Here is a 49884-nt window from a genome sequence, read left to right as displayed (position 1 = left end):
GAATTACTATCGTCAACTTTCGGGTCAAGCCGTCTCGGCCTGACTCAAACCACGGGGCCTCTCAAAATCCCGGTCCGGTTCAATCAGCAAGGATGAAAGCGGCCGCCATTGCGGTGGTGGTCGGCAATATCGACCGCTTTGTACCAGCCACAGGTAACTAAACCCGCTCCTCACTTGGTACAAATAGCACTACATCGCGACGCCCCAACGCATCAAGCGCCGAACGAAGATCTGCTGCAGTTTTCGAGCGTAGCTGAAAATATATGTGCTCAATTTGTCCGTCGGGATCACGGATAACAGTGGCTTTAAGACCTTCGGCCAGGTACACGTCAACGTCCGATCGCTGCTCCGCATGAACCGCCCCAAGCTCAGATTCGAGTACTGAAATCAATTCCTCCGGCAATCGCTCAGGTGATTCAAATTCCCAACCAATCTCCGATAACCACTTTGTAGCGGAAATTGGCAAGAAGAAGGCGGCTACATATGGATTTCCCACGTTTGGCTCCTTATGGCTTATAGACTTCAACCGGAACTTCGGCAAGGCCAGCCCGAATTGCCGCCTGAGCTCGGTGATGCCCATCTGAAATTACAACCCTGCCGTCAGGCCGCACGACGCCAGTAATAGGCGGGAAATCGCCATAGCCATTTGCTTTCATAGCTTTTTCATAGCGTTTAACCAAAGAACCAGTAAGGTCACCAGGGGCCTGATCAGGAACCAAATTCTTGGGATTGATCTTTAGGATAGCGGACTCCCCTTTTGCAAGTGCCGCAATTTCCTCTGCCGTCTTTCCTTTTCCTCCACCGGGTGCAAGCACACCGAGTCCGATAAGCACAACTCCCGCAGACTTACCTTCAGCGGAATCAGTATTTGGACGCTCGAAGTAGTTGTCTGCCTTCTCAGCTGCCCAACCCCAGAAACCAAACTGACCTCTGTTGTTGTCCGCGAAGTCGGCCATCGCCCGCCGAACAACCTGCGTCGCGATCTCACCAAAATTGGTTTGTCCCAGTTCTGCGCCGGCCGTCGGAGCTGCGGCCTTCGCGCCAACGTAGCCACCACTGCTTGCCGATCCCAGTCGCACGGTTGGTGGCAGCCCACCAACCCGCGAACCGAAGTAGCCTGAAACTGTCGCAATCGCTGCGAGTTCACCTGCCTTGGCACCATCGAAAATCACAGTGGAAATTCCGTAGCGGAAAGACCCCAGGCTAAAGCCAGACTTGGTTTTATCCGACTCCCCTTCGACGACGACCTGAGGCGGTGCTGGGGTCTCCTCACCCTCTGCAGCAAAGCCAGTTGGGTCCACCAGGTTAGTAGGATTGTTCAGCACATAGCTATAGCGATTGTAGTTCTGGCCATTGCTTGGATCGGCAATAAGCAGATCTCCCGACAGGAACTGGGCTACAAAGGGATCATACACGCGTCCGTTCATGTGGACCAAATCGAGTTGGTCGAGCATCTCATGCACACGCCGGTAGTCTTTACGATCAGGCTTCCCTGTGTACGCTTCCGCTAATTTACCAATCCCATACTCGGCCGTGTCGTAGACCCAGTAGCTGTTCAGGTCTGGCTCGTAACGCGCAGTCATGCGGCCCAATGCATCATACTCAAATGTCGTCTTTTGCAGTGCCTTGGCCTGCTCAGGGCTGGTTTGGGCTAACAACTGGCCCAAGGGGTCAAGTTCGTACTTGATCTCGCCTAGATCCGGGTCTTTCAACCGTATCTTGCGGCCGAGATCGTCATATGTCACAACGATCTCGTTGCCGCTTGGGTCTGTCGTCTTTCGCAGATTGCCAAACGCGTCATACTCGTACGAAACCTTGCCTCCAGCTGCGTCCGTGACTTCGCGCAACTGGCCAATAACGTCACGCTTCTCCGTTCGGCTCTGCTGTAGTCCGTTCGGCAGCTTCTCCGGGTTGGTAACAACCCGTGTATAGCCGCTGTAGCTTGTCGTGTACGCGCATTGCCATGAAACTGCTCAACGATTTGTAAGGAGGATGCGTCGGGCTTCTCCGGGCAGAGCGTCACAGAACACTGCTTAATGAAGAACCTGGTCGAATTGCCATCTGCACGCGTCTCCTTCGTCACGCTACCGAACCCGTCTACAGCCCAGCTTGTAGTAAGACCATTGGGTCCGGTAACTGAAATTCTTGCGCCACTGGCGGGGTCAAAAATGTGTTCCTCAATATGGCCGAGCGTATTCGCCACCCTATGGGGGAAGCGACCGTTGCCTTGGTAAGTCACGGTACCCAATATCCGTGATTTAAGAAGGCAACCTGGGCTGCTGCTAGGACAAGCAGAATCCTCCCACCTCTGGGTAGCGGATTTGCGCGGATGAAATAGTCATCCGCGTGAGCAGTTGCGGCGGCGGGGCCACGCATCTGCCATGCTAATATTTCAGCGCCTTCACTTTCCGGCCTCTCCATGCTGACACTGAAATCCAAACTGGCCCCTCTGCTGTGCGGCATGTTGCTGGGCGCACCATTCTCTCACGCCGCCAGTGTCCGCCTGGCCGGTCCCGAGGGCGTGGCCGACGTGCTGGCCGAAGACAACGCCACCATGAATCTGGCCGCCGGCCTGCTGCGGCGCGACCTGCAATCGGTCAGCGGCAAAGTTCCGCGTAGCCTGGCACCCAGCCGTCTGGACGACTGCACGCGGGTCTGCGTGGTAATAGGCCGCCATGACAGCCCACTTCTGCGCGAGCTCGCCCAGCGCGAGCACCTGGACTTCTCAGCCCTGAAGGGCGAGTGGGAACGCTATATCCGCATCAGCCAGCCCTCGCGCACCAAGCCGGGCACACAGTTGCTGGTCATCGCGGGTTCGGATGCGCGCGGCGCTGTGTACGGCACGGTGGATTTGAGCCGCGAACTTGGCGTGTCGGCCTGGGAGTGGTGGGCAGATGTGAAACCCGCGCAGCGCCCCGTGGCCGAAGTGCGGGCCGGGCGCATTGTCTCCGACCGGCCCTCGGTACAGTACCGGGGCGTGTTCCTGAACGACGAGGACTGGGGCTTGCAGCCCTGGGCCGCCAGGACATATGACCCAAGCGGTGACATTGGCCCGGCTGCCTATGCCCGCATCTACGAGCTGCTGTGGCGCCTGAAGGCCAATCTGATCTGGCCGGCGATGCACGATTCCACCAAGCCGTTCTACCAGATGCCGGGCAATGCGCAGACGGCGCACGACTACGCGATCGTTGTTGGCACTTCGCACGCGGAGCCGATGATGCGCAACAACGTGCGCGAGTGGAAAAAGAGCGACGGCGCCTTCAATTTCTTCACCAACCGAGATGCCCTCGCGCACTACTGGCAGCAACGTGTGGATGACGTGAAGGCGTACGAGAATTTCTATTCCATGGGCATCCGTGGTGTGCACGATTCGGCCATGGAAGGAGCGAGCACGCTGGAGGAGGCACGCGGCGGCGTGGCGGCCGTCATCGACATGCAGCGCAACATGCTGTCCAAGGCGCTGACGCAGCCATTGCCGCAAATCCCTCAGGCGCTCACGTTGTACAAGGAAGTGCTGGACATATACAACAGCGGCCTGAAGGTGCCGGACGACATGACGCTGGTCTGGCCGGATGATAACTACGGCTATCTGCACCAGCTCAGCACGCCGGCCGAAGCCACCCGCAGCGGCGGCGCCGGACTGTACTATCACATCTCTTACTGGGGCCGACCGCACGACTATCTGTGGCTGGGCACCACGCATCCCGGCCTGATCCGCGACCAGCTGCAGCGCGCGGCCAGCACCGGCGCCGCCAGGGTCTGGGTGGTAAACGTGGGCGACATCAAGCCAGGGGAGTATCTCACGCAGTACTTCCTTGACCTGGCGTTCGACCGGCGCCTGCTGGAACGTGGCGCCAAAGTACACATGCAGGATTGGTTCGGCGGACAGTTCGGCGCCGCGCAGGCTCCTGCCATCGCGTCCATCATGCAGGACTTCTACGACCTGGCATGGGAGCGCCGCCCGGAATTCATGGGGTTCAGCCAGACCGAGCCCACTACTCCCACGCGCCAGAGCGACTATCTGCAGTCGGGCGGCGAGGAGGCCGAGCAGCGGTTGGCGCGCTATCAGGCGCTGGTGTTGCGTGCGCAAGCCGTGGGTGCGGCGTTGCCCCAGTCCAGTCAGGAAGCGTACTTCCAGCTGGTGCTGTACCCGGTGCGCTCCAGCGCCAACCTGAATGCGCGGATTCTCAAGCTGGACCTGGCGGCGCAGTACGCGCGCATGGGCCGGCCGGCTGCGCAGTTATATGCGCGCCAGGCGGAAGCGGCGCAGGCGGCGATCGTGGCCGACACGGCGCGCTACAACGCCCTTGGCGGCGGCAAGTGGCGCGGAATGATGGACGCCGCGCCGCGCCGCCTGCCGGTATTTGACGCGCCCGCGTTTCCGGCGTATGGGCCAGCCGGCCGCAGCGGCTGCGCGCTCGCCTATCCGACGCCGCTGTCGGCACAAGGCGGCACACTGGCCTTTACGCGTGGACGGGCCGAGACCAAGACCATCACCCTGGTCCAGTACGGCGCGCAGCCGCAGCCATGGTCTGCGGTCTCCGTGCCTGACGGGATGAGCCTGTCGGCAAGCAAAGGAGCGCTCAATGAGGCCAACGGCTACGAACAGCGGGTCGATGTGCGCTACGACGGTGGCGGCGGCAAAGTTTCGGCGCTGCGCTTCACCTGCGGCGATGCGCACTTGCAGGCAAAGCTGCAATGGGCGTCCGGCGCCGCAGACGGCGTGGCGACGGAGCACGAACGCATCATCACGCTGCCCGCCGCAACAGGCGCGGTCACTGCCGGCTGGTCGGCAATCGATCTGGGCAGCTTCGGCTCCAGTATGCGTTCAGACCTGGACATGCCTACGCGCGACCTGGCAGCGGCTGCCGCCGGCGCCGTACCCACCCTGCTCTACCGCTTCCACAGCCACACCAAGGGCGCGGCGCAACTCAAAGTCGTCGCCGTGCCGGTGCATCCGCTCACCTCGGCCAACAAGCTGCGCATCGCCCTCAGCCTGGATAGCCAGCCCCCCGCCGCGCTGGACTTCACCACCCACGGCCGCAGCGACGAGTGGAAGAACAACGTGCTGACCAACACTGCGGTGCGCACCATCCAATTGGGCGACTTGCCGCCCGGCGCCCACACGCTGACTGTCCACGCCCTGGACCCCGGCTTCATCCTGGACCGCATCGAAATCGTCTTCGACGGCGCGCCCAGGTATTACGGCAAACCTGCACCCGCCGCTATGCGGACCACTCCCTGAAACCCTATCCGCCCCACCATGAAACCACGCCCTACGCCGCTCCATAGCCTGCCCCTGCTCCGCCTGGCCGCCGCCCTGACCGCCGCCGGCCTGATGCTGCCCGCCCACGCCGAACGCCAGACCTACAATTTCAACCCCGGCTGGCGCCTGGCGGTGGCCGATCCGGCGGACGCCGCCCAGCAAGCGTTCGACGACAGCGCGTGGCAGGCCGTCACCCTGCCGCGTGCATGGAACGAGGACGACGCTTTCAGCAAGGACATTGTGGACCACACCACCGGCGTTGCCTGGTACCGCAAGCACTTCACCCTGCCCGCCACCGCCGCAGGCCAGAAGGTCTTCCTGGAGTTCGAGGGCGCGCGCCAGGCGGCAGAGGTGTACGTGAACGGCAAGCGTATGGGCCTGCACGAGAACGGCATCAACGCCTTCGGCTTCGACATCACCCCGGCGCTCCAGGCCGGCGACAACGTGGTGGCGGTACGCACCGACAACAGCTGGGACTACCGCGAGAAAGCCACCAACCAGCGCTACCAGTGGTCCGACAGGAATTTCAACGCGAACTATGGCGGCTTGCCGAAGAACGTGCGGCTGCACGTGACGGACAAGCTGTACCAGACCTTACCGCTGTATTCCACGCTGGGCACCACCGGGGTCTACGTCTACGCGCGCGAGTTCGACATTCCAGGCCGCCGCGCCACCATCGCCGCCGAGTCCGAGGTGCGCAACGAGTATCCAGAGGCGCGCAGCTTCATTTACGAGGTCCGCATCAAGGACCGCGACGGCAAGCAGGTGGCGCAGTTCGCCTCGCCGGCCCAGACCGTGGCGCCAGGAGCGACCGCCATGGTCAAGGCCAGCGCCGCAGTCCAGGGCCTGAACTTCTGGAGCTGGGGCTTTGGCTATCTGTACGACGTGGTGACCACCCTGAAAGTGGACGGCAAGGCGGTCGACAGCGTGACCACCCGCACCGGCTTCCGCAAGACCGAGTTCGGCAACGGCATGGTCAAGCTGAACGACCGCGTGATCCAGATGAAGGGCTATGCCCAGCGCACCTCCAACGAATGGCCCGCCGTCGGCATGTCGGTGCCGGCCTGGCTGAGCGACTACAGCAACGGCCTGGCCGTGGCCAGCAACGCCAACCTGATACGCTGGATGCACATCTCGCCGTGGAAGCAGGACACCGAGTCGCTGGACCGCGTGGGCATGATGCAGGCCATGCCGCCGGGCGACTCGGAGGCGGACGTGACCGGCCGCCGCTGGGAACAGCGCATCGAGGCCATGCGCGACTCCATCGTCTACAACCGCAACAACCCGTCCATTGTGTTCTACGAGAGCGGCAACCGTGGCGTCAGCGAAGCGCATATGCGGGAAATGAAGGCCCTGCGCGACCGGTTCGATCCGCACGGCGGGCGCGCCTCGGGCAGCCGCGAAATGCTCAGCACCAGGCTGCAGCAGGTGGCCGAGTATGGCGGCGAAATGCTCTACATTAACAAGAGCGCACGCATCCCGATGTGGGCCATGGAGTATTCGCGCGATGAAGGCGCCCGCATCTACTGGGACGAGTTCAGCGCACCCTTCCACAAGAACGGCGACGGCCCGCCGCACAAGGGCCAGCCTGCGCCCACCTACAACCACAACCAGGACTCGCACGCCATCGAGAACGTGAAGCGCTGGTATGACTACTGGGAGCAGCGTCCGGGCACCGGCACGCGCGTGTCGAGCGGCGGCGTGAACATCATCTTCTCCGACTCCAACACCCACCATCGCGGCGCCAACAATTACCGCCGCAGCGGCGAGGTGGACGCCATGCGCATTCCCAAGGACGGCTTCTACGCGCACCAGGTGATGTGGGACGGCTGGGTGGACGTGGAGAAACCGCGCGCCCACATCATCGGCCACTGGAACTACGCTCCGGGCACGGTCAAGCCGGTGACCGTGGTCTCCAGCGCCGAGCGCGTGGAGCTGTTCCTCAACGGTAAAAAGCTGGGCCAGGCGCGGCAGAGCGAGCGCTTCCTGTTCACCTTCGACGGTGTGGCCTGGCAGCCGGGCCAGCTGAAGGCGGTCGGCTACGACGCCAAGGGCAAGGCGATCTGCGAGTCCGTGCTGGCCACGGCCGGCGCACCCGCCAGGCTGCGCCTGACGTCCATCGCCTCGCCCAAAGGCCTGCAGGCCGACGGCGCCGACCTGGCGCTGGTGCAGGTGGACGTGGTGGACGCCAAGGGCCGGCGCAATCCGGTGGCGCTGAACACCGTCGAGTTCGAGCTGCAGGGGCCGGCGGAATGGCGCGGCGGCATTGCGCAGGGTCCGGGCAACCTTATCCTGTCGCGCACCTTGCCGGTGGAAGGCGGCGTGAATCGCGTGCTGCTGCGCAGCGCTACGCAGGCCGGCAAGATCGTGCTGCGCGCCAAATCCCCGGGGCTGGCTGCGGCCGAGCTGACGCTGGTGTCGAAGCCGGTGCAGGTGAAGGACGGCCTGTCGGTACAATTCCCCGCGGATGGCTTGCCGCTGAACTTGCAGCGCGGCCCGACCCCGGCCACGCCGTCCTTCCAGGTGTCGCGCGTGCCGGTGGCAGTGGCCTCAGTCGAGGCGGCCAGCAATGCGGCGGACGGGGCCCTTGCGGTGGACGACGACGAAACCACCAAGTGGTCCAGCATGCCGGGCGAAGGCAGCATTACCTTCAAGCTGGCGCGCACGGCCAAGCTCAGCGAAGTGGTGCTGAAACTGGCCGGCTGGCGCGAGCGCAGCTATCCGCTCCAAGTCGAAGTGGATGGCAAGCAGGTCTACGATGGCTTGACTCCCAAAGGACTGGGCTATGTGACGCTGCCGCTGGCGGCCAACAGTGGGCAAACGGTGCGCATCGCCCTGAACGGCGTGGCCGACGAGAGCAATGCCATCAAGCTGACAGAAGTGGCGAACCAGGCGATCGCGGATACAGGTGCGAACCAGACGCCGAAAGGCGTGCTGTCCATCGTGGAGGCGGAGTTCTACGAACGGCCGTAGCGGATTGCGCCGCAATGCGAGGCCCACAGGACGGATTAGTGCGAAGCACGCAGCCCGCGGGCGTCAAGGATTCGGCAGCATGAAGCTCGGATACTGGAGCTTCAGCTGCTCGATTTCCGACAGCGTGCCGGACAGGTGCTGGCGCACGCACCGCTGCGCCGCATCCGGGTCGCCGGCGCCGATGGCGCGCGCAATCGCGCTGTGCTCTTCCAGGATCGATTGCGCCTTGCCGTTCAGCGGCAGGTGCAGCCGGCGCAACCGGTCCAGGTTGCCACTGCTGCTACGCATCACGGTCCACAGCTGTTCCAGCTGCGCCGCTTCATAGAGCCGCTGGTGAAAGGCCAGATCGACGCGCGTGAAGTTTTTCAAGTCGCCCGTTTCCAGGCAGGCGCGCTGCTGCTCCACCAGCTGCACCAGGGTCCGTTCAAGAGCGGGATCGGGCTTCTCGGCCAGCATCCGCACCATCTCCAGCTCCACCGACAGGCGCAGGAAATGCGCTTGCCGCGCCGACGCCAGGTCCACGCTGCGCACGCGCGTAATGTGCTGTGGGAAGATGTCCACCAGCCCTTCGTCTCCAAGGCGCGTCAAGGCGTCGCGGATCGGCGTGGCGGAAAGATTGAAGTAACGGGTCAGCTCGTTGCGGGGCAGCACCGCCCCCGGCTCCAGCGCCAGCGTGACGATCAGCTCACGCAAATGTTCAAACACTTGCACCGTGGCGTTCCTCGACCGGTCCAGCTGAAAAATCCCCGGAATTGCTACAGTTTCCATAGTGCCGCGCGTGCTGGTCTAAAGCTTGGATATTAGCATATCAGCACGCTGCGGCGCAGTGTCAGAAGCCCGGTCCGCCCCCCTCGCCGCGCGGCGGACCGCCCGCGCCCGGCCTCTGGCGCGGGCCCTGGAACTGTTGTTCGCCGCGCGACTCGGCGCCGCCTCCTGCACCGCCAATGCGGTACGACAGGCCGACGTAGAACACTCGCCCGTCAAAGCGCCGTATCGTGCTTTCCTTCAGCAGCGGCGTATCGATGACGGTGGCCATCTTGTTCTTGTCGAGCACGTCGGTCACGTTCATCACCAGGTTGAGCTGCGGGGTCAGCGCGTGGCGCAGGCTCAGGTTCAGCGTGCGGTTCGGCTCGCGGTAGCCCTGGCCGGTCAGCGTCTTGCCCTGCATCTGCAGCATGGCCTGCAGCTGCGTGGCGCTGTCGAACTGGTAGTTCAAGCGCGCACGGCCGCTCAGCGACGTGGCGTTGCGGGTGATGTCGGCGCCGCTCAGGTCGCGCGAGGTCAGCTCGCTGCGCGCCAGGTTGCCGCTGGTGTTCAGGGTCAGCGACGGGGTCAGCTTGCCGCTCAAGGTGAACTCCAGGCCGCTGGAATGGCTGGCGCCGCCGTTTTCGCGCGTGGTCAGCAGCACGGTCGGGCTGATGAAGGTGCTGCGCTCGACGATGGTGTCGGTCTCGTCGCGGTAATAGGCCCGCAGATTGGTCTCCAGCGTGCCGAACCTGGTTTCATAGCCGACCTCGAAGGAATCGGTCTTGGCCGGGTTCAGCATCGGGTTGCCGGATGAAACGTTGAACTCATCGCGGTACACCACGTAGGGATTCAGGTCGTTGGCCATCGGACGGCGGATGCGGTGCGCGTAGCTGAAGCGCATATTGGCCGTGTCGCTCACTTTATAGGTGGCGAAGAAGCTGGGAATGTAGTTGATGTAGCTGTGCTTCGCCTCGATACCGCTGGTGATCTGTTCGATATCCATGTCGGTATGCTCGGCGCGCAGGCCGGCCAGCGCGCCCCAGCGTTCGTTCAGCCGCATCTGGTAGGAACCGTACAGCGCAATCGTGGTTTCGTCCAGGTTGAAGCGGTTGGTGCGCGAAGGATTCACCGTTTCCGCCAGGGTGGCGGTGTTGATGTCCGCGAACAGCGTATCGAAGCTGCTCTTGGTGTTGGCCACCTTGTAGCCCAGCTTGGCCGTGCCGCCGGCGATATTGCGCTCATAGTCCCCGGTCAGGTCGACCACGCGGTTGCTGGTATCGCTGGACAGCCGGCTGCGGTCGGCTGGCGCGTTGAACGGACGCACAGTGTAGGCGTTGCTGTAGTCGGTGTCGCTGTCGTTGTCGGACGACGACACGCGCAGATCCGTCTTCATGCTTTCGCCGGGCGCCTCGCCCTTGTGGTCCCAGCGCGCGCCCCAGCTGTAGCTCTTGCTGTCGCCCTGGCGCTGCGTAGTGCGCAGGTAGTCGCTGACGGTGGCCGTGCCGTTGCCGGTCACGTTGCCGGTCATATAATGCTCGCTGGACTTCTGGTCGTTGCCGCGTGCAGTGTAGTTGGCGCTGGCGGTCAGCGTGTCCTTCGCGCCGAGGTTATAACTGACGGTACCGTTCAGGCCGACCGAGTCGTTCAATCCCTTGCTGGTGGAATTCTGCGTGCTGTGCTCGACGGCACCGGTGGCGCGGTTGATCCGGTCGCGCACGGTGGCGCCGGTGGAATCGCGGCCGTCGTGGCGCACGTTGATGCCGCCCTGGTAGCCCCAGGCGCCCTCGTTGTAGCTGCCGGACACGGCGCTGTTGTAGCGCCCGTCCTTGCCGGCGTTGGCGTTGACGGTGGCAAAGCCGCCCGGTTTGCGGTTGCGGCGCATCACCAGGTTCAGGATGGGACCGCCGCCGCCTTCGTTGCCGAACTGCGCGCCGGGATTGTTGATCACCTCGACCGACTCGATATCGTCGGCCGCCATCGCGTTCAGGGTGGCGCCACGGTTATCGCCCTGCATCATGGCCGACGGCTTGCCGTCCACCAGGATCTGCACATTGCTGCTGCCGCGCAGGGTGACGGAACCGTCCGGGTCGACCGCGACCGACGGCACGCTGTTCAGCGCATCGGCCGCCGTGCCGTTGGTGCTGCTGACGTCGGACTTCACGTCGTACACCTGGCGGTCGATGCGGTTGGTGGGGCGCTCGGCAGCCACCGTCACCGACGGCAGCGGCGCGCCGGTTTCCGTGGATTTCTCCAGCGGTTTCGGTTCTTTCTTGGGCGGAGCGCCCTTCACCACCACTTCGGGCGTGGCGGCAGGCTGGGATGGAGGCGCGGATTGCGCCAGGGCGGCGCTATCGGGATACAGCACGGCGCCGCCGGCTACGCAGCATGTCAGGAGAATTTTTTGCATTGGACAAGGTGTTTGATGGATGTCCGCATTCTATCCGCGCGCAGCGATTCAAACTATTGTCATTACGTAATTTTACATAGGCTAAACTTTACAGCAACATTTGCCGTTAAGGAGGCATGACCTCCATCTCCACACTCTCAAACTGGCAGCCGCTCACCCCGCGCCTGCCCGCCGCGGGCGCGCCAAAAGCCGCTGCCACGGAAAACAAGTGGCCGGCGCCGTCCGCCATCGTCAACCTCAGTCCCGCCAGCATGGCCGCCGCCAAGCAAAGCGAAGCCGAAGAAGCGGCGCTGCCGCCCTCCACCGCCGCCCGCTTCAAAGGCCTGGGCGCGGCCATGCTGAGCCATTTCCGCACCGGCGCCGCCGTGCCGGTGGAGCAGGCCAAGCTGCCGGAAGCCGTGGACAACAAGTTCACGCTCAGCATTACCACCCGCAGCGGCGTCAAGGTTGACCTCAGCCTGGCCAGCCTGGATGACGGCATGGCCCTGCAAGTGAGCGCCAGCGCGGAGCTGAACGAGGACGAGCGCAATGCGCTGTCCAGCCTGGCCGCCGGCTTCCAGAACGCCATCGACGGCATGGCCATAAACGAGCCGCAGGTGCGCCTGGGCGCCCTGGCCCAGTTTGACAGCAAGTTCCTGCAGTCGGTGGAGTTCCACGCCGCCGTGAAGCAGTACACCGAGCCGCCCAGCACGCAGACGCTGGATTTCGTGGCCGATGGCAAGCAACGCAAGGTCAGCATCGGCGGCGCGTCCGGCTCGGCCGAGGTGAGCGTCGACACCAGCAAGATCGAGAGCCTGGGTACCAAGGAACAGCAGGCGAAGGCGATTGCAAGCTACTTGAAACAGTTCGACCAGGCGGCCGCGCGCGGCCGGGGCGATGCCGGGCTGATGACCATGTTCAAGGACGCGTTTTCCGACATGAGCCGCACCGCCACCCGCGAGGCGCCGCGCGATAACGGCCTGTCGCTGCCGGACAAGTGGACCCTGGCGCCGGAAGACCACGCGGTGCTGACCGGGCTGGCCGACTTCAGCGCCTCCGTCACCCAGTCGCCGAAGTGGCCCAACCCTCTGCGGCTCAGCGAAAAGGACAGTTTCGCCTACGAAGTGTCGCAAAACACCCGCACCGAAGGCGCGCGGCGCGACGACCGCGCCATTTCGCAGACCCAGCAGGCGCGGTTGACCGCCCAGTTCCATGAGCCGCCCAAGAAAGGTGGCGTCCTGAACCTGGACGTCACGCCGCAGTCGCAGAATTACACCTACCACCTGATCGACGACAGCGCCAGCAGCAAGGTCGAACTGGGCTACAAGGAAGGCAAGCTGTTCAAGGCCACGCTCCAGCAGAGCGCCAGCCAGTCCGAGCAGGTGCTGAAGTACGTGATGGGCAAGCAGACCTCCAACCAGACCATCCCTTCCGACTACAGTGTGGAGCGCGACCTGATGGCGTCGCTGGCGCCGTACCAGCCGGGCAAGTCGGACCGCAGCGACGAGCAGACCGGCGCGGCCAGGGTAGAACGGCGCGCGCAAAGCCTGTCAGCGCTGCGCGACACGGTCTTCCTGCTCGGCACACCGAGCGAGCTGGCCGCGCGCGCGGCAGAATACCGCCCGCTTGACTCAGGCCATTGACGCCCATTGAAAGCGGCAGCATGGTCCCTCCATGTCGGTCACAGTGCTGACGTTTGCCATCATCAACGCTCCGCAAAAGGCTGCGCCATAGCCGCCCCCTGCGCCGGCAAACGCCGGGTAGCCCCGCAGGCAGCCGGGCTGCCGGCGAAGAACCGCTCAGCAGCGGGATCGTGTAACATGCTTGTCCCATGAAGACAATCGCAGTCATCGGTGGCGGCATTACCGGCGTCACAACAGCCTATGCCCTGGCCAAGCGCGGCCTGGACGTCACTTTGTACGAGCGCCACCGCTATCCGGGCATGGAAACCTCGTTCGCCAACGGCGGCCAGCTGTCGGCCTCGAACGCCGAGGCCTGGAACCACTGGTCCACCGTAGTGAAGGGGCTGAAATGGATGTGGCGGCACGACGCGCCGCTGCTGGTGCGTCCCTCGCCCAGCTGGCACCAGCTGTCCTGGTTCGCCGAGTTCGTGCGCGCCATCCCGCGCTACCGCAGCAACACCATCGAAACCGCGCGCCTGGCCGTAGCGGCGCGCCAGCACTTGTACGCCTGGGCCGCCGCCGAGAACATCGATTTCGACCTGAAACGCAAGGGCATCCTGCACATCTACCACGACAAGGCCGGCTTCGACCACGCCGCGCAGGTCACGCGCCTGCTGGCGCAGGGCGGACTGGAGCGGCGCGCCGTCACGCCGGAGGAAATGCGCGCCATCGAGCCCACGCTGGCCGGCAGCTACTACGGCGGCTTCTACACCGAGAGCGACGCCAGCGGCGACATCCACAAATTCACGGTCGGCATGGCGGCCGCAAGCGAACGCCTGGGCGTGCGCTGCGTGTACGGACGCGACATCGGCCGGCTCTCGCTGGGCAGCCACGGCGTCACCGTGGAGGCGCAAGGGGCCCACCGCTACGACGGCATCGTGATCTGCGCCGGGAACGGCAGCCGCCGCCTGGGCGCCATGCTGGGCGACCATGTCAACGTCTACCCGGTGAAAGGCTATTCCATCACCGTCAACCTGACCACGCCGGAAAGCCAGCTCGGCGCTCCGCAGGTGAGCCTGCTCGACGACGCCACCAAGCTGGTGGCCAGCCGCCTGGGACAGGACCGCCTGCGCATTGCCGGCACGGCCGAATTCAACGGCATGAACCGCGACATCCGCGCCGACCGCATCCGCCCGCTGGTGGACTGGGTAGAGCGCTGTTTTCCCAGCGTCAGCACGCGCTCGGTGGTGCCGTGGGCCGGGCTGCGGCCCACCATGCCCGACATGATGCCCAGGGTAGGACGCGGGCGCGCACCGGGCGTGTTCTATAACACCGGCCACGGCCACCTGGGCTGGACGCTGGCCGCCGTCACCGCCGACGCGGTGGCCGACGCCGTGGCCAGCGCCGCGCAGCAGGCAACCGGACGCCGCCCAGCAAGCAGCGCATGATCAAGGCCATCCATATCATTTCCGGCAGCTGCGTGCTGGCCGTGCTGTACTTCGGCCGCGACGTGTTCCAGGCGCTGGCGCTAGCCGCCATCCTCAGCATCGCGCTGGCCCCGCTGACGCGGCGCTTTACCCGGATCGGCCTGGGCCGCGTGCCCGCCACCCTGGCCACCGTGATCCTCGCCGCCGTCTGCCTGGCCGGCCTGGCCGGAGCGCTGGTGTTCCAGTTGTCCGACCTGACCGCCGACGTGCCGCGCTACAAGCAGGCGCTGCAGGTGAAAGCCGAGCAGTTGCGGGTGCTGGCGGAACGGCCGTTCATTGCCCTGGAGGCGCGCCTGCAAAGCTCGGACGGCGCCGCAACGCCTGCCCCGGGTGTGTCCGCCAAGCAGGCGGGCCCAGCGGTGGCCGCGCCCGTGCTGGCCCGCCCCGGCATGCGCGACACCGTCACGCGCATGCTGTCCCAGGTATGGGGGCCGATAGGCCAGGCCGGCATCGTGCTGGTGCTGTTCATCTTCATCTCGCTGGAACACGAATCGCTGCAGGACCGCCTGATCCGGCTGGCGGGAAACGCCAGCCTCAGCCGGACAATGCAGACGCTGGTTGACGCCGGCCAGGGTATTTCGCGCTTCTTCTTCGCCCAGGTGGTGGTCAATATCTCGTTTGCGCTGGCCGTCACCGCCTGCCTGTGGGCGCTGCAGGTGCCGCACGCCGTGCTGTGGGGGGCGCTGAGCGGCATCCTGCGCTTCGTGCCCTACCTCGGCATGCTGATCGCCGGCGCCGCCATCGGCCTGTTCTCGGCCGCCGTCGATCCCGGCTGGGCGCTGGCCTTGTGGTGCATGGCCCTGTTCCTGGTGCTGGAGCTGCTGGTGGCCTACCTGGTCGAGCCGCGCGTGTACGGCCACAGCTCGGGCCTGTCGCCGCTGGCCGTGATCGTGGCGGCGCTGTTCTGGGGCGCCCTGTGGGGCCCGGTCGGCCTGATCCTGTCCACGCCGCTGACCCTGTGCCTGGTGGTGGCCGGGCGCCATGTGCCGGTGCTGGAGCCGCTCACCACGCTGCTGGGCGCCGCGCCCAGCGTCAGCGCCGCCCAGCGTTTCTACCAGCGCGCGCTGGCCGGCGACATCGCCGCCATCGTGCGCGACGGCCAAGCCATTTTGAAGCGCAGCAGCCTGGCGGCCTATTGCGACCGGGTGCTGATTCCGGCGCTGACGCTGGCCATCCCCGACATACAAACCGGCCGCATCGACGATGCCCAGCTGGACCGGCTGCGCAAGGCCATGGCCGAAGCCACCGAGGCGCTGACCGCGCCGGGCTCCGGCGGGCCGGGCCGGCGGCGCCCGGTGCCGCTGCTCGACACCAATGTCGGCGCCCACCTGCGCAAGCTGCGCCAGGCCCGTTCAGGCCAGTGGCAAGGCTCGCTGGACGTGCCGGCGCACTCGGTTTTCCTGTGCGCCGGGCTGGGCACGGACCGCGACGACTTTCTGACCGAATTGCTGGTGCGCGCGCTGAACGATGCCGGCGCGGATGCGCGCAGCATGGTGCTGAATGGGGACGGCGAGCACCCGGGCGAGGAAAAGGCCTACCTGGTCTCCGCCGTGATCCTGCCCTATCCCGAGGAGGCGGAACTGGGCGCCTGGCTGCAAGCGGTTGCCGACCTGCGCACCGGCTTGCCGGAGGCCAGCCTGGTCACCATCAAACTGCCGCTGGACGGCAAGCTCGCGCGCACGGCCGAGGCCTCCGTCGAGGCCGCAGTGGACTTGGTGCTGCAATCATTCGAACAGGCACGATCGTTTGCAGTGAGCGACCGGTAGATCCCCGCGCTGTAGTTGACATGCACCATATTCGGGCACAGACTTCCATCATGCATGCTGTCCGAACCACCCATGCTTCCCGCTTCAAGGCGCGTGCCCGGCAGTGGCAGGCGACGGGTATGCTGTTGGCCTGTTTCGCGCTGCCCGCTGCGGGCGCGGAACAACTGGTGATCGACTACGTGGTGTCCAACACCCCTCAGCGGACCGCGTGGCTACGCACCATCAACCAGTTCGCCGCCGCCAATCCGGATATCCAGATCACCCACAACGGCTATCCCCAGGAACAGTACAAGCGGGACTTCACCGCCGGCCTGCGCACGGGCCGGGCCGACCTGGCGTTCTGGTATGCGGGCGAACGCCTGCGCGACGCCGCCGACAACAAGCTGCTTACCCCGCTCGATGCGGACACGGTGGCGCTGTTAAAAAGGAAAAAATTCCACCCGGCGACCATCGAAGGCACCCGCATAGACGGCGAAGTCTACGGCTTCCCGCTGTACTACTACGTGTGGGGCCTGGTCTACCGCAAGTCCCTGTTCGAGCGCCTGCAACTGCAGCCACCCGCCACCTGGAGCGAATTCCTGCAGGTGTGCGAACGGCTGAAAGCTGCCGGCGTGGCGCCGCTGGCGGTCGGTGCGAAAAGCGGCTGGCCGGCGGCCGGCTGGTTCGACTACCTGAACCTGCGCATCAACGGCATCGACTTCCACCGCAAGCTGCTGCGCGGTGACGCGCGCTTCACCGACGCGCGGGTGCGGCAGGTGTTCGACGTATGGGGCGGCTTGCTGCGCAAGGGCTACTTCCTGGAAGCGACGATGGACCAGGAAATGGACCGCGTCCTGCCCTATCTGTACCGCAACCACGTCGGCATGATGCTGATGGGCAGCTTTATCGCGGCCAGGTTTCCAGAAGCGATCGCCGCCGACATGGGCTTCTTCGCTTTCCCGAACTACTCGCCAGCCATGCCGCCCTACGAAGAGGCGCCGCTCGATGTGCTGATCCAGCCCGCCGGCGGCATCAATCATGCAGCGCGCAAACGCTTTCTCACCTTCCTGGCCGAGAGCGGCTCGCTGCGCCACATCGCCGAAGCGGACCAGACCCTGGCGGCGCAGGCGGACCGGCCGCCGTCCTCCGTCCGGCTGGGCGAGGCCAGCAGCAGCATCCTCGGCAGTGCGGCAGGCCTGACCTATTTTTTCGACCGGGATGCCAAGGCCGAGCTGGTGGGACCGCTTTTCGATGGCCTGCGCCAATTCCTGAAAGCGCCCCATGACACGGATCAGGTCGTGCACCACATTGAAAGGGCGCGCCTGGGGGCGAAAGCCCCGGAGAGTCAACATTGACCGCATGGCAAGCGGTCGCCGCCCAGCGGCGTGCAAGGCCGCGTTCAGTATGGGGAGGCGCATGGCTACCGGGGTTTCCTCCTCGGCGTAGCGTTTCAGGGACCTGGCATCGGGACCGGCGCCGCCAGCGCAGCGCTGACTGGCAAATGCGAAGAAACATTCGATGCAGAATTAGCATTTCTGCGCCATCTTTCGTTACACTGTGCCCGGCCAACCAACAGCCTGAACATGCCCAGCTCCTTGTTTCGACTTCTCCTCCTGTTTTCCGTATTTGCACTGGCGGCGGCCCGCACCGCCGCCAGCCCGCTGCCCGGCTACGCCCACACGGCCTGGAACGGCCAGCGCGGTGCGCCGTCGGACGTGCTGCAGTTCACCCAGACCCCGGACGGCTGGCTGTGGCTGAGCTCCCCCAATGGCCTGTTCCGCTTCGACGGCGTGGACTTCCAGCGCATGGACAGCGTGCAGGGGCACCGCCTGCGCTCGGCCAGCGTACTGGGCCTGCTGACCACGCGCGACGGGCGGCTGTGGGTGGGCGACCGTTTCGGCGGCATCAGCGTGTTCGGCGCCAGGCGCATGAGCGTGTTTACGGAAACGGAAGGCCTGCCGCGCGGCGCGGTCATGACCATGACCGAAGGCCCGGATGGCAGCGTGTGGGCCGCCACCAGCACCGGTCTGGCCTACCTGGCGCCCGGCGCGGCACGTTTCCAGCGCGTCGGGCGCCAGGAAGGCCTGCCCGAAGCGCGCACCCGCCAAGTATTGTTCGGCCGCGGCGGCCGCCAGTGGGTGTCGGTCGAAGGCGGCATCTATTATCGCGACCCCGGCCAGGCCGGCTACCGGCGCGCCTGGCCCTACATCGACATGATGGCGATGGCCGAGGCGCCGGACGGCACGCTGTGGGGCTCGGACGGCGTCGACAAGCACTACCGCGTGCTGACCCGGCCGCCGCCGGGCAATCCGGCGCCGCTGGCCGAACTGGGCGGCAACGGCGCGCTGTTCGACCGCGACGGCAATATGTGGATACTCAAGGTGGACGCGCTGGAGCGCCGCCAGGCGCCCTACGTGGGCCAGGCCGCCGATGCCCGGCGGCTGACCAAGGCCACGGGCCTGAGCGGCCCCCTGCCCCAGACCGCGTTCGAGGACCGGGAAGGCAATTTGTGGATCGGCACCTCGGCCGGCCTGGACCGCCTGCGGCGCACGCGCATGCGCTCGCTACCGGTCGAGAAGGCATTCGACCGGCCCGGCGTGATCGGTGACGCGCGCGAGGGCGTCATTATCGGCGACTGGCGCCAGCCGGTGCGCCGCTACGGCCCCGGCGGCGCCATCGAAACGCTGGAACAGATGCGTTTGAGTTGCGCCTACCGTGCGCGCGACGGCAGCTTGTGGCTGGCCAACAACCAGGAACGCCGCGTGCGCAGCCCGTCGGGGGCAGTGACGCGGCTGCCTCACCCCGAGCATTTACGCGGGCTGGACATACAAGCCATGACGGTCGACGGCGCGGGGCGCATGTGGGCCTCGGTGTCGCGCCAGGGCGTGTTCCTGATCGAAGACGGCGACTGGCGCAAGGCCGGCGGCCTGCAGGGCATGCCCGACGGCACGGCCACGGCGCTCGCCACCGACCGCGCCGGCCGCGTCTGGGCGGGCTACCTGCGCAACCGCATCGCCCTTATCGACGGCGCGCGCGTGCAGGTGTTCGGCCAGGACGACGGCCTGGACCTGGGCAATGTCCAGTCGCTGCTGGCCGACGGCCCGCGCCTCTGGGCCGGCGGGCAAAACGGCCTGGCCTGGTACGACGGGCAGCGCTGGCACAGCGTGCGCCCTGCAGACGGGCAGGTGTTTCGCGGCATCTCCGGCATGGCGCGCACCGCCGCCGGCGAGCTGTGGCTGCATGGTTCGGACGGCGTCACGCGCATTGCCGCCGCCGACCTCGAGCACTTGGTGCGCGTGCCAGGGCAACCGTTGTCCTACGAGCGCTTCAACGCGCTCGACGGCCTGGTCGGCAGCGCAGAACAGCTGCGCCCCTTGCCGTCGCTGACCCAAAGCCAGGACGGACGGCTCTGGTTCGCCTCCGCCAGCGACGTCAGCAGCATCGACCCGGCCCGCATCGCGCGCAACCGGCTGGCCCCGCCCGTGGAGATCCTGTCACTGCGGTCGGGAGAAATCTCCCACCCGGTCCGCAACGGCTTGCAACTGCCGACCGGCAGCCGCGACCTGCAAATTGCCTACACGGCCCTGGGCCTGGCCGTGCCGGAGCGGGTCAATTTCCGCTACAAGCTCGAAGGCGTCGATGAGCGCTGGCAGAATGCCGGCACGCGCCGCGAGGCCTTCTACACCAACCTGCGTCCCGGCGCCTACCGTTTCCAGGTACTGGCCGCCAACGAGGACGGCGTGTGGAACGAAGCCGGCGCCACGCTGGAACTGCAGATTCCGCCCCGCTTCGTCGAAACCGGCTGGTTCACCATGCTGCTGGTGCTGCTGGGCGCGATGCTGCTGGCGGGCCTGTACTGGCTGCGCATGCGCCACCTGACCTTCCGCATGCGCGACTTGATGCAGGAGCGCCTGGCCGAGCGCCAGCGCATCGCGCGCGGCCTGCACGACACCCTGCTGCAAAGCGTTCAGGGCCTGATCATCTTTTTCGACAACCAGGCCAGCAAGCTGCCGCTCGATTCCGAAGAGCGCGGCAAGGTCGAACAGACCCTGGAACTGGCGGACGCGCTGATGTCCGAAGGCCGGGACTGCATATCCGACCTGCGCGCCGCCAGTGAGCCGGAAGACCTGGGCCAGCGCCTGATCCAGTACGGCAGCGTGATGCTGCACGACCGCTTCCAGGCCACCATCCACGGCGAGCCGCGCGTCCTGGTGCCGCGCGTATACGAGGAAGTCCACGCGATCGCCCGCGAGGCCCTGTTCAACGCGGCGCGCCACGCCCACGCCTGCCAGGTGCAGCTGATACTCGACTACCGGCCGGACGCGCTGATCGTGATGGTGCGCGACAACGGCTGCGGCATACCGCCCACGCAGTCGCCCACCTGCGGGCCGCCCGGCCACTACGGCCTGGTCGGCATGCGCGAGCGGGCCGCGGCCATAGGCGCGGCGTACACGCTGGTGTCCGCGCCAGGCAAGGGCACCTCGGCGCACCTGGAAGTGCCCGGCGAGCGGGCCTATCCCGGCCAGCGTTCGGCGGCCCTGTTCACGCGCCTGCTGCAACGGCGCCGCGCGGCCGGCCCGGGGTAGCTTTCGATACCTCAAAAGAGCGATAGCGCTTCCACTCGTCCTGACGATGCCGGCCCAGCCGGCGCTGGCTACACTGATGCCAGTCACCAGATGAGAGGAAACACCCATGAGCCAACACCCCCGACCTGACCTGCGCCGCCGCAACATGCTGATGAGCGCCGCCACGGCCGCCGCCAGCACCGCCGCCGTCTCGCTGAACGCCACCGCCGCGCCGGCCGGCAGACCCGCCAACACGCCCGCCCGCGCAGGCGGCCAGCTGACCACGCGCGACGGCGTCACCCTGTACTACAAGGACTGGGGCCCCAAAAACGGCCAGCCGGTGGTGTTCAGCCATGGCTGGCCACTGAGCTCGGACAGCTGGGAATCGCAGATGCTATTCCTGAGCAACCAGGGCTTTCGCTGCATCGCCCACGACCGGCGCGGCCACGGCCGCTCCAGCCAGCCGTGGGACGGCAACGACATGGATCACTACGCCGACGACCTGGGCCAGCTGCTGGACGCGCTGGACCTGAAGAATGCCGTGCTGGTAGGCTTTTCCACCGGCGGCGGCGAAGTGGCGCGCTACGTGGGCCGCCACGGCACGCGGCGCGTGGCCAAACTCGCGCTGGTGTCGGCCGTACCGCCGCTGATGCTGAAGACCGCCGACAACCCGGGCGGCCTGCCGATCGAAGTGTTCGACGGCATCCGCGCCGGCTCGCTGGCCAACCGCGCGCAACTGTACCGGGATATCGCCTCCGGTCCCTTCTTCGGCTTCAACCGCCCGGGCGCCAAGGTTTCACAGGGCCTGATCGACAGCTGGTGGATGCAGGGCATGATGGGCGGCCACAAGAACACCTTCGACTCGATCAAGGCCTTCTCGGAAACCGACTTCCGCGCCGACTTGCGCAAGTTCGACAAGCCGACGCTGGTGATCCACGGCGACGACGACCAGATCGTGCCGCTGGACGCATCCGGCCGCGCTTCGGCCGCCATCGTCAAGCACGCCAAGCTGCTGGTCTATCCGGGCGCGCCGCACGGCCTGACCGACACCCACAAGGACCGTGTCAACAGCGACCTGCTGGCCTTCATCAAGGGCTAGCCGGGAAGCGCGCAGCTACAGCGCGAGGATGCCGCGCCGGGCGGCGATGGCAACCGCGTGGGTGCGGTCGCGGGCATCGAGCTTGGACAGGATGGTGCGGATATGCGACTTCACGGTTTCCTCGGCGATCCCGAGGTGGACCGCGATGGCCTTGTTGCCGTTGCCGGCGGCGGCACTGCGCAGCACCTCCACTTCCCGCTCGCTCAGGCTCGGCTGCCCCAGGTGTTCGGCCAGCGCGCACGCCACATCCGGCGGTATCCAGCGCCGGCCGGCATGCACGGCGCGAACGGCATCGAGCAGTTCCTTGCGCAGGCTGGTTTTGAGCAGGAAACCGGAGGCGCCCAGCTCCATGGCCCGGCGCATCTGGTGATCGCCTTGCATGGCGGTCAGCATGATCACCCGGGCATGGCTGTGCAGGCGCCGGATCGCTTCCAGCGCCTGCACGCCATCCATCTCAGGCATCGCCACGTCCATGATGGTGAGGTCCGGCCGCAGCGTCTCGAACGCCTCCACGGCGCGCGCGCCGTTATCAAGCTCGCCGGCCACGCACATATCGGGCTGGCTGGAAATGATGTCGCCCAAGCCCGCCCTGATCATGGGGTGGTCGTCGACGATGAGGATGCGGATCGGCGTGGTGCTGGATGGTGCGGTACTGCTCAAGGACGATGCTCCATGTAGAAGGTAAAAAACTAACACGCATTGTAAACACTCCAACCCAAGCCAGGAGAATTCATGAACCGATTTACCCAATTCACTGCCGCCGCGGCATCGCTGCTGCTGGCCACCGCCGTCCAGGCGCAGGCGCCCGCGCCGAAGTTCGACGCCAAGGGCATTGCCCGCACAGAGACTGTGCGCAGCGCCTTCGACGCCGAACGCGAGGCGATCCAGGTGCGCGTCGACTTCAAACCGGGTGCCTCGTTCCCGCTGCATTCGCATCCCGGCGCTGAAATCGCCTATGTGCTGAGCGGCAGCATCGAGTACGTACTGGAGGGCAAAACCGTCCGCCTGCAGGCCGGCGAGTCGCTCTTCATTCCGGCCGGCGCCAGGCATTCGGCCACCAACGTCGGCGCCGAGGTGTGTTCCGAACTGGCCACCTACGTGGTCGACAAGAACCAGCCCATCGTCATTCTAGCCAAGTGACCATCCCGATATCAGCAGGCACCCGCGCAAACCCACCATAGAAAGCTATCGCCATGAAAATCATCAACAAGCTCGCCCTCACCCTGTCCGTCATCGGTAGCGCCGCAGGCGGCGCCAGCGCCGCGCCCGCAGCGGACATCAAGCCTACCGTCATTCTCGTGCACGGCGCCTTCGCCGACTCGGCCAGCTGGAACGGCGTGGCCGCCAAGCTGCGCAGCGACGGCTACCAGGTCATCGGCGCCGCCAATCCGCTGCGCAGCGTCAAGGGCGACGCAAGCTCGGTTGCCAACGTCGTCAAGAGCGTCAAGGGTCCGGTGGTGCTGGTCGGCCATTCCTACGGCGGCGCCGTGATTTCAGCAGCCGCCAACGGCCAGGCCAACGTCAAGAGCCTGGTGTACGTGGCGGCTTTCGCGCCGGACCAGGGCGAAACCGCGCTGGAGCTGTCCGGCCGCTATCCCGGCGGCACGCTGGGCAGCGCCCTGGCCGAGCCGGTCGCCCTGCCCGACGGCGGCAAGGACTTCTACATCCAGCAGGACAAATTCCACCAGCAGTTCGCCGCCGACGTGCCAAAAGCGCAGGCTGAACTGATGGCCGTGGGCCAGCGTCCGATCGCCGAAGCCGCCCTGACCGAAGCGGCAGGCGCTCCTGCTTGGAAAAACCTGCCGTCCTACTTCATCTACGGCACCGCCGACAAGAACATCCCTGCAGCAGCGCTGGGCTTCATGGCGGAACGCGCCAAGTCGCGCAAGACCGTCGCGGTTGCCGGTGCCTCCCATGTGGTGATGACCTCGCATCCAGACGCCGTGGCCAAGCTGATCGAAGAAGCCGCGCAGGCGAAGTAAGACCTTCAGTCCGACGTATCAGCACCCGAAATTGGTTGACCAGTTGCAGGCAAACGCCTACCATGGTCAGGCCAATTTTACTTGAGCCGGCCGCACAGCGGCCGGCCCGGAGCCGACGCCACGCTGCCCCCGCGGACTGATATCTCGACTGGAAATATGACGCTCACCTTGCACCCCGCCGCATTGCTGGCAGTTTCGCTATTGCTCTTCACGCTCCCCGGCCGGGCCCAGACCCCGGCCGGGCAGCACTACGACTTCACCAGCCAGCCGGCGCCGGGCGCGGTTGCCCTGCACGCCAAAACGCCCCCCTTGTACAGCACCGCCACCGGCTACGGCTTCGTCGGCCAAAGCGGTGCCTTGCCGGCCCGCGCCGTGCACACAGCGCCGATCCGGCACGAGCGCGAGGGCTATGTCATTACCGAGCCGGCCGTCGATCCCAACGCCGCAACCGACCACTACAACAATTTCGGCATGGTCTTCCGCGTCAAGGCCGCGCCGGGCGCCTACGCGATCCGGGTGCGCACAACAACCGGCGCGGCGGATGCCATCGTGTCGATCAGCGGCATGCAGACCAGCCGCCTGACCGCGCCGGTGTTCTGGGACGCAGCCGGCTTGATGCCCAACCATACCCGGATGACCGTGGCGGGGCGTGACTGGTCCTACCGCTACGTGAACGGGCGCGAGTTCATCGATATCGAGATTGAACCGAGGCGCGCCGGCGTGGCCGTGGGCTTGTCCGAAATCGTGCTGACGCCGATTCCGCCCCGGCAGCGCCCCGCCGCCACCCTGCCTGCGATCTTCATCCTGGGCGACTCGACCGTTAAGTCCTACACCTTCGACGAAGCGCCGATGAGCGGCTGGGGGCAGGTGTTGGACCAGCTGTTCGATCCCGGCAAAGTTCGCGTGATTAACTATTCGATGGGCGGCCGCTCCTTCCGCAGCGCCTACGCCGAAGGCCGCCTGAACGACCTGCTGCTGGCAGGCAGCATCGGCGACACCGTCATGGTCCAGTTCGGCCACAACGACGAAAGCACCGACGAGACGCGCCGCTTCGGCCGCGGTTCCAGCGAGGCGATGTATGAAGAGTTCATCCGCGCGGTCTACCTGCCTGCGATCCGCGCCCGGGGCATGCAGCCGGTGTTCGTCACGCCGATGTCGCGCGTGAACGGCAACCAGAAGCCCGGCGAACCTTACGCCGATTCCTTCAGCAAGCGCCGTTTCCCGGACCTGATGAGAAAGCTGGGCGCTGAACTGGGCGTGCCGGTGGTGGACCTCAATGCCCGCAGCGTGGCGTACTACAACGCCGCAGGACGCGAAGCCATCACCGCCATGGTCATGTCGATCGAGGCCGGCGAGACGCCGGGCAAAACCAACGACGGCAGCTACGCCAATGGCCATCCCGCCAACAAGATCGACGGCACGCACTTCAAGGAGGCTTTGTCGAAACAGTATGCGCGCATGGTGGCCATCGAGTTGGCGCGCCTTGCCGCGCAGGGCGATCCGGTGGCCGCAGGCATCACTTCCCAATTGAGTCCCAAAGTCCGCCATGCGCTGGCCGCAAACGACTGGTCCGCAGTGCATCCGGAAATCGCGAACGATATCGTCGCCGGCAGCGGCGCCTACTACCGCAACCAGGTTGAGAAGCTGATCCAGCTCGGCGCGTTCACCAAGGACACGCAGGGCAATTTCAGGCCGCAGGAGGCCATGCAGGCCAGGGAATTCGCTGCGGCGCTGGCCCTGCTGCTGCGCCTTCCCGCCGGTGCGGTAGCGGCGCCGCCGGAAGGCACGTTGACACGGGAAACGATGGGCGCGCTCCTGCTCGAAGCCTATCGCGCGAGGTTCGGCACGCAGTCCCTCGCCAGGCCGGCCTACATGACGGACTACAACGGCAAGACCATCGTTCCGGGCAGCCCCGGCTACGATCCGAACCTAGATAGCGGCGCACAGGGCGCGATGTACTACCCGCTCGTGCGCTGGGAGCAGTTGCAAGACACCGCCGACGTATCGGCGGCCAACGCGCAAACGCTCCGGGAAGCCTATGAACTGGGGCTGATGCGGTCCGAGAGCGGCATCGAGCGCGGCCGCATGCTCAATGGCCGCACGCTGGAGCCGGGAGCGCTCGTCACCCGCGCCAAGGCGGCCAAGGCCCTGTACTTCATGTGGGTTCTGGCGCAGCCGCCCAAGGCCGAGAATGACGCACGCTGAAGCGCGCCATGCTGCAAGGCTGGTATAGTTACTTCCCGTACCTACCATCCTCCAGCCAGATACATGACTTCGACCGTTCAATCTGATACCAGCCTGCCCCTCGACATGATTATTTTCGGAGGGATGGGCGACCTCGCAATGCGCAAGCTGCTGCCAGCGCTGTACATGGCCCACCTGCACGGCAACCTGCCGCCAGCGACCCGCATCATTTCCACCGGCCGCCAGGACTTCGGCCGCGAAGCCTACCTCGCCTTCGTCGAGGAGCATTCGCGCTCCTTTATCACTGGCGGCAACTTCACCGAAGAAGCGTGGGGCAGCTTCCTGCGCCTGCTCGAATTCGTCCGCCTGGACGTGCAGCAGGACGGCCTGGACGCGCTGGCAAGCGTTTCGCGCGCCGGCGCTGAGCGCGTGTTCTATCTGGCCACGGCCCCGTCGCTGTTCACCACCATTTGCGACAAGCTGGCCGCAGCGGGCCTGGTGGACCGCAACGCGCGCGTGGTGCTGGAAAAGCCGCTCGGCCGCGACCTGGCGTCCGCCGTTGAGATCAACGAGGCGGTGGGCAAGCATTTCGAAGAATCGCAGATCTACCGCATCGACCATTACCTGGGCAAGGAAACCGTACAGAACCTGATGGTCCTGCGCTTTGGCAACTCCATCCTGGAGCCGCTGTGGCGTGCGCCGAATATCTCCAGCGTCCAGATCACGGTAGCCGAGGAAGTGGGCGTGGGCAGCCGCGCGGGTTTCTACGACAGCACCGGCGCCATGCGGGACATGGTGCAGAACCACCTGCTGCAGCTGTTGTGCATCATCGCCATGGAGCCCCCCGCTTCGCTGGCCCCGGATGCCGTGCGCGACGAAAAGCTCAAGGTATTGCGCTCGCTGCGCCGTTTCAGCCTGGCCGGCATCGCGCGCGACACGGTGCGCGGCCAATATGTGCGCGGCGCCAACGGTAGCCAGGAAGTGCCAGGCTATTTGGAAGAGCCCAATGTCCCGGCCGGCAGCAGCACGGAAACCTTCGTGGCGCTGCGCACCTATGTCGACACCTGGCGCTGGTCCAAGGTACCGTTCTACCTGCGCACCGGCAAGCGCATGCAGAGCCGCTCGTCCAAGATCGTGGTGGAATTCGCCAACCCGCCATTCCCCCTGTTCCCCGAGAATCCGGGCGGGGTCGCCAACCGGCTGGTGATCGAACTGCAGCCGGACGAAGCGATCAAGCTGCAGGTCATGGCCAAGCAGCCAGGCAGCGGCATGCAGATGCAGCAGGTGGCGCTGAATCTGGACTTGCAGTCCGCCTTTTCGCAGCGGCGCGCCGAGGCGTACGAGCGGCTGCTGATCGACGTGGTGCGCGGACGCCTTACCCACTTCATGCGGCGTGACGAACTGGAAGCGGCGTGGGAATGGGTCGAGCCCATCATCAACGGCTGGGGCACCCTGGCCGAAAAGCCCTGCAAGTACGCTGCCGGCACCTGGGGCCCGTCCGAATCGTTCGCGCTGCTGGCGCGCGACGGGTTTGCCTGGGTCGAGTAGCGCATCGCAGCGCTGCCGCGGCCTAGCTGGGCCCCTTGCGCAGGTGGGGTCAGCCCCAGCGGCTGGCGGCCAGCCAGCCGGCGGCGGCGGCAATCGCAGTCAATAGCGCGCCCCAGCCGATATCGAGCAGCGACAGGCCAAGCGGCCATGCCTTGAGGATGGAGTAGTTGGTCAAGTCATAGGTGGCGTAGGCGATGAAGCCGAGCACCGCCCCGTGCAGGGCGGCCGTCTGCCAGCTCAGCGCCCGCAATCCAGGCGCGACCGCCAAAAACACGATGCCAGCCGCGTACACCAGGTAGAACGCCGCGGCGGCCATGAAGCGCGGCTGCGCCAGCATCAGATCCCCCAGCGCGGATTTGTAGGCCGGAGCCATGTAAAGTCCGATCCACAAGGCGTCGAGCGCCAGCATCGAGAGCAGCGTGCCGCCGTAGGCTAGCAGCCAGTGTTGCAAGCTGAATTCCTGAACTGGATCGGATGTGAGCATGAGTTATCCTCGGGTAGGCAACGAAGGTAGGCCCATGCTAGCAGGGCTGGCTGACGCGGTCGGTATGCCAAAGCACATTCAGGCCCCGCGCTGATGCCGCGACGGTAGCGGGAATCCCGCAACAAGGCGTTTTATTCAGGACGGTTTGTGATAGCATCTGCGTCGGTTCTTTATATATAGGGGACCGTCAGTTCCAATAAAAAAACAAGCACGACGGCGCTTGCTGGTGGTAAAGTCGTGTTATCGATATCAAATAAAATCAACCCCCGGGGTGCGTCCACGATTTTTGGAAGCCGTGCCGCCGCCGGTCCTCCAGAGACAAGGGAAACAGATGGGAAAAAATACTACGCTGCCGGCGCTCGCGCTAGTCACCGCGCTGGCATCGGCAACTGCGGCAGCGGCACCAACTCCTCCGGCCGGCCTCGACGCCAATGGACACATGGCTGCCACCGCCGGAACACCCTCCGCCACGCCATTCGGCTACAGCTTGATCGAGCACGGCGTACAGGTCCGGGTGGGTAACGTGACCAAGAACGTGATCTTTTATGGCCCCAGGACGGTGCGCGTGAACGCCACGCTGGGCGAGAATTTCTGGCGCCATGCAAGCCTGGTTGTGACGCGCAAGCCAGCCGCCGTCGCCTTCAAGACGCGCGACAGCGCCGGTAGCCTCACGCTGGAAAGCAAACAGCTTCACATCGTCATCGACAAGTCGACTGGCGCCCTGACCTTCAAGGACGCCACCGGCAAACTCTACACACAGGAAAACCAGGCCGCGCCGCAAACGCTGAAGAAGATCGCCGTGTCCGGTGCACCGACCTACGAGGCCAGCAACAGCTTCACGCTCAAGCCCGAGGAAGCCATCTATGGTTTCGGCTTCACAGGCGAAGGCGAGATCAATCGCCGCAACAAGGAACTGCTGCTGGTGCAGACCAACATCGGAATCATCATCCCGGTCATGGTGTCGTCCGAACGCTACGGCATCCTGTGGGACAGCTACTCCAAGATGCGCTTCAAGGACTCGTCCGAAGGCGCCTCCCTGTGGGCGGAAAGCGCGCCGGGCGGCGTGGACTACTACTTCATGGCGGGCGACACGCTGGACCAGGTGGTGGCCGGCTACCGTGACCTGACCGGCGCCGCGCCGATGTATCCAAAACAGGCCTTCGGCCTGTTCATGAGCAAGGAGCGCTACGAAACGCAGGCCCGCCTGCTGGAAGTGGCGCAAACCTTCCGCAAGGAACAGTTCCCGCTCGACTATATCGTGCAGGACTGGCAGTACTGGGGCGGCGACAAGGACGGCAGCTGGAGCGGCATGACCTGGAACCCTGAGCGCTTCCCCGATCCCAAGCGTCTGACCACGTCGCTGCATGACATGAACCTCAAGCTGATGGTGTCCATCTGGCCGTCGATCGGCAATGACACTGCGCTGGGCAAAGAACTCGACCAGCACGGCCTGCGCTTTGAACCGCTGCACTGGATTTCGAAAAAGGCCCGCATCTACGATGCCTTTAGCCCAGAGGGCAGGAAGATCTACTTCAAGCACATCAAGCAGGGCCTGCTCGACGCCGGCGTGGACGCGCTGTGGATGGACGGCACCGAGGTGGAAGTGGGTACGGCGGTCCATGACGCCGGTGAGACCGAACGCGACATCAAGGGACTCGGCAACAATGCCATGGGCGACTTCACCCGCTACCTGAATCCCTACTCCCTGATGACCACCATGGGCACTTACGAGGGACAACGGGCCAGCGGCAAGCAGCGCGTCCTTACCTTGACCCGCTCGGCCTGGGCCGGCGCGCAAAAGACGGCGGCCACTTCCTGGTCCGGCGATACGCGGGCCAGCTGGAAGACCTTGCAGGAACAGATCAACGGCGGCGTCAACGTCACCATCACCGGCAATCCATACTGGACCCAGGACAGCGGCGGCTTCTTCGTCTCGGACTTCCCGGGCGGCGAAAAGAACGCCTCGTACCGCGAACTGTATGCCCGCTGGCTGCAGTACGGCGCCTTCAATCCGCTAATGCGCATCCACGGCACCAACATCGAGCGCGAGCCCTACATCTTCAAGCAATCGGACCCCGAGATGTACAAGGCGCTGCGCGACGCGGTGCACCTGCGCTACCGGCTGCTGCCCTATATTTACAGCCTGAGCTGGAAAGTCACCAACGACGGCTACACGATGATGCGCGCCTTGCCGATGGATTTCCCGGACGACCGCAAGGTCCACAACATCAACGACGCTTTCCAGTTCGGGCCTTCGTTCCTGGTCCACCCTGTCACCCGTCAGATGTACAGGATTCCGCCGCCGCCCGCCACCACCATCCCGGCTACCGCACTGCGCACCCCGGACGGCAAACCGGGCCTGGCCGGGCAGTACTTCGAAGGCACGCGCTTCGAGTCGCCAAAGGGCCGCACCGTCGACGCCACCATCGACTTCCAGTGGCCGGGACCGCCCTTGGCGGACATTCCCGGCGATTTGAAAAGCCTGGAGAACTTCTCCGCGCGCTGGACCGGCAATATCGTGGCGCCCGAAGACGGCGAATACGACCTGGGCGTGGAAGGCGACGACGGCTTCCGCCTGTTCATCGACGGCAAGCTGGCGGTGGACGACTGGAACACCGGCGGCAGGCGCTACGTGGGCACGAAAGTCACGCTGAAGCAGGGCCAGAGCCTGCCCGTGACGCTGGAGTACTTCCAGGGCCTGTCGGACCGCAACTTGCGCCTGGCCTGGCGTACCCCGTCGCAGATTGCCGGCGCGGCCAACACCGCCGGCGTGCCGGACACCAGCATGCAGACCTACCTGCCCGCCGGCGGCGACTGGTACGACTTCTGGACGCACCAGCGCTTCGGCGGCGGCCAGACCGTGACCAGGGAAGTGCCGCTCGACGTGTTCCCGCTCTACGTGCGTGCCGGCGCCATCGTGCCGATGGGGCCCGTGGTCCAGTACGCAACCGAGCGCGCCGATGCGCCGCACGAGATCCGCATTTACCCCGGCGCCAGCGGCAAGTTCACCGTCTACGAAGACGACAACGAAACCTACGCCTACGAGAAGGGGCAGTACGCAACGTATGAGCTGGTGTGGAACGACGCAGCCAGGTCGCTGACGGTTGGCGCCCGCAAGGGAACCTACCCGGGCCTGGTCAAGTCGCGCAAGCTGAACCTGGTCCTGGTCGGCCCCGGCAACGCCACGGCAATCGAACCGGCGGCCGCCACCAGGTCGGTCACCTATTCGGGCCAGCCGCTGACGGTGAAGTTCTAGCCGCCTGGCGGTTCAAGCCGCGTGCAGCAGCGGACGCGCGGCATGGCCCGCAGCGGCCATTGTGCTTCCGCAGTGTATTCACGCAGTGTATTCAATCTATAATGTACAACCCATTCACAAGCCCGGGCGCGCCCCGGGCTTGGAGGTAAAATAGTGTTTCGTTTCCTATCCGCCGCCCTGGCGCCCACACCGAATAAATGGCCAAGCTTCCTATCACGACACGGCGCAGCATCAACCTGCTTCTGGATCACGCCGCCGAGCAGCTGAACATTGGCGACCCCTTGCCCACGGAAATGCGGATGACGGAAATCGTGGCCAGCAGCCGCACGGCCGTACGCAGCGCGCTGGCATACCTGGCCGAGCACGGACTGATCGCGGGCATGAAGCAGCGCTATCTGCTGCGCAAGCCCAGGCCTGACGATTACTTCGACGTATCCGAACTGCACAGCGCCACCGAGAAACTGCAGCAGGTACTGATGGAACGCATCTACGAGCGCGACCTGCCGCCGGGCGCGGAGTTCACCGAGGTGGAGCTGTCGCGCGCGGCAGGCGTGAGCACCATCGCCGTGCGCGAATTCCTGATCGGCTTCTCGCGCAACGGGCTGATCGAAAAGAACCCGCGCGGCGGCTGGCGGCTGTGCGCCTTCGACACGAAGTACGCGCAGGAACTGGGCGAGGTGCGCGAAATGTTCGAATTGAAGGCGATCGAACGTATTGCCGGCCTGGCGCCGGACGACCCGGTGTTTGCCCGCCTGCGCGAGCTGCTGGCGCGCCACGAAGCGCTGGGCAAGCTGCCGGCCGAGAACCACGCGGAATTTCCCGACCTTGACAGGGAGTTCCATACTTTCCTCATCGGGCTGCTGGACAATCGCTTCGCCGAGGGCCTGAACGACGCCGTCTCGATGGTGTACCACTACCATTACCAGTGGGACAAGCGCGACGAGATTCCGCGCAACCAGTACGCGCTGCAGGAGCATTTGGCCATCCTGCGCCCGCTCACCAAGGGCGACGTACCGGCCGCCATGGCTGCCATGCGCAGCCACCTGAACTCATCGCGCGCCACCATGCTGAGCGCGCTGCGCAAGCGGGAACACCAGGCACACCAGGCTTAATTGGGGATCAGGCGTTCAGCGTAATGAAGCCGCCGTCGATCGGATAGTCGCTGCCGGTGATGAATGCGGCCTCGTCGCTGCACAGGTACAGCGCCAGCGCCGCCACTTCCTCGGGCCGCGCCATCCTGCCGATCGGCTGGGTCTTCGACAAGCGCTCGAACATCTCCGCCTCCTGGCCCGGATAGTTGCGGGCCAGGAAACCGTCGACGAAGGGCGTGTGCACGCGTCCGGGCGAGATCGAATTGCAGCGTATCCCTTCCTGAACGTAGTCCTTGGCCACCGACAGCGTCATGGCCATCACGGCGCCCTTGGCGGCTGAGTACGCAAATCGTTCGGGTACCGCCACCCATGCAGCCACCGACGCCATGTTGATGATCACGCCGCCGCCGTTTTCCTTCAGGCGCGGAATGGCCGCGTGCAGGCAGTTGTAGGCGCCCTTCACGTTGACGCCGATCACCCGGTCGAAGTCCTCCTCGCCGGTATTGTCCGCCTTGCCGACGTGCGCCACGCCGGCGTTGTTGATCAGGATACCGACCGGTCCTATCGCCGCAAAGCTGGCGTGAACATCGGCCTGCCGGGTCACGTCGCAAGCGTGCGCGCTGGCCTGGCCGCCCTGCTCCCGAATCTCGCGCACCACCTGGGCGCACGCGGCCTCGCCGATATCGAGTAGATGCACGGTTGCGCCCCGGCGCGCGAACAGCATGGCAGTCGCCTTGCCTATGCCGCTGCCCCCGCCGGTGATGACTGCCGTTTTTCCTGTCAATTCAAACATGTGCGATGCTCCCGGTTGAAGTGGCGGCTGCCGCAGGATGCACTTCCTGCAGCACGGTGCGCGCGAACCATGCAATCACGAGGAAGCACAGCAGCGGCGCCGCATAGCCGTATTGAAGATTGTGGGTGGCGTCGCTGATGACGCCGAACAGCAGCGGCAGCACGGCCCCGCCCACGATGGACATGATGATCAGGCTGCTGCCCATCTCGGTGTCGGGCCCCGCGTTGCTGATACCGAGCGAGAAGATGGTGGGGAACATGATGGACATGAAGAAGGCAATGCCGATCACCGCCGCCAGGCTGGCAAGGCCGCCAGCGAACATCGCCACCGCGCACAGCGCCACGCTGGCCAGCGCGTAGGCCAGCAGCAGGCGCGCCGGCGCCACGTACTTCATCAGGCAGGTGCCGGCAAAGCGCCCCACCACGAACGCGGTGCCGCAGCCCCAGCCCAGGTAATCCGCCGCCACAACCTGGCTGACGCCGGCCGCCTTGGACGCGTACAAGATGAAGAAGCTGAACACGCAGACTTGCGCCCCCACGTAGAAGAACTGGGCGATGACGGCGCGCCGGATCTGCGGCCGCTGCAGCGCGCGCAGGATGGCGCCCTTCGGCGGCAAGCCAGGCTGGGCGTGGCCGGCGCCGGCGGCCACGCCGACGGCGGGCAGTTTGAGGAAGAAGAACACCACCGCGATGGCAATGATCACCAGCGCAATCGCCAGGTACGGCCCCTTGACACTGGCCGCTTCCGCCGCCAGCACCGCCTGGCGCATACTTTCCGGCATCGCCTGCAGTTGTTCGTCGCTGGCGCCGTCCACCAGGATCAGGCGGGCGCCGGCGATGGGCGCCAGCGTGGCGGCCAGGCCGTTGAACGACTGCGCCAGGTTGAGGCGCTGGGTCGCCCGCTCGGGGCGGCCCAGCAAAGTGACGTAGGGATTGGCGGCCGTCTCCAGCACCGTCAGCCCGCACGCGATGATGAACAGCGCCCCCAGGAAGTACACGTAGCGGTGCGTATCGGCTGCGGGGATGAACAGCAGCGCACCGGCGGCGAACAGGGCCAGGCCGCACAGCATGGTGTTCTTGTAGCCGGCCTTGCGTATCATCAGGCCGGCGGGCAGCGCCATCAGGAAATAGGCGATGAACACGGCCGAATCCACCAGCGCCGCCTGCAGCACGGTGAGGCTGAACGATTTCCTCAGATGGGGAATCAGTATCGGGTCGAGATTATGGACAAAGCCCCACATGAAAAACAGCGAGGTGATCATCACGAAGGCAACCTGGTAGGTTTGCCGCTGGGTCGGTTCGGTCATGCCTGGGTGTCTCCCCTGTTCCAATGCTACGCGGCGCCTTGTGTTTTTTTGCGCGCCGTGCCTGTCAACCGTCGATCAACTCCGGATTCCAGGCATGGACGGTCTGGTTTTGCTGGCCGAGGCCATCGATGCCCAGCGTAATCCGGTCGCCCGGGCGCAGGTAGACCGGCTCAGGCTTCTGTCCCAGGCCAACGCCGGGCGGCGTGCCGGTGCTGATCACATCGCCGGGGTTGAGCGTCATGAAGCGGCTGATGTAGCTGACCAGGTGGGCCACCGTAAACACCATGGTGCGGGTATTGCCGGTTTGGTAGCGCTTGCCGTTCACGTCCAGCCACATGCCCAGGTTCTGCGGATCGGGCACCTCGTCGGCGGTGACCAGCCACGGCCCGACCGGCCCGAACGTATCGCAGCCCTTGCCCTTGTCCCACTGCCCGCCGCGCTCAAGCTGGTACTCGCGCTCGGACAAGTCGTTGACCACGCAGTAGCCGGCCACATGATCGAGCGCGTCGTCGATCTCCACGTAGCGCGCGCGGGTGCCGATCACCACCCCCAGTTCCACTTCCCAGTCGCTCTTGAGCGAACCGCGCGGCAGCACTACCGGGTCGTTGCAGCCGACGATGGCGCTGGTGGCCTTGGTAAACAGCACCGGCTCGGAGGGCACCTCCATGCCGGATTCGGCCGCATGGTCGGAATAGTTCAGGCCCACGCAGATCAACTTGCCGATGTCGGCCACCACGGGCGCGAAGCGGACCGGCTGCGCCACTTGCGGCAAGCGGGCGGGATCGACCGAAGCCAGGCGGTCCAGGCTGGCCCTGCCGAGGTGCGCCGAGGTCAGGTCCGGCAGCACGCCGGACAGATCGCGCAGCATGCCGCCGGCGTCGATCAGGCCGGGTTTCTCGTTGCCCTTGGGGCCGAAGCGTAGCAATTTCATTTGAGTCCTTTATACGTCTTGTCGAAACAGGCTAAAGCGAAGAAAAGCGGATATCACGCGCCCAGCGGCATGGGCGCGCGGCGGTCGATCAGGCCGCGCGTGGCCAGCGCGTCCCACAGCGCCGCGGGCAGCGGGCGCGCGAACCACGCCGCGTTCTGGCGCAGCTGCACCGCGCTTTGCGCGCCGGGAATGCAGGACACCACCGCCGGGTGGGCCATGGGGAACTGCAAGGCGGCAGCCTGCAGCGGCACGCCGGCTTGCGTGCAAATCGCCGCGATCTCATCCACCCGGTCGATGATGTGGGCCGGCGCGTCTTCATAGTTGAACTTCCTGGTTCCGGCCAGGATGCCGGAATTGAACGGGCCGCCGATCACAATGCCGACACCGCGCTGCGCGCAGCGGTCCAGCAGCGGCGCCAGCGCTACCTGTTCCAGCAAGGTGTAGCGCCCGGCCAGCAGCGCGCAGTCCAGGTCGCACATGTCCATCGCCGCGGCCACCGCCTCCCATTCGTTGACGCCCAGGCCGATGGCGCCCACGCAGCCCTCCGCGCGCAACTGCTCGAGCGCGCGGAAGCCGCCGCCGCGCGTCAGCTGCTCCCAGTAGCGCGCGTTCAGCTCGCCGTGCGTGGCGCGGCCGATGTCGTGAACATAAAGAATATCGACGCGGTCCATGCCCAGGCGCTGCAGGCTGTCCTCGTGCGAACGCATGACGCCGTCATAGCTGTAGTCGAAATGCGGGCGGAACGGCAACGGATCGGCCCAGCCGGATTCACCGGGCCGCACGCCGGCGTCGGGCAGCATCAGGCGCCCGACTTTGGTGCTGATCACGTAGCTGCCGCGTGGCCGCGCGCGCAGCGCAGCGCCAACGCGGCGCTCGGACAGCGTGTAGCCGTAGTATGGCGCGGTGTCGAAATAGCGGATGCCGAGCTCCCACGCGGCATCGACGATGGAGCGCGCTTCCCCCTCGCCGACGGCCTGGTACAGCCCGCCGAGCTGGGCGCAGCCCAGTCCCAGGCTGCTTAGCGTGATGGCGCGGCGCGGCAGCTTGCGCAGGTCGCTCGCCTCCATGTCAGGCCGCTTTCAACGGAAAGCACCCGGGACCGGACGCCTCGAACTGCTTGTACGTGAGGATGAATTCCTGGTGACCCAGCGCCTCCGAACAGCTTTGTTCGCCGTTGGCCACCCGCGCCACCAGTTCCACGATCTCGGCGCCGACCTGCTCCAGCGTCGCCTCGCCGGCCAGGATGCGGCCTGCGTTGACGTCCATGTCCTCGGACAGGTGCTGGAAGGTGGCCGGGTTGGCGCACACCTTGATCACCGGCGAGATAGCCGAGCCGACCACCGAGCCGCGCCCGGTGGTGAACAGCGTGACGTGGGCGCCGCAGGCGATCAGTTCCACGATTTCAGCATTGTCGGCAATGTTCGGGAAACCGAACCGTACCTCGCCGTCCGGCACCACGTCCAGCAGGTACAGGCCTCCGCCCCCGGGCTGGTCGCCCGGTCTCAGGACGCCGCTGATGGGCGAGGCGCCGCTCTTGGCGTAGGCCCCCAGCGACTTTTCCTCCTGCGTCGTCAGGCCGCCGTCCGCATTGCCGGGGGCGAAGCTGCCGTGGCCCAGCACGGTGTAATAGTGCGCAGCCTTGTTCACGCAGGAGACGATGGCGTCGCCCAGCTCCGGCGTGGCGGCGCGCCGCTTCATGTGGAATTCGCAGCCCACCAGCTCCCCGGTCTCTTCGAAGATGCAGGCCGCGCCGGCGGCAACCAGCCGGTCGAAGGCGACGCCGACGGCGGGATTGGCCGTGATGCCGCTGGTGCTGTCCGATCCGCCGCAGATGGTGGCCACCACCAGCTCATCGACACCCATCGGGACACGCTGCTGCAGTGCCAGCGACTCGCGCGCCCAGCGCACCCACTCGATGCCGTCGGCCACGCTGGTGCGGGTACCGCCGTTCTGCTGGATGGTAATGGTGTGCACCGGCCTGCCGCTAGCCGCCGCCGCCTCTTCCAGGCCGCGCCGGTTGAAACTCTCGCAGCCCAGCGACACGATCAGCGCGGCGCCCACGTTGGGATGCGTGACCAGGCGCTTCATCATGCGGTCGGCATAGTCGTTCGGGTAGCATCCGGGGAAGCCGATCAGGTGTACCTCCTGGCCGGGAAAAGCGTTGACGATCAGCCGCGCCACGTGGTGCGCGCATTCGACGGTATAGGCCACGGCGACAACGTTGCGGATGCCCTTGCGGCCATCGGCGCGCGGGAAGCCCGACAGTGCGGGCATGCAGGCCGTAGGCATCAATGGATGCTCCCGATAAAGGAATGGGCGTCCGACGCCAGGGTGTAAGTGGGAATGTAGTCGCTGGCCAGGTTATGCGTGTGCAGCATGGCGCCCGGCGCCACGTCGGCCGTAACGGTGCCAATGATGGCGCCGTAACGCAGTACCTTGTCGCCGGTCTTGAGCGCGCGGCGCGCAACCTTGTAACCAAGCGGGATGGATTCCGGCAGCACGACGGACGCGCCGTCGATCTGCAGCGCCTCGCCCGCCTCCAGCGGCGTGCGGGCGATCAGGCAATTGTCGTCGGGCGACATTAATAGCAGGCGTGGCGCGGCTGGCGCCGGGTTGCTCGTCATACGTGCTTCCTTCCGGGTTGGTGCGGTCTTCGATCAGGAGTGCCCCGTCTGTTTTTAATATATCCCAAACCTTCGCGCTGGTGGGTATCCCGATTCAAAATAATCAAAAACATAATTGGAACAGCAGATTTTATGGTGAAATGTTTTCCATATATGCGGTACACTGGCGACATCCCATACCTCATGCTCACCTCCTACCGAGAAGTCCCATGATGAAAACCGTTGTATGCCGGGCCCCAGGCGAACTGGAACTGGTGGAGCGCCCGCTACCGCACGCGGGCGCAGGCGAGGTGTTGCTGCGCGTGCGCCGCGTTGGCCTGTGCGGCACCGACATGCATATCTTCCGGGGCACCCAGCCTTTCTTGCAGTACCCGCGCGTGATGGGCCATGAGCTGTCCGGCGAAGTGGTGAGCGCGCCGGATGACAGCGGCCTGGCGCCGGGCGACACGGTCTTCGTGATGCCCTACCTGTCCTGCGGCACGTGCGTAGCCTGCCGCCAGGGCAAGACCAATTGCTGCACCAATATCCAGGTGCTGGGCGTGCACCGCGACGGCGGCATGGCCGAGTATCTGGCGCTGCCTGAACGTTATGTCTTCAAGACCGGCGGCATCTCCCTCGATGACGCAGCCATGCTGGAATTCCTTGCCATCGGCGCCCACGCGGTCCGCCGCGGCGGCGTGCGGCCCGGCCAGAAAGCGCTGGTGGTGGGCGCTGGCCCCATCGGCATCGCGGCCTCCCTATTCGCCCGGCTCAAGGGCGGCCAGGTGACGGTGCTTGATGCGCGCGAGGACCGGCTCGCGTTCTGCCGCAGCGCGCTCGGCATCGGACAAACGGTGCAGGTGGCTGCGGACGACAAGGCACGCCTGTCGGAGCTGACCGGCGGCGAGTTCTTCGACGTGGTATTCGACGCCACCGGCAACGTTAAGGCCATGGAGCGCGGCCTGGAGTTCGTGGCGCACGGCGGCACCTATGTGCTGGTGTCCATCGTTCCGGACCGCATTTCCTTTGCCGACCCCGAATTCCACAAGCGCGAAACCAGCATGCTGGGCAGCCGCAACGCCACCGCCGAGGACTTCAGCGAAGTGCTGGCGGCGATGCAAGCGGGCTTGGTGCCCACCGGGCTGATGAACACCCACCGCACCACCCTGTCCGGATTCGTGGACGCGCTGCCGCAGTGGATGGACCCTGCCGCCGGCGTCATCAAAGCCATCGTGGAGGTCTGATGGCTTCCCCCATTCTGCAATTCGGCACCAGCCGCTTCCTGCAGGCGCACGTGGACCTGTTCGTCCACCAGGCATTGGAACAGGACCAGGCACTGGGCCGCATTACCGTGGTGCAGACCACCGCCAGCTCCCAAAGCGCGCAGCGGGTGGCCGCTTTCAACGCGCCGGACGGCTATCCGGTGCGCATCCGCGGCATCAAGGACGGCGCGGCAGTCGAGCAGGAGCACCGCGTTACCGCGATCGAAGCCGGCCTGCACGCGGACCTGGACTGGCCGGCCATCCGCGAACTGGCCGCCACCTCCGTTAGGGTGATCGTGTCGAACACGGGCGACCGGGGCTATGAACTTTGCCCCGGAGACGGGCCGGCACTGCTGGACGCGGCAACCGCGCCGCGCAGCTTCCCCGCCAAGCTGCTGGTGCTGCTATACCAGCGCTTCCTGCGCGGCGCGGCACCCGTCACGCTCTACCCTTGCGAGCTGGTGGCCAACAACGGCAGCGTGCTGCGCGCCGTGGTGCGCAAGCTGGCGCTCGCATGGCATCTGGACAGCGGCTTCATCGTCTACTTGAGCACGGGTTGCGTATGGATCAATTCGCTGGTGGACCGCATCGTGTCCGAAGCGATAGCGCCGGCCGGCGCGGTCGCCGAGCCATACGCCATCTGGGTGATCGAAGCCCAGAAGAAGATGGTGCTGCCGTGCACTCATCCGCAGATTATCGTGACGGACAAGCTGGAACCGTACGAGCGGCGCAAGCTGTTCCTGCTGAACCTGAGCCACACTTTCCTGGCCGAGCAATGGCTGCAATACCAGCGCCACAAGGACGAGACAGTGCTGCAGGCCATGTCCGCGCCGAAGCTGCGCGCCGAGCTCGAAGCGCTGTGGGAAGAGGAGGTGCTGCCCGTGTTCGACGCGCTGGACGAGGCCGAGCCAGCCCGGAGCTACCTGGCGCAGGTGCGCGACCGCCTCTGCAATCCCTTCCTGGCGCACCGGCTGGCGGACATCGCCCAGAACCACGAAGAGAAAAAGCGCCGCCGCCTGCTGCCCGTGGTGGCGCTGGCCAATGCACTGCAGTTGCCGCTGCCGCAACCGCGCCTGCGCGCGGCGCTGCGGCTGGCGGCGGCGCGCACCGCTGCCCAGACGGCATGAGCGGCGCATCCTCTCCGCTGGGGCCATGCATGCGAGCCGCGACCCTGACGGCGCACCGTTGCGCCATCATTCCATTGAAGGCCACGCCATGAAGCGGATCGACGCCCACCAGCACTTCTGGCAGCTGGCCGCGCGCGCCGGCGCATGGCCGCCGCCGGAACTCGCCCCCATCTACCGCGATTTCGCGCCGGACGAGCTGGCCAGCCTGCTGAAGCAGCATGGCGTCGCCGCCACCGTGCTGGTGCAATCCATGCCGGACGAAGCGGACACCCGATTCATGCTGGACCTGGCGGACCGCCACGAGTTCATCGCCGCCGTAGTCGGCTGGGTCGACTTGAAGTCCAGCGCCGCGCCTGCGCGCATCGCCGCCCTGGCCGCCCACCCCAAACTGCGCGGCCTGAGGCCCATGCTGCAGGATCTGGACGACGACGGCTGGATCGACGACGCCGCATTGGCGCCGGCGGTGGACGCCATGCTGCGCCACGGCCTGCGCTTGGACGCGCTGGTGCTGCCGCGCCATTTGGCGCCGCTGCTGGCCTTTGCGCGCCGCCACCCTGCCCTGCCCATCGTCATCGACCACATCGCCAAACCAGCCATGGGTGGCGCTCCGGACGCACAGTGGATGCGAGACATGGAGCGCCTCGCAGCCGAACCGCAGTTGGCATGCAAGCTGTCCGGCATGGTCACCGAGGCCGGCCCCGGCTGGACGGTGGAGCGGCTGATGCCGTATGCGCACCATGTGCTGCAGGTCTTCGGGCCGGAGCGCGTGATGTGGGGCAGCGACTGGCCGGTGGTCAGGCTGGCAGGCGACTACACGGCCTGGCTGGAGGCCAGCGAAGTGCTGCTGGCGCACCTGCCTCCTGCGCAGCGGGAGGCGGTGTTTGGCCTGAACGCGATGCGCTTTTACGGCATGGAACAAGGAGCGGCATGAAGGACTTCCATATACAAGCGGCCCTTGCGCCCGAGGCGGCGCGCCCGGCCGAGACCCGCATGTACCGGGCGGTGGCAGGCCGCATTCAAGAACTGATTCGCGAACAGCAGCTGGAACCCGGCGCGCGCCTGCCGTCAGAGAGGGAACTCGCCACGTCGCTGCGGGTCAGCCGCGCATCCCTGCGCGAAGGGCTGATCGCGCTGGAACTGGGCGGCGTGGTCGAGGTGCGCGGAGGCTCCGGCGTGTACGTCAGCCGGCAGCCGGCATCGCCGGACGAGGTGCCGGAAGCCGGGCCCGGCCCGTTCGAGGTGCTGTCCGCCCGCAGCGCGATCGAGACCGAGGTGGCGGCGCTCGCCGCAAAGAACGCGTCCCCCGCAGCTGTGCAGGCCATTCTTGCGGCGCTGCTGGAAATGGAGCGCAGCCACGAAGACCGCGCCAGCAACGAACTGGCGGACCGCAGTTTTCATTCCGCCATCGCGCAAGCGACCGGCAACGCGGCGCTGGCCGGCGTGATCGACTACCTTTGGCAGCAGCGCAACAGCCTGTGGCACCGCCTGAAAGAGCATTACCGGACCGAGGCGCTGCGCATGTCGACCTTGCAGGATCACCGTGCGATATACGACGCCATCGCCGCGCGCGACGGCGCGGGCGCCCGCAGCGCCATGCGGCAGCACCTGGAACGGGTGACCCGCACCTTTGCCGGCGGCAGCGCCTGACCGCCAATGCCGGCGCCGGCGCCGCTGCGGAAATACCACGCGAATTCCCCACACGATAGTTGTAAATTGCAGTATTCTTTTCGACAATTTACCACTCACGCGTCGCTCGCCCTTTGAAAGGAACTGCCTTGTTCCACTCACCTTCAACACGCGCGCCCTCCACGGCGCGCTGCATCCACACTTTGCTTGCCGGCCTGTGCGCCCTTTTGCTTTCCGGCTGCGCCAACCTCGGCGCGGTCCAGGAGTTCGCGAAGACGTCGGCCGACAGCGCCGCGTACACCCAGCTGACGGACGAATACGTCAACAGCCCGGAAACCAGCAAGCTCTACACACTGGAAAACGACGCCGGTGAGCGAGCCAGGCTGGACACCCTGGCGGCTGAACGCAAGCCGCAGGCGGCCAGGCTGATGCTCATGCACCAGGCCCTCGCAGGCTACATGGCCGCCGTCGGCGATCTCGCGGCGGACGATCTTACCGAGGCCGACACACAACTGGATGGCATGTTCGACGCCGCGGTGAAGGCGAATTACGTCGATGAAACGACGGGGGCACCGCTGCGCAGCATCGGCAAAATCCTGGCCGAGGCGGCGATGAACGGCTACCGGCAACGCGAACTGAACAAGGTGATCGCGGCCGCGAACGCGCCACTGCAGCAGCTCATTGCGCACCAGCTGGCGCTCATGGAAGGCTATGGCCAGTCGCTCGCCAACGAGCGCGCCATGCAGATCCGGCACCAGCGCGTGCTGCACGCCATGGCACGCGACAAGGGCCGCGAACCGGTGGCGGCCGAACTGATCTGGGAACGCAGCAACCTCACCGCCATGCAATTCGCCCAGCGCGAAAAGGCTGTGCCGAAATACCTGGAAACCTTGAAACAGATCGCAGCGGGACACCAGGCACTGTACGACAACCGCGACAATCTGTCGAACAAGGAAGTGGCAGCGCAAATCAAGCGCTACACCAAGCGGATCCGGGCAGCGCTCAAGGCTGCGCGCACGCCCAGCGATGCCGCCGCGCCGGCCGCCGCCAAACCATAAAGGAATCCGCCATGACCACCACTACCCTGACGGCGCAGCACGCGCTGGAACTGGCGCGCAGCTTCCGGGAAACATCGACCGCGCTGGGCGACTATCTGTACGCGCCGGCCAACTGGCCGTCGCTGCCGGAAGGCGAACGCGACACGCTGCGCTCCCTCGAAGTCACTTTGCTCAATGTGGCGACCGATCTGGTCACCCAGGCTGTGGGCAAGGTACTCGACGAGGCCCAGCAAAGCGTGGACGACTTGCTGGCTGTGACCAGACAGGCCAGGGACGCGATCAAGCGCATCGATGATGTGAAAGCAGGCATCGCTATCGCCACCGCGCTGATCGGCCTCGCGGCGGCGATCTCGGCCGGAAGCGCCGGTGCGATATTCGGCGCGTTCAAGCTGGTCAAGGACACCATGGGGACTAAGCCGGCGAAGACGGGCAAGGAAAACGCCGAGGTCAAGAAAAAGGCGGCCGAGCCTGCAGCCGTCAAGGTCAAGAAGATCAAAAAATAAGCTAAGAGATCCCAACAACAACCGTAAACCATGCGGGCGCAACAGCTCAGGCCACCTGCACAGCAGCGCCAGCTTGGGCAACACCTTGGCGGTGGCGTCGCCCATTCCCATCAGCCTTGCCGCTTGCACACGCCGCTGCTCCAGGCGCGCCAGCGGCGCCGCGTCGGCGCCCAGATCGGCCTTGCTTTCGTGGCCAGTTTGGCCGAACGAAGCGGCGCCAATCAGCACCATGGGCGTGCACTGTAGAGCAAGCTGGCAACGGGCAGGCAACAGCAACCGGCATCTGCCGGTTTTTTTTTCGCGGGCCGAACGAGGTTGCATTACAACGCTTGAGTCAAATCATTCAGCCGTCCGGTGATTTTCATATATAGCAAACAATAGCTACTTCCTATACTGGGCTTCCCGATGGCGGATCACCGCGCCGGGCCGACAAAACCATAATCCATTTCTGGAGGAGCACATATGAAACTGACATACAACGTCAAGCTCGTTGTCCCCACGATGCTGGCCGGTCTTCTCGCTAGTCTTCTCGCCGGCATGCTGGCCGGCTGCAGCGGCGGCGCCGGCAGCGCTTCGCCCGCCAGCGCGGCGCCGCCCGTCCGCCTCTCACTCGGCGGCGGCCCGCCGGCCACCAGCTGGACCAGCGTGAAATGGGGCGGAGGCGGCTACGTCACCGGCATCGTCTACCATCCGGGTACCGCCAACCTCGCCTATGCCCGCACCGATATCGGCGGCGCCTACCGCTGGAACCCGGCTACCTCGTCGTGGACGCCCATCACCGACGGTGTAGGGTTCGGCGCGGCCGAAAGCTCCCACCACGGCGTGGAAAGCATCGCCATCGATCCTGCCAACGACCAGCGCGTCTACATGGCCACCGGCATGAGCCTCGGTAACGGCAATGGCCGCCTGTACATTTCCAGCAACCGCGGCGCCAACTGGACCTGGGTCAACCTGCCGTTCCCGGTGGGCGGCAATGATTCCGGCCGGGCCATGGGCGAACGCCTGAAGGCCGACCCCACCAATCCGTCAATCCTGTTCTATGGTTCGCGCACCGCCGGCCTGTGGAAGAGCGCGGACTCGGGCCAGACCTGGGCCCAGGTCACGGGGCTGTCGTCCCACACGATGACCGCAAGCGGCGGCGCCAAGGGCGTCACGCAGGTCATGTTCGACAATTCGAACGTGGGCGGCGGGCAGACCACGTGGAACATGTATGCAGCCGTCGCCCCGGACTACGCCAACGCTGCGGGTCTGACCTCGTCGCTGTACAGATCTGTCAACGGCGGCTTCTCGTGGACCCCGGTCACGGTCCCGGCTCTCGTTACCGGCTACCACGTCCCGCACATGGTGCGCGCTGCCGACGGTAACTATTATGTCGCCTTCAACCAGGGCGCCGGCGAAGGGGTCAACGGTCCCAGCTACCTCTACAAGTTCGGCGGTGTGGCCTTCAACGGCGCCTGGACCTTGCTCAAGAGCTCCAACAGCAGCGGATTCGGCAGCGTGTCCGTCCATGGGACCGGAGCGGCCACCCGCATCGCGCTGGGCATGAGCGGATGGGCCAATACCAGCCAGCAAGTTCAATTGTCCGACAACGATGGCGCCAGCTGGCGCGAGATCGAGGCCGGCATGCCCCATGCGCAGCCCAACATCTCCACCATCGGCTGGGTGGACGACATCGAGATCGATCCCTTCAACCGCGACCACATCTCGCACGTCTTCGGCGGCGGCATCGTCGAGACCTGGAACGCCTCGTCGGCCACGCCGAACTGGAGCCTCTCGGTCAACAACCTGGAGGAGACCGCCACCCTGGCCGTCAACACGCCGCCAGCCGGCGCGCCATACAAGCTGATCAACAGTGCCGGCGACATCGGCACCTGGGTCCAGACGGACCTCGCGGCGACGCCGACCAGGGGCCCCAATCCCAATTGGAACAATGGCAATTCGGCCGACATGGCATGGTCCGATCCGCGCTACATTGCCACAGTCGGAGCTGACAACGCCAACGGCCACGTCGGGAAGGGCTACTGGTCCGGCGACGGCGGCACGACCTGGGCCGCGTTCGCCACCCTGCCCGCCGGCGCCGGCGCCGCAGCCAACGCGCGCGAAACGTCCAATATCGCCGTCACCACGCGCAACAACGCAATCTGGGCGCCGGCCGATTCGGTGCCGTCCTACACCACCAACAATGGCGCAAGCTGGACCGCGACCAACCTGCCTGCGCTCACCGTCATCGGCGGCTTCCCGCGCGCCTATCGACTGAAAGTGGACCGCAAGAACCCGAACAGGGTCTACGCCTACGATTCGGGCGGCGCATGGTGGGGCAGCGCAGGCAAGGTCTACGTGTCGACCGACGGCGGCCACAACTTCACGCTGAGCCAGGGTTCGGTGGCGGCCAACCTGCGCGCCAATCCGTGGGGCGTCACCTCGATGGAGGTCAACCCCAACGTCGAGGGCGACATCTGGCTGGCCGATGGCAACGCCGTGTACCACTCGGTCGATTCGGGCGCGACCTGGACCAGGCTGAACACCTTTGCGTCGCTCTGGGGAAATCGTCAAACGTGGGAGTGGCCCGACGTGCAGGGCGCCAGTACCCTGGCGCTGGGCAAGGCGGCGCCCGGCGCCTCCTACTCGGCCGCAGTGTACGTGGTGGGCGTGGTCAACGGCGTCTGGGGCGTGCACCGCTCCGACGACAGCGGCGCCACCTGGTCACGCTTCAACGATGATGCTCACCAGTTCGGCGGCATCGGCGCGATGGCGGGCGACTGGAACACCTATGGACGGATCTACGTCAATGGTACCGGGCGCGGTCTGATCTATTCCAACTAGAACTAGCACCGTTTATGCCGCGCACTTATCACAGAAAATCACAGAGCGAATAAATAGGAATAGCGCACAACAAAGCAATCATGCGCTAGTGCAGCCCGCTACTATAGTCCGTCCACCCGCGAGGGGAACCTGAAAAGGAGACGGACATGAAACTTGCAAAATGCGTCGCGCGTGCGCACGCGGCAGCGCTGGCCTTGTTGTTGCCAGCGCTGGCCCAAGCGGGCACGTATACGTTCAGCTATCTCAACATCATGACGGAGTGGCAGTACAGCTCCGGTGGCACGATCTCCGCCATCAACAACAGCAATCAGGTGACCGGGTATGTGAGCTTCGGGCCGGAATTGCCTGGCAGCTCTTTTCTCTACCAGCAGCACTGGGCCACTTACCTCTCATCCCAGCTTGCCAATATCCATGACATCAACAATGCCGGCGTCATGGCAGGCACAGCGCCAGGGGGTGTGGCAGCGCTGCTGGCCAATGGACAGACGACTACGTTGCTCAACGATGGCCGTTCCTCCACGGCGCTTGCCATCAACAACCACGGCGTGGCGGTGGGCTACGCCATGAATACCGACGTGTTCAGCTACCGCGCCATGGTTTACAGCAATGGCACGGCAACCGAACTGGGCACCCTGGGCGGCCGCGATTCGTTTGCCACCGACATCAACGACGCCGGCGTGATCGTCGGTAATTCACACGTGGACGAGAACTATTTCGCCACGCATGCCTTCATTTACGAGAACGGCGTCATGACCGACCTCGGCGTGCCGGCGGGGGCGACGTCCAGCGCCGCCCTGAGCGTCAGCGAGGACGGTTCGGTCCTCGGCAGGGCTTACCTCCCCAACGGCACGGCCAAGAGCTTTCTTTACCACGATGGCGTGACGACCGACCTGAGCGGGATTTTCACGCGCACGGTGGCCGACATGAACGGCAGCGGCACCATCCTCGGCGAGTCGAACGAAGGCTTCCTGCTGTACAACAAACAGGGTCAGGTAGTGAACCTGAGCCTCGAGGTGGCGCAAAGCACCGGCTCCACGCTCAGCCAGGTTTTCGCCATCGGCGATAACGGCACGGTTGGGGCGGAAATCTGCGGCGATCTCGGTTGCACACTCGCCCTGATGATCCCTTCGCCCGTGCCGGAACCGGAAACCTACGGCATGCTGCTGGCCGGCCTGGGCGTGGTGGGCTGGATGGGCCGCCGCCGCGCCAGCGCCACAGGCGGCAGTGGCGACAGCGGCGACAGCGACGCTGCCATAGCACGGCGCGCAACAACATCTTCGTCCAATCGAATATGATGGAAAGATGGTCGCAGCAGCAATGATCCTCCTTGCACGTGGAGCGCCAAACCCATGAAATACGACATCGATTTCTCGATCTTTGAATCGCCAAACCACCCATATGGAAACGTGACGGGCGAGCTGGAACTGACGTTCCTGCCATCGGTTGGCACTGTGATCCAAATTTCGGAAGGGATGCTGGCGCTGCGCGTGCAATTCATCAATATCGTCAATGGGCGAACCGTAATAGGATTTGATGATGTGGTGGCAGATTCTCCAAGTCATGCAGCTTGGCTTGCTGAACGGCTGGAGCGGGACGAAGGTCTATTTTGCCCCAAGTACGACTTGATCCGCTTTGGAAAAATCAGATAACAAATGCTGTGAATTTTCGGCGCGATTGAGCGTGACTTGCCGCACGCAGCCATGACCTGACGCACGCGCAAGATGCTATCGCTCACTGCCGAAACGACGTTCTCCATTATCTTCCCCTACCTGTTTCTGAACGGATTGATAGATTTAATGCGGCCACGCCACCCGCGCCGGGCAACGCACATCGGAAATGGATGCCGCATCCATGAGGTGGATCGAGACGAACCAGGGGCCGCGTAAAAGCTAGTTGCTGATGCGCCAGTACCAAGGCGTCAGCGACAAAGAGGTGAGCTTCGCAAGGTAGAGCGTGCCACGCCTACCATGCCAGCTACCGAAGGGAATCGCAAATGAACAAGACTCGCCAAATGACAACAGGGCCAGCTACTGTAGATTCCACTCTAGCCTTGGGCGGTTTGGACTTCAAGGTGATGTACACCGAAAAGGCTCTTTAAATCCAACGGGGTTTCATTTGGCTTGACGATTCGTCACGCTGGATGGTCGTGAGCTCCGGAGGGTGCTTTCACGCCGCAAGCATTGCCTGCCCGCGCTGACCGGGCCTTCCGGCGCTTAGGCATTTCAATACATACTTGACAAGTTTAGGACGATCGCCCTACCATTAGGACAATTGACCTACAGCATGGCCGCCAATGATAGCCACCCGAGACCGTATAGTCGAAGCAGCCGACAAACTCTTTTACGAGCAGGGATTCGAACGCACTTCGTTTGCAGATGCGGCGGCGGCTGTTGCCATCTCCCGCGGCAATTTTTACTACCATTTCAAGACCAAGGACGAGATTCTCGACGCGGTCATCCAACGTAGGCTGGCAAACACGCGAGCGATGCTGGACCAATGGCAGATCGAGGGCGCTTCACCTGCAGCACGCATCGGCTGCTTCATTGAAATCCTCATCCGCAACCAGAGCAAGATCAAAATGTATGGATGCCCGGTCGGGACTTTGAGCACGGAACTGGCCAAGCTCCAGCATCCCGCCAGCTCCAGCGCCAATGAGCTGTTCGGCCTGTTCCGCGACTGGCTAAGCGACCAGTTCGCGCTGCTCGGACGCGCGCAGGACGCTACTCAACTGGCCTTGCATTTGCTCGCACGCAGCCAAGGCATCGCAACGCTTGCCTCGGCATTCCAGGATTCAGCTTTTATCGAGCAGGAGGTCCGACTCTTGCACAACTGGCTCCAATCGCAGCTTCCCCAAACCACTCATCAGTGAGGAGTTCAACGATGTTTGTCGTACTGCTGAAATTTTCCGAAAACAAAGGACTGGCGCAGCAATATATGGCCGGCCACAAAGAATGGATCGATGCCGGATTCAATGACGGCGTGTTCGCACTTGTCGGAGGCCTGCAACCGAATGCAGGTGGAGGAATCCTCGCCATCAACACGACGCGCGACGCACTGGAAGAACGCGTTCGTCGCGATCCGTTTGTCGAGCATGGCATCGTCACGCCAGACATCATCGAGATTGCTCCCGCCCGTACCAACGGCCAACTGGCCTGGCTCACACAATGAGGGCTCGCAATGACAGCAACCATTGAAGGAATAGACGGCAGGCAAACGCTTCCGTATCGAACAGGCCTTCCCGCCCTTTGCGCTTGAGCGAGTGGGCCGCACCCATCCGTCTTACGAGCGGCGCCGTTATCCGCGCTAATTGGCAGTGAACCGGACCGGGATATTGAGAGGCGCCTCGGTTTGAGTCATGCCGGGATGGCTTGACTCGATAGTTGACGATAGTAGTTCATTTCAGCTTCGGCCGGTGGA

General features: G+C 65.1%; 37 protein-coding genes and 1 pseudogene. 25 read left to right on the top strand and 13 right to left on the bottom strand.

What is annotated here, in order from left to right:
• Positions 1-157: 157 nt before the first annotated feature.
• Both AC6H42_RS29150 and AC6H42_RS29145 read right to left on the bottom strand, forming a co-directional pair.
• The gene (locus AC6H42_RS29150) at positions 158-496 is read right to left on the bottom strand and encodes a hypothetical protein (protein WP_497549546.1); all 339 of its coding nucleotides are present in this window, start codon (positions 494-496) and stop codon (positions 158-160) included.
• Between the two features lie 10 nt (positions 497-506).
• Positions 507-1901, bottom strand: a complete 1395-nt coding sequence (locus AC6H42_RS29145) for an RHS repeat-associated core domain-containing protein (protein ID WP_497549548.1) — start codon at positions 1899-1901, stop codon at positions 507-509.
• A 518-nt stretch (positions 1902-2419) separates the two neighbouring features.
• On the opposite strand from AC6H42_RS29145, the gene AC6H42_RS29140 reads away from it, so the two are divergent.
• Both AC6H42_RS29140 and AC6H42_RS29135 read left to right on the top strand, forming a co-directional pair.
• Positions 2420-5245 carry a glycosyl hydrolase 115 family protein gene (locus AC6H42_RS29140; RefSeq protein ID WP_497549545.1) on the top strand — a complete coding sequence of 942 codons (2826 nt, stop codon included), beginning with the start codon at positions 2420-2422 and terminating at the stop codon, positions 5243-5245.
• 18 nt (positions 5246-5263) lie between these two features.
• Entirely contained in the window at positions 5264-8239 is a 2976-nt protein-coding gene (locus tag AC6H42_RS29135) for a glycoside hydrolase family 2 protein (RefSeq protein ID WP_497549544.1), read from the top strand.
• Between the two features lie 63 nt (positions 8240-8302).
• Here AC6H42_RS29135 and AC6H42_RS29130 read toward each other — a convergent pair whose 3' ends face one another.
• Positions 8303-8950, bottom strand: coding sequence for a GntR family transcriptional regulator (locus AC6H42_RS29130; RefSeq protein ID WP_307188288.1), 648 nt, complete (start codon positions 8948-8950; stop codon positions 8303-8305).
• A gap of 118 nt (positions 8951-9068) precedes the next feature.
• Positions 9069-11393 carry a TonB-dependent receptor domain-containing protein gene (locus tag AC6H42_RS29125; protein WP_497549543.1) on the bottom strand — a complete coding sequence of 775 codons (2325 nt, stop codon included), beginning with the start codon at positions 11391-11393 and terminating at the stop codon, positions 9069-9071.
• A 116-nt stretch (positions 11394-11509) separates the two neighbouring features.
• Between AC6H42_RS29125 and AC6H42_RS29120 the strand changes: the two genes are divergently transcribed.
• The 6 genes from AC6H42_RS29120 (at position 11510) to AC6H42_RS29095 (ending at position 21890) form a co-directional block, all read left to right on the top strand.
• Positions 11510-13015 (top strand): hypothetical protein, encoded by a 1506-nt coding sequence (locus tag AC6H42_RS29120; RefSeq protein ID WP_497549542.1) that lies wholly within the window; start codon positions 11510-11512, stop codon positions 13013-13015.
• A 188-nt stretch (positions 13016-13203) separates the two neighbouring features.
• Positions 13204-14442: a D-amino acid dehydrogenase gene (locus AC6H42_RS29115; protein ID WP_497549541.1), complete on the top strand. Its 1239-nt coding sequence runs from the start codon at positions 13204-13206 to the stop codon at positions 14440-14442.
• Positions 14439-16247, top strand: coding sequence for an AI-2E family transporter (locus AC6H42_RS29110; RefSeq protein WP_497549540.1), 1809 nt, complete (start codon positions 14439-14441; stop codon positions 16245-16247). Before AC6H42_RS29115 ends, AC6H42_RS29110 begins: the two co-directional genes overlap by 4 nt.
• Before the next feature lie 119 nt (positions 16248-16366).
• Positions 16367-17581 (top strand): ABC transporter substrate-binding protein, encoded by a 1215-nt coding sequence (locus AC6H42_RS29105; RefSeq protein WP_497549539.1) that lies wholly within the window; start codon positions 16367-16369, stop codon positions 17579-17581.
• A gap of 240 nt (positions 17582-17821) precedes the next feature.
• The gene (locus tag AC6H42_RS29100; RefSeq protein ID WP_497549538.1) at positions 17822-20812 is read left to right on the top strand and encodes a sensor histidine kinase; all 2991 of its coding nucleotides are present in this window, start codon (positions 17822-17824) and stop codon (positions 20810-20812) included.
• 106 nt (positions 20813-20918) lie between these two features.
• The gene (locus AC6H42_RS29095) at positions 20919-21890 is read left to right on the top strand and encodes an alpha/beta fold hydrolase (protein WP_497549537.1); all 972 of its coding nucleotides are present in this window, start codon (positions 20919-20921) and stop codon (positions 21888-21890) included.
• Between the two features lie 15 nt (positions 21891-21905).
• Here the strand turns inward: AC6H42_RS29095 and AC6H42_RS29090 are convergent, their stop codons facing one another.
• On the bottom strand, positions 21906-22550 hold the full coding sequence (locus AC6H42_RS29090) for a response regulator (protein ID WP_497549536.1): 645 nt from the start codon (positions 22548-22550) through the stop codon (positions 21906-21908).
• Between the two features lie 72 nt (positions 22551-22622).
• Here AC6H42_RS29090 and AC6H42_RS29085 point away from each other — a divergent pair, with 72 nt between their 5' ends.
• The 4 genes from AC6H42_RS29085 to zwf all read left to right on the top strand — a co-directional run bounded on the left by AC6H42_RS29085 (position 22623) and on the right by zwf (position 27604).
• Positions 22623-23030: a cupin domain-containing protein gene (locus AC6H42_RS29085; protein ID WP_057156705.1), complete on the top strand. Its 408-nt coding sequence runs from the start codon at positions 22623-22625 to the stop codon at positions 23028-23030.
• Between the two features lie 53 nt (positions 23031-23083).
• On the top strand, positions 23084-23872 hold the full coding sequence (locus AC6H42_RS29080; RefSeq protein WP_157201021.1) for an alpha/beta fold hydrolase: 789 nt from the start codon (positions 23084-23086) through the stop codon (positions 23870-23872).
• 156 nt (positions 23873-24028) lie between these two features.
• On the top strand, positions 24029-26077 hold the full coding sequence (locus AC6H42_RS29075) for a GDSL-type esterase/lipase family protein (protein WP_497549535.1): 2049 nt from the start codon (positions 24029-24031) through the stop codon (positions 26075-26077).
• A gap of 63 nt (positions 26078-26140) precedes the next feature.
• Positions 26141-27604 (top strand): glucose-6-phosphate dehydrogenase, encoded by a 1464-nt coding sequence (gene zwf, locus AC6H42_RS29070; protein WP_057156707.1) that lies wholly within the window; start codon positions 26141-26143, stop codon positions 27602-27604.
• A gap of 49 nt (positions 27605-27653) precedes the next feature.
• Here the strand turns inward: zwf and AC6H42_RS29065 are convergent, their stop codons facing one another.
• A complete protein-coding gene (locus tag AC6H42_RS29065) occupies positions 27654-28088 on the bottom strand; it encodes a DUF2177 family protein (protein WP_200954005.1) in 435 nt (144 codons plus the stop codon).
• Between the two features lie 331 nt (positions 28089-28419).
• On the opposite strand from AC6H42_RS29065, the gene AC6H42_RS29060 reads away from it, so the two are divergent.
• The gene (locus AC6H42_RS29060) at positions 28420-31344 is read left to right on the top strand and encodes a TIM-barrel domain-containing protein (RefSeq protein WP_497549534.1); all 2925 of its coding nucleotides are present in this window, start codon (positions 28420-28422) and stop codon (positions 31342-31344) included.
• Between the two features lie 197 nt (positions 31345-31541).
• Positions 31542-32456, top strand: a complete 915-nt coding sequence (locus AC6H42_RS29055; RefSeq protein WP_497549533.1) for a GntR family transcriptional regulator — start codon at positions 31542-31544, stop codon at positions 32454-32456.
• Between the two features lie 7 nt (positions 32457-32463).
• Here the strand turns inward: AC6H42_RS29055 and AC6H42_RS29050 are convergent, their stop codons facing one another.
• The 6 genes from AC6H42_RS29050 to AC6H42_RS29025 form a co-directional block, all read right to left on the bottom strand.
• Positions 32464-33228 (bottom strand): SDR family NAD(P)-dependent oxidoreductase, encoded by a 765-nt coding sequence (locus AC6H42_RS29050; protein WP_497549532.1) that lies wholly within the window; start codon positions 33226-33228, stop codon positions 32464-32466.
• On the bottom strand, positions 33221-34534 hold the full coding sequence (gene fucP, locus AC6H42_RS29045) for an L-fucose:H+ symporter permease (RefSeq protein WP_497549531.1): 1314 nt from the start codon (positions 34532-34534) through the stop codon (positions 33221-33223). The genes AC6H42_RS29050 and fucP overlap by 8 nt, the downstream gene beginning before the upstream one ends.
• Positions 34535-34598: 64 nt before the next feature.
• Positions 34599-35465, bottom strand: coding sequence for a fumarylacetoacetate hydrolase family protein (locus AC6H42_RS29040; RefSeq protein ID WP_057156713.1), 867 nt, complete (start codon positions 35463-35465; stop codon positions 34599-34601).
• 53 nt (positions 35466-35518) lie between these two features.
• Positions 35519-36532, bottom strand: a complete 1014-nt coding sequence (locus AC6H42_RS29035; RefSeq protein ID WP_497549530.1) for an aldo/keto reductase — start codon at positions 36530-36532, stop codon at positions 35519-35521.
• A 1-nt stretch (position 36533) separates the two neighbouring features.
• Positions 36534-37754, bottom strand: coding sequence for a UxaA family hydrolase (locus AC6H42_RS29030; RefSeq protein ID WP_497549529.1), 1221 nt, complete (start codon positions 37752-37754; stop codon positions 36534-36536).
• The gene (locus AC6H42_RS29025; RefSeq protein ID WP_057156716.1) at positions 37754-38089 is read right to left on the bottom strand and encodes a UxaA family hydrolase; all 336 of its coding nucleotides are present in this window, start codon (positions 38087-38089) and stop codon (positions 37754-37756) included. The genes AC6H42_RS29030 and AC6H42_RS29025 overlap by 1 nt, the downstream gene beginning before the upstream one ends.
• Positions 38090-38301: 212 nt before the next feature.
• On the opposite strand from AC6H42_RS29025, the gene AC6H42_RS29020 reads away from it, so the two are divergent.
• The 6 genes from AC6H42_RS29020 (at position 38302) to AC6H42_RS28995 (ending at position 43644) form a co-directional block, all read left to right on the top strand.
• Positions 38302-39312: a zinc-binding alcohol dehydrogenase family protein gene (locus tag AC6H42_RS29020; protein ID WP_497549547.1), complete on the top strand. Its 1011-nt coding sequence runs from the start codon at positions 38302-38304 to the stop codon at positions 39310-39312.
• The gene (locus tag AC6H42_RS29015) at positions 39312-40457 is read left to right on the top strand and encodes a mannitol dehydrogenase family protein (RefSeq protein ID WP_497549528.1); all 1146 of its coding nucleotides are present in this window, start codon (positions 39312-39314) and stop codon (positions 40455-40457) included. Before AC6H42_RS29020 ends, AC6H42_RS29015 begins: the two co-directional genes overlap by 1 nt.
• A gap of 88 nt (positions 40458-40545) precedes the next feature.
• Positions 40546-41388, top strand: a complete 843-nt coding sequence (locus AC6H42_RS29010; RefSeq protein ID WP_497549527.1) for an amidohydrolase family protein — start codon at positions 40546-40548, stop codon at positions 41386-41388.
• Positions 41385-42104 (top strand): FadR/GntR family transcriptional regulator, encoded by a 720-nt coding sequence (locus AC6H42_RS29005; RefSeq protein WP_082551970.1) that lies wholly within the window; start codon positions 41385-41387, stop codon positions 42102-42104. The genes AC6H42_RS29010 and AC6H42_RS29005 overlap by 4 nt, the downstream gene beginning before the upstream one ends.
• A gap of 182 nt (positions 42105-42286) precedes the next feature.
• Positions 42287-43141 (top strand): hypothetical protein, encoded by an 855-nt coding sequence (locus AC6H42_RS29000; protein WP_157201022.1) that lies wholly within the window; start codon positions 42287-42289, stop codon positions 43139-43141.
• 11 nt (positions 43142-43152) lie between these two features.
• Positions 43153-43644, top strand: a complete 492-nt coding sequence (locus AC6H42_RS28995; RefSeq protein WP_057156719.1) for a hypothetical protein — start codon at positions 43153-43155, stop codon at positions 43642-43644.
• 66 nt (positions 43645-43710) lie between these two features.
• Here AC6H42_RS28995 and AC6H42_RS28990 read toward each other — a convergent pair.
• Positions 43711-43875: pseudogene (locus AC6H42_RS28990) on the bottom strand (PrpF domain-containing protein); the annotation flags it as partial.
• 231 nt (positions 43876-44106) lie between these two features.
• Here AC6H42_RS28990 and AC6H42_RS28985 point away from each other — a divergent pair.
• The 5 genes from AC6H42_RS28985 (at position 44107) to AC6H42_RS28965 (ending at position 49635) form a co-directional block, all read left to right on the top strand.
• On the top strand, positions 44107-46467 hold the full coding sequence (locus AC6H42_RS28985) for a dockerin (protein ID WP_497549526.1): 2361 nt from the start codon (positions 44107-44109) through the stop codon (positions 46465-46467).
• A 146-nt stretch (positions 46468-46613) separates the two neighbouring features.
• Positions 46614-47762 carry a PEP-CTERM sorting domain-containing protein gene (locus AC6H42_RS28980; RefSeq protein WP_497549525.1) on the top strand — a complete coding sequence of 383 codons (1149 nt, stop codon included), beginning with the start codon at positions 46614-46616 and terminating at the stop codon, positions 47760-47762.
• 54 nt (positions 47763-47816) lie between these two features.
• Positions 47817-48116: a hypothetical protein gene (locus tag AC6H42_RS28975; RefSeq protein ID WP_057156722.1), complete on the top strand. Its 300-nt coding sequence runs from the start codon at positions 47817-47819 to the stop codon at positions 48114-48116.
• Positions 48117-48760: 644 nt separating this feature from the next.
• Entirely contained in the window at positions 48761-49336 is a 576-nt protein-coding gene (locus AC6H42_RS28970; protein WP_057156723.1) for a TetR/AcrR family transcriptional regulator, read from the top strand.
• An 11-nt stretch (positions 49337-49347) separates the two neighbouring features.
• A complete protein-coding gene (locus AC6H42_RS28965) occupies positions 49348-49635 on the top strand; it encodes a YciI family protein (protein ID WP_057156724.1) in 288 nt (95 codons plus the stop codon).
• Positions 49636-49884: the final 249 nt, after the last annotated feature.

It is taken from the genome of Massilia sp. NBRC 108631, assembly GCF_059704565.1.
The sequence above is the reverse complement of the archived record's forward strand: the minus strand, read 5'-3'. Positions and strand labels throughout refer to the sequence as shown.

Bases quoted from the DNA above. Each gene is read 5' to 3' on its own strand.
- AC6H42_RS29140 (WP_497549545.1), top strand. From the start codon at position 2,420: ATGCTGACACTGAAATCCAAACTGGCCCCTCTGCTGTGCGGCATGTTG.
- AC6H42_RS29135 (WP_497549544.1), top strand. From the start codon at position 5,264: ATGAAACCACGCCCTACGCCGCTCCATAGCCTGCCCCTGCTCCGCCTG.
- AC6H42_RS29125 (WP_497549543.1), bottom strand. From the start codon at position 11,393: ATGCAAAAAATTCTCCTGACATGCTGCGTAGCCGGCGGCGCCGTGCTG.
- AC6H42_RS29120 (WP_497549542.1), top strand. From the start codon at position 11,510: ATGACCTCCATCTCCACACTCTCAAACTGGCAGCCGCTCACCCCGCGC.
- AC6H42_RS29115 (WP_497549541.1), top strand. From the start codon at position 13,204: ATGAAGACAATCGCAGTCATCGGTGGCGGCATTACCGGCGTCACAACA.
- AC6H42_RS29110 (WP_497549540.1), top strand. From the start codon at position 14,439: ATGATCAAGGCCATCCATATCATTTCCGGCAGCTGCGTGCTGGCCGTG.
- AC6H42_RS29105 (WP_497549539.1), top strand. From the start codon at position 16,367: ATGCTGTTGGCCTGTTTCGCGCTGCCCGCTGCGGGCGCGGAACAACTG.
- AC6H42_RS29095 (WP_497549537.1), top strand. From the start codon at position 20,919: ATGAGCCAACACCCCCGACCTGACCTGCGCCGCCGCAACATGCTGATG.
- AC6H42_RS29085 (WP_057156705.1), top strand. From the start codon at position 22,623: ATGAACCGATTTACCCAATTCACTGCCGCCGCGGCATCGCTGCTGCTG.
- AC6H42_RS29080 (WP_157201021.1), top strand. From the start codon at position 23,084: ATGAAAATCATCAACAAGCTCGCCCTCACCCTGTCCGTCATCGGTAGC.
- AC6H42_RS29075 (WP_497549535.1), top strand. From the start codon at position 24,029: ATGACGCTCACCTTGCACCCCGCCGCATTGCTGGCAGTTTCGCTATTG.
- zwf (WP_057156707.1), top strand. From the start codon at position 26,141: ATGACTTCGACCGTTCAATCTGATACCAGCCTGCCCCTCGACATGATT.
- AC6H42_RS29065 (WP_200954005.1), bottom strand. From the start codon at position 28,088: ATGCTCACATCCGATCCAGTTCAGGAATTCAGCTTGCAACACTGGCTG.
- AC6H42_RS29060 (WP_497549534.1), top strand. From the start codon at position 28,420: ATGGGAAAAAATACTACGCTGCCGGCGCTCGCGCTAGTCACCGCGCTG.
- AC6H42_RS29055 (WP_497549533.1), top strand. From the start codon at position 31,542: ATGGCCAAGCTTCCTATCACGACACGGCGCAGCATCAACCTGCTTCTG.
- AC6H42_RS29050 (WP_497549532.1), bottom strand. From the start codon at position 33,228: ATGTTTGAATTGACAGGAAAAACGGCAGTCATCACCGGCGGGGGCAGC.
- fucP (WP_497549531.1), bottom strand. From the start codon at position 34,534: ATGACCGAACCGACCCAGCGGCAAACCTACCAGGTTGCCTTCGTGATG.
- AC6H42_RS29040 (WP_057156713.1), bottom strand. From the start codon at position 35,465: ATGAAATTGCTACGCTTCGGCCCCAAGGGCAACGAGAAACCCGGCCTG.
- AC6H42_RS29035 (WP_497549530.1), bottom strand. From the start codon at position 36,532: ATGGAGGCGAGCGACCTGCGCAAGCTGCCGCGCCGCGCCATCACGCTA.
- AC6H42_RS29030 (WP_497549529.1), bottom strand. From the start codon at position 37,754: ATGCCTACGGCCTGCATGCCCGCACTGTCGGGCTTCCCGCGCGCCGAT.
- AC6H42_RS29025 (WP_057156716.1), bottom strand. From the start codon at position 38,089: ATGACGAGCAACCCGGCGCCAGCCGCGCCACGCCTGCTATTAATGTCG.
- AC6H42_RS29020 (WP_497549547.1), top strand. From the start codon at position 38,302: ATGAAAACCGTTGTATGCCGGGCCCCAGGCGAACTGGAACTGGTGGAG.
- AC6H42_RS29015 (WP_497549528.1), top strand. From the start codon at position 39,312: ATGGCTTCCCCCATTCTGCAATTCGGCACCAGCCGCTTCCTGCAGGCG.
- AC6H42_RS29010 (WP_497549527.1), top strand. From the start codon at position 40,546: ATGAAGCGGATCGACGCCCACCAGCACTTCTGGCAGCTGGCCGCGCGC.
- AC6H42_RS29005 (WP_082551970.1), top strand. From the start codon at position 41,385: ATGAAGGACTTCCATATACAAGCGGCCCTTGCGCCCGAGGCGGCGCGC.
- AC6H42_RS28995 (WP_057156719.1), top strand. From the start codon at position 43,153: ATGACCACCACTACCCTGACGGCGCAGCACGCGCTGGAACTGGCGCGC.
- AC6H42_RS28985 (WP_497549526.1), top strand. From the start codon at position 44,107: ATGAAACTGACATACAACGTCAAGCTCGTTGTCCCCACGATGCTGGCC.
- AC6H42_RS28980 (WP_497549525.1), top strand. From the start codon at position 46,614: ATGAAACTTGCAAAATGCGTCGCGCGTGCGCACGCGGCAGCGCTGGCC.
- AC6H42_RS28975 (WP_057156722.1), top strand. From the start codon at position 47,817: ATGAAATACGACATCGATTTCTCGATCTTTGAATCGCCAAACCACCCA.
- AC6H42_RS28970 (WP_057156723.1), top strand. From the start codon at position 48,761: ATGATAGCCACCCGAGACCGTATAGTCGAAGCAGCCGACAAACTCTTT.
- AC6H42_RS28965 (WP_057156724.1), top strand. From the start codon at position 49,348: ATGTTTGTCGTACTGCTGAAATTTTCCGAAAACAAAGGACTGGCGCAG.